This window comes from Bradyrhizobium ferriligni (genome assembly GCF_056837965.1).
Window position 1 is genome coordinate 1 of the sequence record NZ_JBXEJO010000085.1, and the last position, 42,417, is coordinate 42,417.

General features: G+C 65.6%; 40 protein-coding genes and 1 pseudogene. 20 read left to right on the forward strand and 21 right to left on the reverse strand.

The features are described from left to right. Positions 1 to 123 precede the first annotated feature (123 nt). Positions 124 to 1,713, forward strand: coding sequence for a phosphoglycerate dehydrogenase (serA, locus tag AC1VNY_RS36045; protein ID WP_482408729.1), 1,590 nt, complete (start codon positions 124 to 126; stop codon positions 1,711 to 1,713). A 261-nt stretch (positions 1,714 to 1,974) separates the two neighbouring features. Beyond that, positions 1,975 to 3,147 carry a thiolase family protein gene (locus AC1VNY_RS36050; protein ID WP_482408730.1) on the forward strand — a complete coding sequence of 391 codons (1,173 nt, stop codon included), beginning with the start codon at positions 1,975 to 1,977 and terminating at the stop codon, positions 3,145 to 3,147. 73 nt (positions 3,148 to 3,220) lie between these two features. Here the strand turns inward: AC1VNY_RS36050 and AC1VNY_RS36055 are convergent, their stop codons facing one another. Next, complete coding sequence (locus tag AC1VNY_RS36055) at positions 3,221 to 3,679, reverse strand: MarR family winged helix-turn-helix transcriptional regulator (protein ID WP_482408731.1); 459 nt, start codon at positions 3,677 to 3,679, stop codon at positions 3,221 to 3,223. An 82-nt stretch (positions 3,680 to 3,761) separates the two neighbouring features. Between AC1VNY_RS36055 and AC1VNY_RS36060 the strand changes: the two genes are divergently transcribed. The 3 genes from AC1VNY_RS36060 (at position 3,762) to AC1VNY_RS36070 (ending at position 8,054) form a co-directional block, all read left to right on the forward strand. Then, positions 3,762 to 5,195, forward strand: coding sequence for an MFS transporter (locus AC1VNY_RS36060; RefSeq protein ID WP_482408732.1), 1,434 nt, complete (start codon positions 3,762 to 3,764; stop codon positions 5,193 to 5,195). A gap of 180 nt (positions 5,196 to 5,375) precedes the next feature. Beyond that, positions 5,376 to 7,049 carry a mucoidy inhibitor MuiA family protein gene (locus tag AC1VNY_RS36065; protein ID WP_482408733.1) on the forward strand — a complete coding sequence of 558 codons (1,674 nt, stop codon included), beginning with the start codon at positions 5,376 to 5,378 and terminating at the stop codon, positions 7,047 to 7,049. Between the two features lie 168 nt (positions 7,050 to 7,217). Beyond that, complete coding sequence (locus AC1VNY_RS36070) at positions 7,218 to 8,054, forward strand: enoyl-CoA hydratase-related protein (RefSeq protein WP_482408734.1); 837 nt, start codon at positions 7,218 to 7,220, stop codon at positions 8,052 to 8,054. 377 nt (positions 8,055 to 8,431) lie between these two features. On the opposite strand, the gene AC1VNY_RS36075 is transcribed toward AC1VNY_RS36070, so the two are convergent. The 5 genes from AC1VNY_RS36075 to hemP all read right to left on the reverse strand — a co-directional run bounded on the left by AC1VNY_RS36075 (position 8,432) and on the right by hemP (position 13,072). Further along, positions 8,432 to 9,784 (reverse strand): esterase-like activity of phytase family protein, encoded by a 1,353-nt coding sequence (locus tag AC1VNY_RS36075; RefSeq protein ID WP_482408735.1) that lies wholly within the window; start codon positions 9,782 to 9,784, stop codon positions 8,432 to 8,434. A 237-nt stretch (positions 9,785 to 10,021) separates the two neighbouring features. Next, positions 10,022 to 10,813, reverse strand: coding sequence for a heme ABC transporter ATP-binding protein (locus AC1VNY_RS36080; RefSeq protein WP_482408736.1), 792 nt, complete (start codon positions 10,811 to 10,813; stop codon positions 10,022 to 10,024). Further along, positions 10,810 to 11,910, reverse strand: coding sequence for a FecCD family ABC transporter permease (locus AC1VNY_RS36085; RefSeq protein ID WP_482408737.1), 1,101 nt, complete (start codon positions 11,908 to 11,910; stop codon positions 10,810 to 10,812). Before AC1VNY_RS36085 ends, AC1VNY_RS36080 begins: the two co-directional genes overlap by 4 nt. After that, on the reverse strand, positions 11,907 to 12,857 hold the full coding sequence (locus AC1VNY_RS36090; RefSeq protein ID WP_482408738.1) for a heme/hemin ABC transporter substrate-binding protein: 951 nt from the start codon (positions 12,855 to 12,857) through the stop codon (positions 11,907 to 11,909). The genes AC1VNY_RS36085 and AC1VNY_RS36090 overlap by 4 nt, the downstream gene beginning before the upstream one ends. 8 nt (positions 12,858 to 12,865) lie before the next feature. After that, positions 12,866 to 13,072 carry a hemin uptake protein HemP gene (gene hemP, locus AC1VNY_RS36095; RefSeq protein WP_482408739.1) on the reverse strand — a complete coding sequence of 69 codons (207 nt, stop codon included), beginning with the start codon at positions 13,070 to 13,072 and terminating at the stop codon, positions 12,866 to 12,868. A 253-nt stretch (positions 13,073 to 13,325) separates the two neighbouring features. Between hemP and AC1VNY_RS36100 the strand changes: the two genes are divergently transcribed. The 6 genes from AC1VNY_RS36100 to AC1VNY_RS36125 all read left to right on the forward strand — a co-directional run bounded on the left by AC1VNY_RS36100 (position 13,326) and on the right by AC1VNY_RS36125 (position 18,740). Next, positions 13,326 to 15,671 (forward strand): TonB-dependent hemoglobin/transferrin/lactoferrin family receptor, encoded by a 2,346-nt coding sequence (locus AC1VNY_RS36100; RefSeq protein ID WP_482408740.1) that lies wholly within the window; start codon positions 13,326 to 13,328, stop codon positions 15,669 to 15,671. Positions 15,672 to 15,806: 135 nt separating this feature from the next. Beyond that, positions 15,807 to 16,139 (forward strand): heme-degrading protein HmuQ, encoded by a 333-nt coding sequence (hmuQ, locus tag AC1VNY_RS36105; RefSeq protein ID WP_021080657.1) that lies wholly within the window; start codon positions 15,807 to 15,809, stop codon positions 16,137 to 16,139. Between the two features lie 47 nt (positions 16,140 to 16,186). Then, positions 16,187 to 16,660 carry a heme utilization cystosolic carrier protein HutX gene (hutX, locus tag AC1VNY_RS36110; RefSeq protein ID WP_482408750.1) on the forward strand — a complete coding sequence of 158 codons (474 nt, stop codon included), beginning with the start codon at positions 16,187 to 16,189 and terminating at the stop codon, positions 16,658 to 16,660. Positions 16,661 to 16,718: 58 nt separating this feature from the next. Continuing rightward, positions 16,719 to 17,471, forward strand: a complete 753-nt coding sequence (gene exbB, locus AC1VNY_RS36115) for a tonB-system energizer ExbB (protein WP_482408751.1) — start codon at positions 16,719 to 16,721, stop codon at positions 17,469 to 17,471. Positions 17,472 to 17,474: 3 nt separating this feature from the next. Further along, positions 17,475 to 17,915 carry a TonB system transport protein ExbD gene (exbD, locus tag AC1VNY_RS36120; RefSeq protein ID WP_482408741.1) on the forward strand — a complete coding sequence of 147 codons (441 nt, stop codon included), beginning with the start codon at positions 17,475 to 17,477 and terminating at the stop codon, positions 17,913 to 17,915. A 3-nt stretch (positions 17,916 to 17,918) separates the two neighbouring features. Then, positions 17,919 to 18,740, forward strand: a complete 822-nt coding sequence (locus AC1VNY_RS36125) for an energy transducer TonB family protein (RefSeq protein ID WP_482408742.1) — start codon at positions 17,919 to 17,921, stop codon at positions 18,738 to 18,740. Between the two features lie 197 nt (positions 18,741 to 18,937). On the opposite strand, the gene AC1VNY_RS36130 is transcribed toward AC1VNY_RS36125, so the two are convergent. The 4 genes from AC1VNY_RS36130 to AC1VNY_RS36145 form a co-directional block, all read right to left on the reverse strand. Further along, entirely contained in the window at positions 18,938 to 19,780 is an 843-nt protein-coding gene (locus tag AC1VNY_RS36130) for a carbohydrate ABC transporter permease (RefSeq protein ID WP_016840579.1), read from the reverse strand. Positions 19,781 to 19,826: 46 nt separating this feature from the next. Beyond that, positions 19,827 to 20,783, reverse strand: a complete 957-nt coding sequence (locus AC1VNY_RS36135) for a carbohydrate ABC transporter permease (protein ID WP_028333494.1) — start codon at positions 20,781 to 20,783, stop codon at positions 19,827 to 19,829. Between the two features lie 164 nt (positions 20,784 to 20,947). After that, on the reverse strand, positions 20,948 to 22,294 hold the full coding sequence (locus AC1VNY_RS36140) for an ABC transporter substrate-binding protein (RefSeq protein WP_016840581.1): 1,347 nt from the start codon (positions 22,292 to 22,294) through the stop codon (positions 20,948 to 20,950). A gap of 146 nt (positions 22,295 to 22,440) precedes the next feature. Next, positions 22,441 to 23,484, reverse strand: a complete 1,044-nt coding sequence (locus AC1VNY_RS36145; RefSeq protein WP_028340530.1) for a C-terminal binding protein — start codon at positions 23,482 to 23,484, stop codon at positions 22,441 to 22,443. Between the two features lie 291 nt (positions 23,485 to 23,775). Here AC1VNY_RS36145 and AC1VNY_RS36150 point away from each other — a divergent pair, with 291 nt between their 5' ends. After that, a complete protein-coding gene (locus AC1VNY_RS36150; RefSeq protein WP_225161401.1) occupies positions 23,776 to 25,461 on the forward strand; it encodes a methyl-accepting chemotaxis protein in 1,686 nt (561 codons plus the stop codon). Between the two features lie 222 nt (positions 25,462 to 25,683). Here the strand turns inward: AC1VNY_RS36150 and AC1VNY_RS36155 are convergent, their stop codons facing one another. Both AC1VNY_RS36155 and AC1VNY_RS36160 read right to left on the reverse strand, forming a co-directional pair. After that, a complete protein-coding gene (locus tag AC1VNY_RS36155; RefSeq protein WP_482408743.1) occupies positions 25,684 to 26,661 on the reverse strand; it encodes a Bug family tripartite tricarboxylate transporter substrate binding protein in 978 nt (325 codons plus the stop codon). A gap of 258 nt (positions 26,662 to 26,919) precedes the next feature. After that, entirely contained in the window at positions 26,920 to 27,303 is a 384-nt protein-coding gene (locus AC1VNY_RS36160) for a nuclear transport factor 2 family protein (RefSeq protein ID WP_482408744.1), read from the reverse strand. A 135-nt stretch (positions 27,304 to 27,438) separates the two neighbouring features. On the opposite strand from AC1VNY_RS36160, the gene AC1VNY_RS36165 reads away from it, so the two are divergent. Beyond that, positions 27,439 to 28,395 (forward strand): LysR family transcriptional regulator, encoded by a 957-nt coding sequence (locus tag AC1VNY_RS36165; RefSeq protein WP_482408745.1) that lies wholly within the window; start codon positions 27,439 to 27,441, stop codon positions 28,393 to 28,395. A 13-nt stretch (positions 28,396 to 28,408) separates the two neighbouring features. Here the strand turns inward: AC1VNY_RS36165 and AC1VNY_RS36170 are convergent, their stop codons facing one another. Together AC1VNY_RS36170 and AC1VNY_RS36175 are read right to left on the reverse strand one after the other, a co-directional pair. After that, the gene (locus AC1VNY_RS36170; RefSeq protein ID WP_035631505.1) at positions 28,409 to 29,365 is read right to left on the reverse strand and encodes a DMT family transporter; all 957 of its coding nucleotides are present in this window, start codon (positions 29,363 to 29,365) and stop codon (positions 28,409 to 28,411) included. Between the two features lie 249 nt (positions 29,366 to 29,614). Further along, positions 29,615 to 30,460 carry a hypothetical protein gene (locus AC1VNY_RS36175; protein ID WP_028343505.1) on the reverse strand — a complete coding sequence of 282 codons (846 nt, stop codon included), beginning with the start codon at positions 30,458 to 30,460 and terminating at the stop codon, positions 29,615 to 29,617. A gap of 115 nt (positions 30,461 to 30,575) precedes the next feature. On the opposite strand from AC1VNY_RS36175, the gene AC1VNY_RS36180 reads away from it, so the two are divergent. Further along, on the forward strand, positions 30,576 to 30,977 hold the full coding sequence (locus AC1VNY_RS36180; protein WP_028333485.1) for a DUF1330 domain-containing protein: 402 nt from the start codon (positions 30,576 to 30,578) through the stop codon (positions 30,975 to 30,977). A gap of 344 nt (positions 30,978 to 31,321) precedes the next feature. Here AC1VNY_RS36180 and AC1VNY_RS36185 read toward each other — a convergent pair whose 3' ends face one another. Beyond that, a complete protein-coding gene (locus AC1VNY_RS36185; protein ID WP_482408746.1) occupies positions 31,322 to 31,936 on the reverse strand; it encodes a TetR/AcrR family transcriptional regulator in 615 nt (204 codons plus the stop codon). Positions 31,937 to 32,011: 75 nt separating this feature from the next. Here AC1VNY_RS36185 and AC1VNY_RS36190 point away from each other — a divergent pair, with 75 nt between their 5' ends. Further along, complete coding sequence (locus AC1VNY_RS36190) at positions 32,012 to 32,416, forward strand: hypothetical protein (RefSeq protein WP_482408747.1); 405 nt, start codon at positions 32,012 to 32,014, stop codon at positions 32,414 to 32,416. 251 nt (positions 32,417 to 32,667) lie between these two features. Here AC1VNY_RS36190 and AC1VNY_RS36195 read toward each other — a convergent pair whose 3' ends face one another. From AC1VNY_RS36195 to AC1VNY_RS36215, 5 genes are all read right to left on the reverse strand, one after another. Continuing rightward, on the reverse strand, positions 32,668 to 33,822 hold the full coding sequence (locus AC1VNY_RS36195; protein ID WP_482408752.1) for an alpha-hydroxy acid oxidase: 1,155 nt from the start codon (positions 33,820 to 33,822) through the stop codon (positions 32,668 to 32,670). Between the two features lie 107 nt (positions 33,823 to 33,929). Continuing rightward, positions 33,930 to 34,739 (reverse strand): MlaD family protein, encoded by an 810-nt coding sequence (locus AC1VNY_RS36200; protein WP_482408748.1) that lies wholly within the window; start codon positions 34,737 to 34,739, stop codon positions 33,930 to 33,932. 80 nt (positions 34,740 to 34,819) lie between these two features. After that, positions 34,820 to 35,749 carry a DMT family transporter gene (locus AC1VNY_RS36205; protein ID WP_028343500.1) on the reverse strand — a complete coding sequence of 310 codons (930 nt, stop codon included), beginning with the start codon at positions 35,747 to 35,749 and terminating at the stop codon, positions 34,820 to 34,822. A 218-nt stretch (positions 35,750 to 35,967) separates the two neighbouring features. Then, on the reverse strand, positions 35,968 to 36,354 hold the full coding sequence (locus AC1VNY_RS36210; protein WP_283068129.1) for a hypothetical protein: 387 nt from the start codon (positions 36,352 to 36,354) through the stop codon (positions 35,968 to 35,970). Positions 36,355 to 36,755: 401 nt separating this feature from the next. After that, a complete protein-coding gene (locus tag AC1VNY_RS36215; RefSeq protein WP_304497132.1) occupies positions 36,756 to 37,529 on the reverse strand; it encodes a helix-turn-helix transcriptional regulator in 774 nt (257 codons plus the stop codon). Between the two features lie 78 nt (positions 37,530 to 37,607). On the opposite strand from AC1VNY_RS36215, the gene AC1VNY_RS36220 reads away from it, so the two are divergent. From AC1VNY_RS36220 to AC1VNY_RS36230, 3 genes are read left to right on the forward strand one after another with little or no spacing between them, the layout of a single operon-like run. Next, on the forward strand, positions 37,608 to 38,264 hold the full coding sequence (locus tag AC1VNY_RS36220) for an acyl-homoserine-lactone synthase (protein WP_080583207.1): 657 nt from the start codon (positions 37,608 to 37,610) through the stop codon (positions 38,262 to 38,264). Next, complete coding sequence (locus tag AC1VNY_RS36225; RefSeq protein WP_482408749.1) at positions 38,224 to 39,588, forward strand: cytochrome P450; 1,365 nt, start codon at positions 38,224 to 38,226, stop codon at positions 39,586 to 39,588. Before AC1VNY_RS36220 ends, AC1VNY_RS36225 begins: the two co-directional genes overlap by 41 nt. Positions 39,589 to 39,626: 38 nt before the next feature. Beyond that, positions 39,627 to 39,845: a hypothetical protein gene (locus AC1VNY_RS36230; protein ID WP_016842680.1), complete on the forward strand. Its 219-nt coding sequence runs from the start codon at positions 39,627 to 39,629 to the stop codon at positions 39,843 to 39,845. Positions 39,846 to 39,914: 69 nt separating this feature from the next. Here AC1VNY_RS36230 and ybaK read toward each other — a convergent pair whose 3' ends face one another. Next, entirely contained in the window at positions 39,915 to 40,397 is a 483-nt protein-coding gene (ybaK, locus tag AC1VNY_RS36235) for a Cys-tRNA(Pro) deacylase (protein ID WP_028343495.1), read from the reverse strand. Between the two features lie 348 nt (positions 40,398 to 40,745). Here ybaK and AC1VNY_RS36240 point away from each other — a divergent pair, with 348 nt between their 5' ends. Together AC1VNY_RS36240 and AC1VNY_RS36245 are read left to right on the forward strand one after the other, a co-directional pair. Further along, positions 40,746 to 42,038, forward strand: coding sequence for an adenylosuccinate synthase (locus tag AC1VNY_RS36240; protein ID WP_253590922.1), 1,293 nt, complete (start codon positions 40,746 to 40,748; stop codon positions 42,036 to 42,038). A 35-nt stretch (positions 42,039 to 42,073) separates the two neighbouring features. After that, a pseudogene (locus AC1VNY_RS36245) lies at positions 42,074 to 42,417 on the forward strand (hypothetical protein); the annotation flags it as partial.

The following is a 42,417-nucleotide window of genomic DNA, read 5'->3' on the forward strand; positions in this document are numbered from 1 at the left end:
AGATGGGTATAAGAGACAGCCCCAACCCTCCCCCCGCAAGAGCGGGGAGAGGGAGAAGTGATCAGAGACTTCACCACATCGGTCCAGGAGACCCGCCCGCCGCAGGGCAAAGGAACAATCGAGATGACAAAACCCAAAGTTCTGATTTCCGACGCGCTGTCTCCCGCCGCCGTACAGATTTTCAAGGATCGCGGCGTCGAAGTCGACTTCCAGCCCAACCTCGGCAAGGACAAGGAAAAGCTCGCCGAGATCATCGGCAATTACGACGGCCTCGCGATCCGATCGGCCACCAAGGCGACCGCCAAGCTCATCGAGAAGGCGACGAGGCTGAAGGTGATCGGCCGTGCCGGCATCGGCGTCGACAATGTCGAGATTCCGGCCGCGACCGCCAAGGGCATCATCGTGATGAATACGCCGTTCGGCAATTCGATCACGACCGCCGAGCATGCCATCACCCTGATGCTGGCGCTGGCGCGCGAGATCCCGCAGGCCGACGCCTCGACCCAGGCCGGCAAGTGGGAGAAGAACCGCTTCATGGGCGTCGAGATCACCGCCAAGACCCTCGGCGTAATCGGCTGCGGCAATATCGGCACGATCGTCGCCGATCGCGCGCTCGGCCTGCGCATGAAGGTGATCGCGTTCGATCCGTTCCTGTCGCCGGAGCGCGCCAAGGACATCGGCGTCGAGAAGGTCGAGCTCGACGATCTCTTGAAGCGCGCCGACTTCATCACGCTGCATACGCCGCTGACCGAGAAGACCCGCAACGTGATCGATGCGGCCGCGATCGCCAAGATGAAGAAGGGCGTGCGCATCATCAACTGCGCCCGCGGCGGCCTGGTCGACGAGCAGGCGCTGGTCGACGCCCTGAACTCCAAGCAGGTCGCGGGCGCCGCCTTCGACGTGTTCGTCGAGGAGCCGGCGACCTCGAACGTGCTGTTCGGCCATCCCAACGTGATCTGCACCCCGCATCTCGGCGCCTCCACCACCGAAGCGCAGGAAAACGTCGCGCTGCAGGTCGCCGAGCAGATGTCGGACTATCTGTTGTCGGGCGCGATTTCCAACGCGGTCAACTTCCCCTCGATCACCGCGGAAGAGGCGCCGAAGCTGAAGCCGTTCATCGAGCTTGCCGAAAAACTCGGCTCGTTCGCCGGCCAGCTCACCGAGAGCGGCATCCTCAAGACTGAGATCACCTATGAGGGCCACGTCGCCGAGATGAAGATCAAGGCGATCACCTCGGCGGTGCTGTCGGGCCTGCTGCGGCCCATGCTGGGCGAGGTCAACGTGGTCTCGGCGCCGGTCGTCGCCAAGGAGCGCGGCATGGTGGTGGACGAGGTCGTCCGCGCCGCGCAGAGCGACTATGAAAGCCTGATCACGGTCACCGTCACCACCGAACGCCAGGAGCGTTCGGTGTCCGGCACCGTCTACGCCGACGGCAAGCCGCGCCTCGTCGACATCAAGGGCATCCGGGTCGACGCCGAGTTCGGCAAGTCGATGATCTACGTGACCAACGAGGACAAGCCGGGCTTCATCGGCGCGTTCGCGAGCCTCTTGGGTGACGCGAAAATCAATATCGCGACCTTCCATCTCGGCCGCGTCAAGCAGGGCGGCGACGCCATTGCGCTGGTCGAGGTCGACGGCGCGGTGCCGGCGGAGCTGCTCGCCAAGGTACAGACGCTGCCGCAGGTGAAGCAGGCCAAGGCACTGACGTTCTGAGCCGCTGACGTTTTAAAGGCGCTGGCATTTCAAACGCTGTTTGAGCGGTCCGCGTCATCGCCCGGAGCACCCGGGCATGACGGAGGGAAGATACCGCTCAAGCAGTCCATATTCCGATCTGCGGAACATGACGCCGTCTCCGGTCGCGGAGGCGGCGTTTGTCGTTCCGGGACGTCCGGTATTGCTGTTGCGCCCGCCGAAAAATGTGTACGAACGGGCCACGACGCGCCACAATGACCGTCATCTCAGAGGGAGAAAACAATGCGTGAAGCCGTAATCGTTTCCTACGCGCGCACCGGCCTGGCGAAGTCCGGCCGTGGCGGATTCAACATCACCCCGCCGATGTCGCTGGCCGGGCACGCCATCAAGCACGCGGTCGACCGCGCCGGCGTCGACAAGGAATATGTCGAGGATTGCTATCTCGGCAATTGCGCGCATGGCGCGCCGAACATCGGCCGTCAGGCGGCGCTGCTCGCCGGCCTGCCGAAGTCGACCGCCGGTGTGTCCGTGAACCGCTTCTGCTCCTCGGGCCTGCAGACCATCGCGATGGCCGCCAACTCGATCCGCTCCGACGGCTCGGACTGCATCGTGGCCGGCGGCGTCGAGAGCATCTCGATTCCCGGCGGCGGCTCGCCGAAGGAATCGATCGATCCGGATCTGCTCAAGACCGCGCCCGACATCTTCATGGCGATGATCGATACCGCCGACATCGTCGCCGAGCGCTACAAGCTCAGCCGCGAATATCAGGACGAGTATTCGCTGGAGTCGCAGCGCCGCATGGCGGCCGCGCAGCAGGCCAACAAGTTCAAGGACGAAATCGTCCCGATGAAGACCAAGATGAAGGTGGTCGACAAGGCGACCAAGGCCGAGTCGATCGTCGACTACGTGGTCGATCGCGACGAGTGCAACCGCCCCGAGACCACGCTGGAAGGTCTTGCCAAGCTCGAGCCGGTCAAGGGTCCGGGCAAGTTCGTCACCGCCGGCAATGCCAGCCAGCTCTCCGACGGCGCCGCCGCGGTGGTGCTGATGGAAGCCAAAGACGCCGAGAAGCGTGGGCTCAACCCGATGGGCCGCTTCGTGGCCTGGGCCTCGGCGGGTTGCGAGCCCGACGAGATGGGGATCGGTCCGGTCTTTGCCGTGCCGAAGCTCTTGAAGCGCCATGGCCTGAAGATCGACGACATCGATCTCTGGGAGCTCAACGAGGCGTTCGCCAGCCAGTGCCTCTATTCGCGCGACCAGCTCGGTATCGATCCCGAGAAGTACAACGTCAATGGCGGATCGATCGCGATCGGTCATCCGTTCGGCATGACCGGCGCCCGGCTTACCGGCCACCTGCTGCAGGAAGGCCGTCGCCGCAAGGCCAAGTGGGGCGTCGTGACCATGTGCATCGGCGGTGGTCAGGGCGGCGCCGGCCTGTTCGAGATCTACAGCTAAGCGCGATCGACACTGATCGGGTGCGAACGAGCGGCCTGGCGGCAACGCCGGGCCGCTTTTCTTTTGTAGCCGGCTAACTCGACGATGAGCCGAGCGCGCGCTCGTCAAACTCGAGCGAGGCAATCAGTTCGAGCGTCTGCCTGAGATCGGCTGCCTGCCTTGCGCCAAAGGCGGTCTCGAAACGCTCCTGCGCCTTGAGCCATGCGGCCTGCGACTCCTCAAGCCTGGCTTCGCCGCGCTTGGTGAGCCGCACCAGCCGGCTGCGCCGGTCGTTCTTGTCGACGGTGATAGTCAACAGACCGTCGCGCTCGAGCGGCTTGAGGTTGTGGTTGAGCGCGGTGCGGTCGAGCACCAGGGCTGCGGCAAGCTCGCCCATCGTCGGCGCGCCCGACCGCCTGACATAGACCAGAATCGCCCGTTGCGTGCCGCGCATGCCTGACGTCGCAAGGACCTGATCGTAGAGCTGCGACACCCGCCGCGTCGCCTTGCGCAACGCCGTGAGATTACACCGGCTGGGTTCCGTTTTCGCCATCGCTGCCTCCAATGGACTTGACAGATACATGCATATGCACCTAATGGCAATAGATGCATATGCACGTATTTGGGAGGGTGTGATGTCGGAGGTAGAGGCGGAGACCATCGATCTGGTCGTCGAACCTGAGGCGCGGCCGCGGTCCGGCGTCGTCACCGCAACTCCGCGCCAGGTGCTTGCGATCGTGTCGGTCGGAATTTGCCTCGCCAATCTCGATTTGTTCATCGTCAATGTCGGGCTGCCGAACATCGCGCAGGAATTTCGCGGCGCCTCGCTTGAAGATCTGTCCTGGATCCTCAATGCCTACGCCATTGCCTACGCGGCGTTGCTGGTGTTCTTCGGCCGGCTCGCCGAACGCCACAGCCGCAATCTCAGCTTCCTGCTCGGCGTCGCGCTGTTCACGGCCGCGTCGGCAGCATGTGCTCTTTCGTCCAGTGTCGAGTTCCTGGTCGTCTCCCGCGTGGCGCAGGCGGCCGGAGCGGCATTGATGACGCCGACCTCGATCGGCCTGCTGCTGGCATCATTTCCGCCCGAGCAGCGCGCCGGGGCGGTACGCACCTGGACGGCGATCGGCGGCCTTGCCGCCGCACTGGGCCCGCTCGCGGGAGGCGTGCTGGTCACCTTCGACTGGCGCTGGATCTTCATCGTCAATGTCCCGATCGGCGTCGTCGCACTGGTCGTCGGCTGGCTGAAATTGCCCGAAGTGCCCGGTCACGACGTGCCGCGTCCGAGTTCATGGGCGGCGCTGCTGGTGACCTCCGGTATCGGTGCGCTGACATTTGCGATCGTGAAGGCGAACGATTGGGGATGGAGTTCGCGCGGCGTCGCGTTCGGCTTTGCCGTCGCGATCGCCTCGCTCGCCGCCTTCGCGTGGCATTGCCTCAGATCGAGGAATCCCTTCGTCGATCCCGCGCTGTTCGCGGTCAGGCCGTTCACCGGCGCCTCGCTGGTGATGGCGCCTTACTCGGCGGCCTTCGGCGCGATGCTGCTGTCCTGCGCCTTGTGGGAGCAGACGGTATGGGGCTGGTCGGCGTTGAAGACCGGCCTTGCGATCGCCCCCGGTCCGCTGATGGTGCCGATCACCTCGCTGTTGTTTGCCGGCCGGCTGATTGCGCGGTTTGGCGCCGCAGCCGTCGTCTCCGCCGGTATCGTGCTGTTCGCGGCCGGCCTCGCGATCTGGGCGACGCTGCTCGGGGCCGAACCCAATGCGCCTGCCATCGTCGTGGGCGTGATGCTGATCGGTATCGGCGTCGGGCTGACCTTTCCGACCCTGATGGGCGTCGGCGCCGGCGCGCTGCCGCCATCGTCGTTTGCCACCGGCTCCGGCGTCATCAACATGATCCGGCAGGCGGCGCTGGCGATCGGCGTCGCGATCTTTGTCGCGATCCTTGCAACGCCGGCCTCGATGACCGAGCGGATCGCGGCGTTCCAGCGCGGCTGGTGGATCATGATCGCGATCACCCTGGCCGGCTTCGTGCCGAATTATCTGTTCATCCGGCGCAAGGCGGATCGCTAACGCCCGAAAGACATCGCCGCGCCATGCGGCAGCCGCGGCGGCGCCATCGTCGCGCCGCAGGGAAACCTCAATCGAACCAGTCCCTTCCTCGCTGCGTCTCACCACGAGAAACGGCGCGCAGTCGAGCCCGGCGCGCCGTTCGTCTCGCGCGCAATGCGGCGGTTTTTCCGGAGGGATGTGATGTGTAGAATTGCGAATTATCTTGTGACCACCAGCCTGGTGCTGGCGGGTGCGCTGGTTGCCGGGCCGCTGCATGCGGCCAATCTCGATGCAGCTTCGCAGATCGACGCTGTGACCGTCTATCCCGATGGCGCGAGCGTCACCCGCGTCATCACGCTGGATCTGCCTGCCGGCGACAACACGCTCATCGCCAGGGATTTTCCAATGGGGCTCGACCCGTCCTCGCTGCGGGTCGAGGGCGAGGGCGGAGCGAAGCTCACGATCGGGGCGATCGATACAAAGCTGCCGCAGCCCTTGCTGCCGCCAAATCTTTCCGAGATCGACAAGCGCATCGAGGCGCTGAACGATCAGCGCGCCGATTTGCAGGGACTGATCAGCGCGGCCGAGGCGCGGCGCAAATTCGCCGAGCGCTTTGCCGAAGCGTCGCCCGCGGGCCTCGGCGAGAAGGGTGAGGCGCGTCCGCTCAGCGAGTGGCGCGCGGCGTTCTCGGCGGTGGCCGACGAGGTCGCAACCGCCGACAGCGCGATCCGGGACGCCGAGCGCAAGATCCGCGTGATCGACCGCGATCTTGCGCAGCTTGCAGCCGATCGCACCAGCAAGCCGCCGAGCAAGGTCGAGGTGCGGATCGACGTCGCCTCGCAGGCGGTGACCAAGGCGACCTTGCGGATCACCTATGCGGTTCCCAACGCGCGCTGGACGCCGCTCTATGACGCCCGGCTCGACACCGGCGCCAGGGACCGCAAGCCCGCGATCGAACTGGTTCGCCGCGCCGAGATCACCCAGTCGACCGGCGAGGACTGGTCGAACGTGGCGCTTGTCGTCTCCACCGTGCGGGTCGCGCGCGGCGGCAATGCGCCCGACCTCCGCTCGCTGATCGTGCAATATCCGCAGCCGCCGCGGCCGCTGGCGAAGCTCTCGGGAGAGGCCAGCATGCGGTCGCGCGAGGCGCTGGCACCCGCGCCGGCCGCCGACGCGGTTCAGCAATTCCGCTTTGGTGGGGGACGCATGGACGAACTGGAAGCCACCGCCGAGGTCGGCGCCTTCCAGGCCACGTTCAAGATTCCCGGCCGTGTCAGCGTTGCCGCCAATGAGGGCGCAAAGAGCCTGCGCATCTCGACGGCGACGATCACGCCCGATCTCGTAGTTCGCGCCGTTCCGGTGATCGATCCGACCGCGTTCCTGGAAGCGAGCTTCGTGCAGGCCGACGACGCGCCGCTGCTGCCGGGGCAAATCTCGATCTATCGCGACGGCATCTTTGTCGGCCGCAGCCGGATGGCCACCGCCGCCAAGGACGAGACCGTGCGGCTCGGTTTCGGCGCCGACGACAAGGTCAAGATCGAACGCACGGTGGTGAAGCGCAATGAAGGCTCCGCCGGTCTGATCGTGACCACGTCGAAGACCGACGAGCGCGCCTTCAAGACCACGGTGCGCAACGGCCACGACTTCCCGATCAAGGTCGCGATCCAGGATCAGCTCCCGGTCAGCGAGAACGACGACATCGTGGTCGAAATGCTGCCGTCGTCGACGCCTGCGACGACGACCAATCTGCGCGACAAACGCGGCGTGCTGGAATGGGCGTTCGAGGCCAAGGCCGGCGAAGTCCGTGACGTCAATTTCGCTTGGCGCATGCGCTGGCCCAAGGACAAGGGCGTCGTGATGGTGCCGGCGGGCTAGAGCCTGTGCCGGGCTCTAGCGTTGTTGCTTGACGCGTTTTCTTCACGCGAACCGGAACCCACTTCGCTTGAAAACGCTATGAGGACCTGCGTCATCTGCCGATGACAACCCTCCCGATCTCGGGCATCACTTTGCCAAAGGCAACAAAGCCTGAGATCGGGAGGATCCATGAGTTACCAGCACATCGTCGTCGATGATCCGCGTCCGCGCGTCCGCCGCATCACGCTGAACCGCCCCGAGAAGCGCAACGCGCTGAACAATCGCTTGCGCGGCGAGATCTTCGAGGTGCTGGAGCAGGGCGACCGCGATCCCGGGGTTTCGATCTCGATTCTGCGCGGCGCGGGACCCTGTTTCTCGGCGGGCTACGATCTCTCCGCCGACAACCGCGTCGACCAGCCCTATCATTCGGCATCCGGCCCCGGCCAGTGGTCGCGCCATGTCGTCGAGGGCTGGTTCTCGATCTGGGACCTCGCAAAGCCTGTGATCGCGCAGGTGCACGGCTACTGCCTCGCCGGCGGCACTGAGCTCGCGACCGCCTGCGACGTGGTTTACGTCGCCGACGACGCCCAGATCGGCTATCCGCCGGTGCGGCTGATGAGCCCGCCCGACATGCAGTATCACCCGTGGCTGGTCGGCATGCGCCGCGCCATGGAATTGATGCTGACGGGCGACGCGATGTCCGGCCGCGAGGCCGCCGAATGGGGCTATGCGACCCGGTCGTTTCCGCTCGCCGAACTGGAGGCGAAGACACTGGATTTCGCCGAGCGCGCGGCCAAGGTGCCGATCGAGCTGCAACAGCTCAACAAGCGTAGCGTCCACCGCGCGATGGAAATCATGGGTGCCCGCGCCGCGATGCGCGCCGGCACCGAGATCCAGGCGCTGGCCTTCACGACCGAGGCCAGCAAGGCCTACATGGCGGGCTTCCGCCGCGACGGCGGCAGCGTGAAGGCCCAGCTCGACCAGCGCGACACGACGTTCGGGGATTACCGGACGAAGAAGGAGTGAGGATCACGTAAGCCGCGCTGAGCTGTATCACCGGCACCCTGAGAAGGCCGCAAAGCGGCCGTCTCGAAGGGCGGCGGCCCGGCTGTCTCCGCGCGGCCGATGCGGGGGCCGTACATCCTTCGAGGCTCGCCCAGCGGCGCAATTGCGCCGCAAGGCTCGCACCTCCAGCGACAAAGGCGAAGCCTTTGCGCGGGGATGACGGAATGGCCGTCGTGCTGGGATGAGCATCACACTATCGCATATTCGCTGTCGTGCCCCGCCTCGAGCGGGGCATCCGGTACGCCGCGGCTTGTCCGTTGAGCTCGGACGTCTCTCGAATACTGGGTCACCCGGTCGAGCCGGGCGACAACATTGTTGTGGGTGGCGAGAGCAGCCCCTCACTTCGCCTTCAGGAAGTCGCCGACCTCGAGCAGCACGAACTCGTCGTCATCGGCCTTGTTCGGGTCGCGGCTCGAGGAGAACGGCAGATTGTTGTCGTTGCCGACGATGATGTGGGTCTCGTCGACCCGGTCGACATTCTCGATGGTGAAGAACGGGAAGGTGTAGACGCCGTCGTTGAGCGGCTTGCGCGCCTTCTTGTTGGGATCGCGGATCTTCATCAGGTCGATATAGGCGATCTTGCGCACCGGCTTGCCGACATTGGCATCGGACAGCTCGATCTTGTAGACGCGCTTGAACTTGGCGAGATCAGGGAAACAGGTCTCGCCGCGCTGGCCTTGCGGGCAGGCCTTGTCGGCGGTGCCTTCGCCATTGTCGCGCTCAATGACGAGGCCCTGGGCCGGATCGATCATGTTGAAGTCGCCGACCGCATTGCCGTTCTGCTCGAACACATACTGCCAGTAGCGTCCGGTGAACTTCTCCGCCGCGACGTCGAATTCCAGGATGCGCGAAGCTTCCTTGCCGTCGACCTTCTCCCAATCCTTCTTGTCGGCATCCCACAGCGGGCCCTCGAGCAGGCCGTAGAGGAATTTGCCGTCCTTGGAGGAAGCAAAGCCTTCATAGCCCTTGGAGCGGCGCAGGTTGACGTTGGTGTAGGAGGCGCCGGGCGCGCCGGGTGACTGCACCGCCCAGTGATCCGGCGAACGCACCGGCTTGCCGTCGGCGACGGTCTCGAACACGGCGAGGATCTTGCCGGTCTTGTCGGCCTTGAGGACGTACGGTCCGAACTCGTCGCCGATCCAGAAAATGTCGTTGATGATCTGGAAGCCCTCGGTGTCGAAGTCGGCACCGGTCAAATAGCGCTTGGCGGTGTCCTCATGCACGATGCGGAACGGCACCTTCCTGTCGGGATCGTGCAGGAACACGGTCTCCTGACGCTCGATCTTGCCGCTCGCCCAGTCGATCTTGTGCCGGTTCAGGTACAGCATCGAGTCCGCCGAGTTGTAGCGCGAGCCCATGCCGTTGTCGGTGATCACCCAGAACGAGCCATCGGGCATCACCTTGATGCCGGAATGGCCTTGCAGCGGCTGGCCCTTGAACGGCAGCGACACGCCGGTCGGCCGCTCATAGGACTTGCCCATCACGGTGCCGATGGCGTCGACGCGCCTGCCGGTGGTGTATTTGCCCGAGGTCTTCAGATCATCAGGGGCGTCGGCGGGGGCGTCGATGAAGCTCTCCGCCGGCATCACGGCATGTCCTGCCAGCGTCGCCGGGAATTCGCCTTCACTCTGCGCGAACGCCGATGTGGCGAGCAGGATGGAGGCGACGGAGCAGAGCAGGGACAGGCGCATGGTTGATCTCCCAAAGGATAAACGATGCGGTGTTCTCCGAGCCGCCTGTTACAGCCGGCTGACAGTTTTGTGAATCGCGGATGTTGCGGCGGGATAAGGCTTGCGGCGTTACGTCGCCTCTCACTCGCAATCCTCATCCTGAGGAGGCCGCGCAGCGGCCGTCTCGAAGGATGGCTGCAAGCGACAGCCGGGCCTCGTGGTTCGAGACGCGCGTACCGCGCTCCTCACCATGAGGGTCTAAACGGGCCGCATGGTTTGCGGCAGCAGGAACGGAACGCCGTCTCCGGTGTAGGCGATCGCGGCGTCGATCTCGAAGATCTCGCGCAGCGTCTCGGCCTTCATCGCCGCCGTGCGGTCGCCGTCGACGGCAAGCCGGCCGCGGTGCAGCAGCAGGATGCGGTCGGCGAACCGCATCGCGAGGTTGAGGTCGTGCAGGATCGCGATCACGGCGGTGCCGCGCGCGGCGCGCCGCCGCGCCGTTTCGACCAGGTCGATCTGGTGCCGCAAATCGAGGCTCGAGGTCGGCTCGTCCAGCAGCAACAGTCCGGGTCCGTGCAGCGCTTCGCCGCAGGCGAGCTGCACCAGCACGCGGGCGAAATGCGCCCGCTGCTGCTCGCCGCCCGATAGCGTCGGCAATTGCCTGAAACGGAAACGCGCGAGCCCGACCTCGTCGAGTGCCGCCTCGACCAGCGCCCGCGCCACGGCACGCGGGCTTTCGCCGGCGCCCATGCTGACGATTTCCTCGACGGTGAACGGGAAAGTGACGTTAACGTGCTGCGACAGCATCGCGCGGTGCTGCGCCAGCGCGCGTGGTCCGTAAGTTTGCAGGTCGCGCTGCCTCAGCCTGATCGCCCCGCGCGACGGACGCAGGTCGCCCGACAGCATCCGCAGCAGGGTCGATTTGCCGGCGCCGTTGGGACCGACGATCGCGACCATCTCGCCGGCATCGATCTGCAGCGACACCGCATCGACCAGCGTCGTGCCGCCGACCGCCATGGTTACCGACTGCGCTTCGAGCAGGGCCGTCACAGCGACACCAGTCCGCGCTGCCGCAGCAGCATGGCGAGGAAGAACGGCGCGCCGATCGCCGCCGTCAGGATGCCGATCGGCATTTCCGCGGGCGCCACGATGGTGCGCGCCACCGTGTCGGCGCCGACCAGGAGGATGGCACCGAGCAGTGCGGACGCCGGCAGCAGCAGCCGATGCGCGGGTCCGATCACCAGCCGCAACAGATGCGGCACCACGATGCCGACGAAACCGACCACGCCGCAGACCGAGACCGCGACCCCGGTCATCGCCGAAACCAGCACGATCGAGATACGCTTCAGCCGTTCGACGTCGACGCCGCTGTGGAACGCCTCGGCCTCGCCGAGCACCAGCACGTCGAGCCCGCGCGCGATCGAGAGGCAGGCGACCAGCGCGACCGCCAGCACCGGCCCCAGCGCTGTGAGCTTGCTCCAGGTCGCGCCGCTGAGCGAGCCGAGCAGCCAGAAGGTGATGTCGCGCAGCTGGCGGTCGTCGGCGACGAACACCAGAAGGCCGATGCCGGCATTGGCGATCGCGGCGATCGCAAGCCCGGCCAGCAGGAAGATCGCAATCGATGTCCGGCCGCCGCGGCTGGCGATGCCGTAAAGCACGATGGTCGTGATCAGCGAGCCGGCAAAGGCCGCGATCGGCAGCAACTGGTGTTGCAGGAAGCGCAGGCTTTCGCCGAGATGGCTGTCGGTGAACACGATCGCGGCCGCCGCGGCAAACGCGCCGCCGGAGGAGACGCCGACCAGCGCGGGGTCGGCGAGGGGATTGCGGAATAGGCCCTGCATGATGGCGCCGGAGACGGCAAGCAGTCCGCCGACCATCGCCGCCGCTGCGATCCGCGGGATGCGGATCGACCACACCACGAGCTGGTCGCGTGCGAGCAGCGGGTTGGCGACACGATCAACCCAAAGCCCAAGCGCTGCCGGAAGCCGCGCCATTGGAATGCCGGCGGCCCCGACCGTCAGGGCGACCAGCGCAGTAGCTGCGAGCACCGCAAGCAGGCAGAGCAGGGTGAGTGTCGCGGCCGGCCGCAGCGACACGCCGGCGCGCCGTTGTTTCGCACGTCCGCGGCGTTCGGCCAGCACGCTCATTGCCGACAATTCGTGGTCAGCGCTGCCGGCCTGAAGCTGTCGGCCTCCGGCGCCAGCGCCGGATAGAGCTTGACCGAGAGGTCGCGTGCCGCGGCCGCGGTGCGCGGTCCGAAGCCGAGCAGATATAGCCCTTCCATCGAGATGAAGGCCTTGTTGGCCGCGACCGGCGTCAGCGCGAAGGCGGGATGCGCGAACACGGCATCAGCGGTCAGCGAGTCCTTGCCGCGATCGATCGACAGCACGACATCCGGTTTCGCCGCCACGATGGCCTCGTCATTGACCGGCTTGTAGCCGTCGTAACCGTCGATGGCGTTGAGGCCGCCGGCAAGCCGGATGATCTCGTCCGCGGCGGTCTTGTGGCCCGCCGCCATCGCCCGGCCATTCAACAGCGACATCACGAACATCACGCGCACCGGCTTCGTCACCCTGGCGCGCAGCGCGCGCAGTTGCGCGAGATCGCTCTCCACCGCCGTGGCCAGGCAGGCAGCGCGCGGATCGGCGCCCATGGCGTGGCCCACCAACCTGATCTTCTCGACGAGCCCGGCCTCCGAGAATGTCTCCGGCACCAGCACCAGCGGCACCTTGGCCGCCTCGAGCACGTCCATGGTCTCCTTCGGCCCGGAGCCCTGTACTGCGAGCACCAGCGACGGGTGCAGGCCGAGCACGCCCTCCGGCGACAGCTGGCGCATGTAGCCGACGTCGGGCTTCTCGCGCAGCGCAGCCGGCGGGTAGAGGCTGGTCGCATCGACGCCGGCGATGCGGTCCTCGAAGCCGAGGGCATAGAGGATCTCGGTGATCGCGCCGCCGATAGAGACGATCCGCGACGGATTGTCGATCACGACGTCGCGGTCGCGTGCGTCATGCACGGTGATGCCCTCGGCCGTCGCTGCTTCGATCGGCAGCAAACAGGAGAAGGCGAGCAAAGCGAGCGTGCGACAAATTGTCATCGGGGCCGTCACTTGGTCAGGATCAGCTTGTTCTGCGAGGTCAGCCGCAACCGGTAATGTTCTTCGCCGTGCATGATGATGATCTCGCGCTCCGCCGCGAACAGGTCGCGACTGTCGAGACGATTTCCGCGCATGATCAGCGTTTTGGTCGCACCGGATGCAGGCTCGGTCTGCTTTCCGGCTGCGCCGATATTGTCTCCGGAAGCTGCGGACATGTGATGGTGCTGCGCCTGCGAAAATTTTCAAATGGTGTTTGCTTGTATAAGCGGGCGAGAGCGCATTCCAACGGCGGCACTTTACAATCGATATAAACAGCGCCGCCGCATTCTTGACCGTTTTGTTGCCGGCTCGTAACCAATCATCACGCGATGCAGGCGGGTGGCTTGCATCACGATGTAGCCAGCAAGCCGCTCGTCAGGGAGCGCACGCCAGCCAAACCAGAAAAGCGATGATCAGGCTGGGGCTAGAATGGCTGACGGGGCTAGGGTTTCGCGCGCCCTGATTTTGGGCGCGTCGGTGTTTTCATTTGCGGCAGCACTGCCGGAACGCGGTTTCGCGCAGACCGCCGATCCGTCGGCTGCGCGTCCTTCGACCGAACGGCCGAAGCAGGCCAAGCGGAAGCCGAAGCCGGCGGCCGAAGCTCAGGCGGCGCCGGCGGCGATGAATGCGCGCGCGCAGATCGGCGCGGTGCCGGTGCAGTCGCTCGACACCATCACGGCCGTGGCGTCCAAGACCGAGGAGCGCGCGATCGATGCGCTGGCGCCGGTCAGCTCCGTCACGCTGGAGAAGATCCAGGGCCTGCAGCCGAACCGGCTCTCCGATATTTTCTACAACGTGCCCGGCGTCTCGGTCCAGGAGCGCGGCGACGATCCGGCGACCGTCATCAACATCCGCGGCTTGCAGGATTTCGGCCGTGTCGCTGTTGTCGTCGACGTCGCGCGGCAGAACTATCAGCGCACCGGCCACAACGCCAACGGCTCGTTCTTCCTCGATCCCGAATTGATCGGCGGCGTCGACGTGGTGCGCGGCCCGACCGCGAACATCTACGGCTCCGGCGCGATCGGCGGTGTGGTTTCGTTCCGCACCAAGGATATCGACGACGTGGTGCGTCCCGGCGAGCGTTGGGGTGTCGACATGTCGGGCTCCTACGGCACCAACACGGACCGCGGCATGGGCTCGGTGTTCGGCGGCGTGCGCGTCGATCCGAATGTCGATGTGTTCGGCGGCGCGGTCTATCGCACCCAGGGCAATTACAAGGACGGCGCGGGCACCGAGATCGGCAACACCGGCAACGATATCGCGGCCGGCTTGATGAAGGTGACGTTCCGCCCCGCAGAAGGCCACGAGTTCAAGATCGGCGGCATCTTCCAGGACTATCAGTACAATATCGGTCAACCGAACCGCGGCCCGACCACGACGGCGGCGCCGCTCGCCGCCATCGCCGGCTCTTCGGTCTATGCCTCCGACGCCAAGAACTACACGGGCACCTTGAGCTGGCGATATTCCAAGCCCGATGACATGCTGTTCGACTGGAATATCTCGGTCTACGGCAACCGCACCGACAACGACCAGGTCAAGACCTACAACAACCGCATCACCACCGGCGGCGGGGTCTGCACGCTCGCCAATCCCGGCAACAACATCTCCGGCTGCGTCGGCGACAAGCGTGGTTATTTGCTGGACACCGTAGGTATCGACGTCAACAACACCTCGCGCTTCAATTTCGGCGACTGGCGCAACGCCGTGACCTACGGTTTCGACGCCTTCCGCGACGATGTCGAGACCTTCGACTCGCGCGGCAATTCCAACATCACGACGCCGGGCGGCCAGCGCACGGTGTCCGGCGGCTTCGTGCAGCTGAAGCAGAACTATTCGACCTGGCTCGAGCTGATCAGCGCTGTCCGCTACGACCATTACGAGCTCAATTCGATCAACACCACGACCAGCGGCGACCGGCTGTCGCCGAAGATCACGCTCGGCGTCACGCCGGTTGCCGGCTTCACGCCCTATGTCAGCTATGCCGAAGGCTATCGCGCGCCGTCGATCACCGAGACCCTGATCGCGGGCGGCCACGCCACCGGCGGCGGGCCGGCGCTGTTCAACTGCCCCGACGGCACCAGCGGCCTGTTCTGCTTCCAGCCCAATGCGGCGCTGCGGCCGGAGGTCGGCAAGAACAAGGAAGCCGGCATCAACCTGAAATATGACGGCATCTTCACGGCGAGCGACTCGTTCCGCGGCAAGGTCAACGTGTTCCGCAACGACGTCGACGGCTATATCGATCTCGTCGCGTCGACGCCGACCCTGACGCCGTTCGGACGCTTCAGCCAATTCTACCAGTACCAGAACATCGCCCACGCCCGCATCGAGGGCTTCGAGCTCGAAACGATGTATGACGCGGGCGACTGGTTCGTCGGCGTCGCTGGCCATCTGATGCGCGGCCGGAACACCCAGACCAATGTCGGGCTCGCCACCATCACGCCGCGCAAGGTGACGACCACGGGCGGCGTCCGCCTGCTCGACCGCTCGCTGATCATTGCCGCGCAATGGTCCTCGTTCGGCGCCAACAACGACCTGCCGGCGGGCTATCTGCCCTCGACCGGCTACGAGCTCGTCAACCTCTATCTGACCTGGAACGCCACCAAGGACATCACCTTCACGGCGTCGGTCGACAACCTCTTGAACCAGTACTACCGGCCTTATGCGATCCCGGGCTCTTCGACCGACGGCACGACGCAGAACGACGTGTTGTTCTCGAGCCCCGGTCCGGGCACCGTCTACAAGGCCGGGCTCAGGATTCACCTAGGTGGAGCGTAACGCGAGACGCCGATCATTCCATCCAGGTTGCTCCGGCCGCGCTGGTGCCCCCAGCGCGGCTTTGGCGCGTTCATGTTATTAACGAGATCAACCGGCAGGATCCTGGCATCCGCCGTCAAACAGGAGTGAGTTTTCATGTTCATCGCAATGAACCGGTTCCAGGTGATCAAGGGCAAGGAGCAGGCGTTCGAGACGGTCTGGAAGACGCGCGAATCCTATCTCGGCGATCTGCCGGGCTTCATCGAGTTTCATCTGGTGAAGGGCCCCGAGGCCGAGGACCACACGCTCTATGCGACCCACACCGTGTGGGCCAGCAAGGCGGCGTTCGAGGACTGGACGAAATCCGATGCGTTCCGCCGCGCCCATTCGCGCGCCGGCAACGAGACCGGCGGCAGCCTCTATCTCGGCCATCCCAAATTCGAGGGCTTTGAGGTGCTGATCACCGAGCGCGCGAAGAGCCCGGCGTGACGCAGGCGGCCGTGCAGAACGCGGAGCTTGCGGGATTGAAGGCCTATATGGCCGACAATCCCGGCGCTGTGATCGAAGATGTCGCGCGCGAGCGCAAGGTGACGCCGCGCGCGGTGCTCGAGGCGCTGCCCGAGGCCATGGTGCGGATCGGCCCCGGCGAATTTGCCGCCGCGATGCAGGACATCGCGGAGTGGGGCGAGGTGACGCTGATCGTGCATACCGATGACGCGATCGTCGAGTTCACCGGCGCCATTCCGAACGGCGAGGTCGGTCGCGGCTATTTCAACCTGATGCAGCCGAAGGGCCTGCACGGCCACCTCAGGCATGAGCGCTGCGCGGCGATCGCCTTCGTCGAGCGGCCTTTCATGGGCAAGGTGTCGGCGTTCATCGCCTTCATCAATCGCGACGGCGGCATCATGTTCAAGGTGTTCGTCGGCCGCGACGAGACGCGCGCGCTGCGCGGCGATCAGCTGGTGCGCTTTCATGCGCTGGCGGACCGCCTCGCGCCGAAGGCGGGTTGACACCAACGAAGGACGGGAGGCGATCATGTCGCAGCGTTGGCTTGGGCGAAGCATCTGGATGGCGGCGTCGGCCGGGCTCGGCATGCTGCCGGGCGCGAGCCTTGCCGCAGCCGACGCCGCACTGCTGCCGCGCAACCTCTCGCCCTGGGGCATGTTCGAAAGCGCCGACATCGTCGTGAAGGCGGTGATGGTCGGTCTCGCCTTCGCCTCGCTCGTCACCTGGACGGTCTGGCTCGCCAAGACCGTCGAGATCCGCCGCAAGACCGCGCTCGCCCGGCAGCGGATCGGTCTGCTCGAGCGCGACACCCAGCTCGCCGAGGTCGAGCAAGCGAGCCGCGACGGCAACGATGCGGTGGCGCAGATCGTGCAATCGGCCTCGCGCGAGGCTGCGCTGTCCGGCGGGATGTTCGACGACGGCTTCAAGGAGCGCATCGCGCTGCGGCTGGAGCGGGTCGAAGCGGCGATGTCGCGGCAGATCGCGCGCGGCACCGGTGTGCTGGCGACGATCGGCGCCACCGCGCCGTTCGTCGGCCTGTTCGGCACGGTGTGGGGCATCATGAATGCCTTCATCGGCATCTCCGAGGCTCACACCACCAATCTCGCGGTGGTCGCACCCGGCATCGCCGAGGCGCTGCTTGCGACCGCGCTCGGCCTGGTCGCTGCGATTCCGGCGGTCGTGATCTACAATCACCTGACCCGTTCGATCGCGTCCTACCGCGCATTGCTCGGCGACGCCTCCGTCATGGTGCTGCTGCTGGTCAGCCGCGAGGGCGATCGCAGCCTGTTCCGGCTGGCACGCGCTGCGGAGTAGCAGATGGGCGTCAAGCTCGGCTCCGGCGGCGCGTTCAGGCGTCGCGGCGATGACGATCTGGTCGAGGCGCACGAGATCAACGTCACGCCGTTCATCGACGTGATGCTGGTGCTGCTCATCATTTTCATGGTGGCGGCGCCGCTCGCGACCGTCGATCTCGGCGTCGATCTGCCGGCCTCGACCGCCGAGCCGCAGCCGCGGCCGGACAAGCCGGTGTTCGTCACCGTGAAGCCCGATCTGTCCGTCGCGGTCGGCGAGGACGTGATCGCGCGCGAGACGCTGACGTCGACGCTCGATGGCGCCACGCAAGGCAGGAAGGACGAGCGCATCTTCCTGCGCGCCGACAAGGCGGTCAGCTATGGCGATCTGATGGAGGTGATGAACCTGCTGCGCAACGCCGGCTATCTCAAGATCGCGCTGGTCGGCCTCGACGGGCGTAGCTGATCCATGAACGCGTACGCGCTTCATGATGCGGGCGGCGAGATCCGGCTGAGGCGCTGGGGCCTGTCGGCGGTTGCGATGCTGGCGGCGCACGCGGCGCTGCTCGCGCTCGGGATGACATGGGTCTCGCCGCCGCCGCGGGGCGTCGCGGTGCCGGCGGTGCTGGTCGACCTGACGCCGATCACCTCGGCGCCGGAGATTTCGGAGACCGAGCTGCCGCCGGGGCCGCCGATGCAGGAGGCCGACGCGTCGCCGCCAGAGCTTGCCGCCGCGCAGCCCGTGAAGCAGGAGGTCGCGCCAACGCCGATGCAGGAGAAGCCCGACGTCGTCGCGCCGCCGGAACAGAAGCAGCAGATCACGCCGCCGACACCCGAGCCAGCGAAAGCCGTTCCGGAGAGGAAGCTCGAACCGGTCAAGCCGAAGGTGGTTCGTCGGGAAGCCAAGAGGCCCTCCGAGGCAACGCCGGCACCGCGCACCAGCGCGCCGAGCCGTGCCGAACGGCAGGCGCCGGCTGCGTCCGCGATCAGCGCCGGCGCCGCCGCGTCAGCGATCGCGGCCTACAACGCCCGCGTCCGCGCGCATCTGTTGCGCTTCCACTCCTATCCGACCGGCGGCAACGGCCAGCGCGGCGTGGTCCGCCTGGTGTTCACGCTCGGCCGCGGCGGGCAGGTGCTGTCGAGCCATCTCGGCGGCTCGTCCGGCAATCCGACCTTCAACGCGCGGGCGCTGGCGATGGTGCGCCAGGCCCAGCCGTTTCCGGCGTTTCCGTCCGAGATCACGCAGGGCTCGATGGGTTTCTCCGTGCCGGTCGCGTTCGTGCCGCGGTAGTGCGCGACCTCATAGATGGAGGCCGCACATCTATTCCCGTCATCCTGAGGTGCGAGCCTTGCGGCGCACCCGCGCCGCTGGGCGAGCCTCGAAGGATGCACGGCCCGGCTGGTGGCCGTCGATCCTTCGAGACGCGCTTCGCGCTCCTCAGGATGACGGGGATAGATCGAGTTTGCTTCAATACGTCGGAAGCCCAGCTACTCCTTCACCGCCCCGGTCAGTGACGACACGTAATAGTCGACGAACAGCGAGTAGAACAGCGCGACCGGCAGCGAGCCGAGCAGCGAACCTGCCATCAGCGCGCCCCACTGGTAGACGTCGCCGGTGACGAGCTCGGTCAGGATCGCGACCGGCACCGTCTTGTTGGCGCCGCTCTGGATGAAGGCGAGCGCGTAGATGAACTCGTTCCAGGACAGCGTGAAGGAGAAGATGCCGGCCGAGATCAGGCCGGGCACCGCGAGCGGCAGCGTGATCCGCCACAGGATCTGCAACCGCGTCGCGCCGTCGACCAGCGCGCATTCCTCGAGCTCGTAGGGAATCGACTTGAAATAGCCGATCAACAGCCAGGTGCAGAACGGCACCAGGAAGGTCGGATAGACCAGGATCAGCGCCAGCGGCGAGTCGAACAGGCCGAACTGCACGATCACGGTGGCGAGTGGAATGAACAGGATCGACGGCGGCACCAGATAGGCGAGATAGATGCCGAGGCCGACATAGGGGCTGCCGCGGAAGCGCAGCCGCTCGATCGCGTAGGCGGCGAGCGTCGAGGCGAACAGCGACAGGAAGGTCGAGCCGATCGCCACCAGCATGGTGGTCTTCAGCCAGCGCGGATAGGCCGTGTCGAACAACAAATGCTTGATATGCGCGAGCGTCGGCGAGGTGATCCAGAACGGATTGTGCTCCTTGTAGTTCAGCAGCTCGGCGTTCGGTTTGAACGAGGTCACCGCCATCCAGTAGAACGGAAACAGCAGGATCAGGATGAAGCAGGCGAGCGGCAGATAGATCATCACCACGCGCCGGGCGCGGGAGTCCCACGCCATCGTATCGGGCGTGGCGCTGGAGACGTTGGAGGATTGGGCTGCAACGTCAGTCATTGGCTTCTCCCTGCTGCCATTTGCGGCGCGCGAGGCCGAAGTAGCTGAACAATGTTGCGAACACCAGGAACGGGATCATCGAGACGGCGATCGCGGCACCCTCGCCGAGTTCGCCGCCGGCGATGCCGCGCTGGAACGCCAGTGTCGCGAGCAGATGGGTCGAGTTGACCGGGCCGCCGCGGGTTATGGCGTAGACCAGCTGGAAGTCGGTGAAGGTGAAGATGATCGAGAACGTCATCACGATCGCCAGGATCGGCATCATCATCGGGAAGGTGATGTAGCGGAAGCGCTGCCAGGAGGTGGCGCCGTCGAGCATCGCGGCCTCATAGAGCGAGGGCGAGATGGTCTGCAGCCCCGCCAGCAGCGAGATCGCGACGAACGGGATGCCGCGCCAGATATTGGCGGCGATCAGCGAGAACCGCGCCGGCCAGGGCGAGCCGAGGAAGTCGACATTGCTGTCGCGCCAGTGCAGCACGTCGACCAGGAGATAGGAGATGATCGAGAACTGCGGATCGTAGATCCACCAGAACGCCAGTGCGGAGAGCACCGTCGGCACGATCCATGGCAATAGCACGATGGCGCGGATCAGGCTCTTGAGCGGGAAATGGTTGTTGAGCAGCAGCGCCAGCCAGAAGCCGAGCGCGAACTTTCCGAAGGTTGCGATCGCGGTGTAGAAGATCGAATAGAACACCGCGTTCCACCACAAGGGATCCTTGAGCAGGTACTGGAAGTTCTCAAGTCCGATGTAGATGCCGCGCTGGCCGATCGTGGTGTCGGTGAAAGCGAGCCAGATGCCGAGGCCCAGCGGATAGGTGAGGAACACCAGCAGCAGGCCGATCGCGGGCGCAAGGCACATCACGATCAGGAACGGCTTGTAGTCGAACAGGCGCGCGAGCCAGCCCGGCTGGTGCAGCGCGTGTCCCCGTGAAGGTAGTGTCGTTACGGACATCAATATGATCCCGGTGCGGGCTGCATGAGACCGTCATTGCGAACGACGCGAAGCAATCCAGGCTTCCATGGAAGGAAAGAACGGATTGCTTCGTCGCTACAGTGCAAAATTGCCTTGCAATTTTGTCACGGGCATCCTCGCAATGACGGCAGCTCTGTTCGGCGTTACCGGCCTTGCCGCCGGAAGTACCGCTTGGCGCGCTGTTCGGCTTCGGCGGCTGCGGCTTCGGGCGTTGCGGCGTCGGTCGCGACCGAGGCGCACATCTGCACCAGCACATAGTCGGCGTTGACGGCGCCGGTCGCGGTCGAGATCGGCCCCTTGTAGCCGTTGTAGTACGGGCTCCGCATCGTGTCCTTGAAGATCGCGACCTTGGGGTCGCTCGACCACACCGCGGCGTCGGCATAGGCCGCCAGCGGCTGCGACCAGTAGCCCGAGTTGGCGTTGAGCCACGGCTCGTACTGTTCGTGCTCGAGCATGAACTGCAGGAACGCCTTCGCCGCGTTGGGATACTTGCTGTGCTTGAACACCATTGCGTTCAAGGTCAGGCCGGACATCGGAGAGGTGGGAGCCAGCCCCTTGATCAGGAACTGATGCGCGGTGTCGTCGGCGATCGCCTTGGTCGCGGGGTCGTTCTTCAGCGAGAAATACAGCGAGACGCCGTTTGCGGTCAGGCCGATCTCCTGCGACGAGTAGGCGCGGTTGTTGGAAACGTCGTTCCAGGACGGGGTGCCGGCGATGAAGGTCGGATAGAGCTCCTTCAGATATTTCAGCGCCGCGATCGTCTCCTTGCTGTTGATGATGATGTTGCCTTCCTCATCGAGCAGCGCGGCGTTGTGCGACCACAACAGCCAGTTGGCGAAGCCGTTGCCGTCGCCGACCGCGTTGCCGAGTGCAAAGCCCGCGGGCTTGCCGGCCGCCTTCAGCTTCTTGCAGAGTTCGAGGAAGCCGGCGTGGTCCTCCGGCACCTTGTCGAAGCCGGCGGCGTTGACCAGCGACTTGCGGTAGACCAGCGGGCCGCCCGAGGCGCCGAACGGCAGGCCGACCCAGCTCTTCGACTTCGAGCGCATACCGTATCGGCGCGCCAGCGTGAGCCATCCGCCATAGCGCTTGTCGAGATAGTCGGCGACATCGGTCAGCTCGATCAGCTTGTCGATATAGATATGCGGCGCGTCGCCGAAGCCGATGATGATGTCGGGGCCGGCGCCGGAGTTCGAGGTCACGGCGGTCTGCTGGTTGATGTCCTCCCAGCCGACGAAGTCGACCTTGATGTCGACACCGGTCTTGTCGGTGAATTTCTTGGCATTGGCGCGGAACACGTCCTCGTCGGCCTGGACGAAGCGCACCGGCCGCAGCATGCGCAAGGTGGCGTCCTTTTCAATCGGCAGCGACGGCGCCGCCACGTCGGCCGCCTTCACCTTCGACGCCTCCTGCGCCGAGGCGCCGGTGACCGCCAGCGCCGCCGCGGAAGCCCCCAGCACCAGCGCATCGCGACGCGTGATCTCGTACTTCATGTCGTTCGCACTCCCGTTCTTATTGTTTCGTTGTTGTATTTCCTTCCCGGCGTTTGGCCGCCGGTGAAGGGTCTTGTGGTCTCGGCCCGCCCGCCGCGCAAAGGGCCCGCAAGAGGCGGGCCCCGCACGAAAAGCGCATTCCCGCCCTAGCTGTTGGGACCGCGATCCATGCTGACGGGCTGCCAGCGGCGCAACGCGGTGTTTTGCAGCACCGACGGGTTGACGCAGCTTACCGGCCACATGCCTTGCAGCACTAGTGACAATTCGTAGCCCACCCGGCGCTTGCGCGCCTCGTCAAAACGTGCCGACGCCGAGGCGACATGGGCGGTCAAGGTAACATTGTCCATCCCGAGCATCGGATTGTTGTGCGACGGGGGCTCCTTTTCCAGCACGTCGAGCGCGGCGTGGGCGATCCAGCCCTCCTGCAGCGCCTTGATCAGCGATTCCTCGTCGACCGTGGCGCCGCGGCCGGTGTTGATGAAGATCGCCGACTTTTTCATCTGACGAAAATGCTTCTCGGTCAGCATGTGGTGCACTTCGGGTCGCGCCGGCGCGTGCATCGAGACGAAATCCGATTGCGACAGCACCTCCGATAGCGTCGAGGGGATCACGCCGTGGTCGTACATCAGGGTTTCCTGGATGAAGGGATCGTAGGCCACCATCCTGAGGCCGAATGGCGCGGCGCGCTTGGCCACCGCACGGGCGACCCGGCCGAATGAGATGAAGCCGAGCGTCTGGCCCATCAGCCGCGGAATCTTCAAGAGCGCCGGGCGGCCCTCGGCCCAGCGGCCGGTGCGCACCATCTTGTCCTGCTCGATCAGGCGGCGGAAGCCTGCGAGCAGCAGCATCATGGCGTGGTCGGCGACCTCCTCGATGAAGGTGTCGGGGATGTTGGTGACGGGGATGCCGCGGGCGGTCGCGGCCTTGACGTCGACCGAGTCGACGCCGACGCTGCCGAGCGTGATCACCTTGCAGTTCTCGAGCGCGTCGATCACCGCCTTGGTGATTGGCATGCCCTTGGCGTAGATCGCGTCCGCGGTGCGTGCCGCGGCGATGAATTCGGCCTCATTGGCCGGCGCCTCGACGATCTCGGCGCCGATCGGATCGAGCGCCTCGCGCTCATAATCGTAGCCGCCGCCGGCGACCGTGAAGCTCGCGCCCTTCGGCGTGACCACCCTGAATTTCGACATTGTCTGCTCCCGATGTGAGTCTGCTGTTCTTGCTTCTTGCTGGTTTGCTGCTGGATCTTGCTTCTTGGTCTTCTTGCTTCTTGCTTCTTGGGGCGTGGCTGGGGTCCGCCGCCTTCCCATGCTTGTACGCGAGCCGCGCTGTTCTCTCCACAATTGCCGGTTGGTCCGCAGCCTGATTCTCCGGGCTTCTACGGGGAACCTCCGTAACCATCAGGTAAAGGGTCTCACATTACGGTGCGCGGAATCAATCCGCCAATCGCGTCGCGTTCCCCGCCGTTTCTGGAGACCCCCGTGAAGCTGTCAAATTTGAAGATCACCCCCAAGCTCGGCATTCTGGTGGGGGTGACCCTCCTTGGCCTGTGCACGGCCGGCATCCTCGCCGGTCACTTGATGCAGCGGGAGATGCTGAATGCGCGCATCGACCAGGCCAAGGCCATCGTCGAGATGGCGAAGAACATGGCGGCGGGCCTGAAGAAGGATGTCGATGCCGGCAAGCTGACCAGGGAAGCGGCACTGGCCGAGTTCGGCAAGCGCGCCAACACCCTGACCTACGACAATGGCGCCGGCTATCTGTTCGGCACCGACTACAGCGGCATCACGGTGCTGGCGCCCGATCCGAAGCAGGTCGGAACCAATCGCATGGACGTCGTGACCAATGGTCGCAAGCTCTCGCAGGAACTGATGGACGGCGTGAAGGCCAAGGGCGAGATCCTGCTGTTCTATGATTATGTGAAGCCCGGCCAGGAGACGCCGATCCGCAAGCTCGGCTACGCCGTCGCGGTCCCCGGCTTCGACATGTATCTCGGCACCGGCGCCTATCTCGACGATATCGATGCCAAGATGCGGCCGATTGCCTGGCTGCTCGGCCTCGCGATCCTCGGCATCGGCATCGTTTCCGGCTCGGTCGCCTGGCTGATCGGCCGCAGCATCTCCCGTCCGCTCAACCTGCTTGGCGCCCGCATGCGCGACATCGCTGACGGCAAGCTCGACGGTGACATCCCCGGCGTCGGCCGCGGTGACGAGGTCGGCGGAATGGCGGCCACGGTTCAGGTCTTCAAGGACAACGCGGTTCGCATCCGCGGCCTGGAACAGGCCGAGGCCGAGACCAAGGCACGCGCGGAGGCCGAGCGTCGTGGTGCGATGGAGAATATCGCCAACGATTTCGAGCGCAGCGTGAACGGCATCGTCCGCACGGTGGCCTCCGCCGCCGCCGGCATGCAGACCACGGCGCAGTCGATGACCGCAACCGCCAGCGATGCCAGCGCGCGTGCCGCGACCGTCGGCGCGGCGTCCGACAGCGCCTCCAACAATGTCGGCACCGTCGCCGCGGCGGCCGAGGAGCTCTCCAGCTCTGTTGCCGAGATCTCCCGCCAGGTGGCGCGCTCCAGCGAGGTCGCAAGCCAGGCAGTGGCCGATGCCGAGCGCACCAACGCGACCGTGCAGGCGCTCTCCACCGGCGCCGAGAAGATCGGCGAGGTGGTCAAGCTGATCCACTCGATCGCAGCCCAGACCAACCTGCTCGCGCTCAACGCCACCATCGAGGCGGCGCGCGCCGGCGAATCCGGCCGCGGTTTCGCGGTGGTCGCCTCCGAAGTGAAGGCGCTGGCCAACCAGACCGCGAAGGCGACCGAGGAGATCTCGGCGCAGGTTGCGGCGATGCAGGCGTCCACCGGCGAGGCCGTGACCTCGATCGGCGGCATCACCGCGACCATCGCGCAGATGAGCGAGATCACCGCCTCGATCTCGACCGCGATCGACCAGCAGGGCGATGCGACGCGCGAGATCGCGCGCAATATCCAGCAGGTCGCGGCCGGCTCGAGCGAGATCTCCGCCCATATCGGCGGCGTCACGTCAGCGGCCGCCGCCACCGGCACCGCGGCCGGCGACGTGCTGTCGAATGCCCGCGAGCTCGACACCCAGTCCGGCATGCTGCGCAACGCGGTCGACGAGTTCCTGCAGAAGGTGCGCGCGGCGTAAGCGAGCCGCGTAGGGTGGGTTAGCGACGCTACGCCACCCAACGATTCCGCATCCCCGTCATCCTGAGGAGCGCGCTCTTGCGCGCGTCTCGAAGGATGCACGGCCACCAGTGGGGCCGTCGATCCTTCGAGACGGCCGCGTTGCGGCCTCCTCAGGATGACGGACTTGGCAGACTCCGCCGCACGAACATGAGGATATCCAGCCGGCGTCGTTCACATTCGCCTATTGCTTCTCGATCCCGGCGTCGGCGATCAGCTTCTCCCACAGCACGAGCTGCTCCTTGAGGAATGCCTCGAACTCCTCGGGCGTGCCGGAGAATGCCTCCATGCCGCGCTCGGCGAGCTGGCTCTTGATATCCGGCCGCTCGACGATCTTGCGGATCTCCGCATTCAGCCTGACCACGACGTCCTTCGGCATGTTGGCTGGACCGAGATAGCCCTGCCATGAGGTGATATCGAAGCCCTTCACGGTGTCGTCCATCGTGGGCAGGTCCGGCAGCAGCGCCGACTTCCGCTTGGTGGTGACGGCGAGCGGCTTCAGCACCTTGGCGTTGACGTGCGGCAGCCCGGTCGGCACGTCGATGAACATCATCGAGATGCGGCCGGCGATGACGTCGGTCAGTGCCGGCGGTGAGCTCTTGTAGGGCACATGCAGAAGGTCGATGCCGGCGAGGCGCGCGAAGGTCGCGCCGGAGACGCTCGCCGACGACGAGCCGCTCGCGTAGCTGTACTTGCCCGGCTCCTTCCTGGCGAGCGCGATCAGCTCGGCGACCGAGTTCGCCGGGATGTCCGGATGGATCACCAGCATGAAGGGCAGATCGCCGGTGCGCGCGATCGGCGTGAAATCCTTGATCGGATCGTAGTTCATGGTCTTGAGCAGATACGGATTGGCCGAGTGCGTCGTGTTGGTGGTGACGAACAGCGTGTAGCCGTCGGGGGCGGAGCGGGCGACATAGTTCGCCGCGATCGACCCGTTGGCGCCGGCCCGGTTGTCGATCACCATGCCGACGCCGAGCGCAACCCCGAGCTCCTTGGAGATCAGCCGCGTCGTGGTGTCGGTGCCGCTGCCGGCGGCAAACGGCAGCACCAGCGTGATGTTGCGGGTGGGATAGGTCTGGGCAAGTGCCGCCCCGGATATCGCCGCGAACGCGGCGGCGGCCGCAGCCGCCAGGCAGCAATATCGTCTCAGTCCCATGATCATGTCGTCGTCCCCCCGCGCGGGCCCTGAACCGGCCGATTGCGGCCGAAGCTAGCCCGGCCGCCATGGCTGCGGAAGCCGTGCCGGGAGCAGCCTTTCGCCGCATGGTCACTCCCGGGCCGTCGCAGGGGCGCGCTGCCAAAAATATCGAAAACAACCCCATGCAAAGGAGCCGGTGACGGCCGCACTCGACCAGCCAACTTGACACGTCGGGCAAATCAGTGTCACATTTCTAATATTCCGAAAATTGACCGTGCAGTGTTACGATCCCGCCGGGAAGACCTGCGCGACGTGAAACGCCTTGGTGGTGATGAGCCACCGGCCGTCGATCCGATGAAACACCAGATGGTCGATGAAGCCGGTTTGGCCGGCCCTGACGCGCACCTTGGCGATGGCCAGATCGGACGCGGTCTGGTCGATGCTGATGATGGCCTCCTCGCGCGGCGATTTCATCGACGCCGGCGAGGGACGGCCGCGGATGAAGTCGCGGAATTCCGCGGCAGACCGCACCGTGTGCTTGCCGTCCCGGATGCCGTGCACGATGCAGGTATCGGAGAAGACGTCGCGGAACCGGCTATCGTCGACGTCGTACATCAGGTTGAAATATCCATCGATCGCGGACGCGATGGCCTGGATGTCGCTCATTGCAAAATCTCCTTGGCGGATGATGTGGCGGTGACCTCACCGGATCGAACCGGTGACCTGCTCCGACAGTGGCCGATATGGTGGCGGAGTGCTACGACGTGGCGGTCATCTCTTGGATGACTGAAAGGCATCGGCATGGACGAAGTTGACGGTCGGCTGGTTGGCGGCCTGGTGGTCCTCGCGGCGCTGGCGGATGCGCGCAGTTTTGGCCGCGCCGCCGAACGGCTCGGCATGACGCAGTCCGGGGTCAGCAAGGCGATCGCGAAGCTCGAGGCGCGCCTCGATGCCAGGCTGGTTCACCGCACGAGCCGCGCCGTCGATCTCACCGAGGAAGGACGCGCGCTGGTCGAGCGGGTTGCCGCGCATCTGGCCGGGATCGGCGAGGCGGCGGCGGAGACCTCGAAATCGCGCGATGCGGTTCGCGGCAGGCTGCGGGTCAATGTCGACCCGCTATTCTCCCGCATGGTGCTGTCGCCGAAGCTGAGCGAGTTCCTGCTGCAGAATCCGGGCATGGAGCTGCGTATCGAGACCCGCGACCGGATCGCGGATCTGGTCAGCGACGGTTTTGATCTGGCGGTGCGTTTCGGCGAGCCGGCACCGTCGGCGCTGATTGCGCGCCGCGTCCTCGATACGCGCGTGCTCACCGTGGCCTCGCCGATCTATCTCGAACGACACGGCCGGCCGCTTGATCCGCGGGAGCTGGCAAGCCGCGACCATCAGTGCATCCAGGCCATCGACGCGGCGACCGGGCGTCCCTTCGATTGGGAGTTTCGGCGTGGCGGCGAGGTCGTGCCGGTCGCAGTCAACGGGCGGCTGACCGTGACCGATTCGGGAACCAAGCTCGGCGCCTGCCTGGCCGGCTTCGGCATCGCGCAGGTGATCGATCTCGGCCTCGACGATCACCTGAGGAGCGGCGCGTTGATCGAGCTGTTTCCGGACTGGCCCGACGAGCGTTTTCCGCTCTACGTCTATTACGCCTCGCGTAACCACGTGCCGGCCAAGGTGAGGCGGTTTATCGACTTCATCACGGAAACGCTGGCGGCAAAGTCGCATTCGCCACGCAAATCCGCCGGCTTGCGCAAGGTAGGCTAGCGATCTCTCGGCGTCAGCCAGGCTTCGCGGAGCCTTTGGCGGATCCTTGCCGCGAGGCGATGATGACGCCGGCGAGCACCAGCGCGTAGCCGATCAAATGGAACGGCGCGAGCGTCTCGCCGAGCAGCAGGATCGCCATCGCCGAGCCGAACACCGGCACCAGATGGAAGAACGGCGCGGCGCGGTTCGGGCCGATCAGCGCGACGCCGCGGTTGAAGAACAGATAGGCGAGCGTGGACGGGAAGATCAGCGTGTAGCCCAGCGTCGCAAAGGTCAGGACGTCGAGCTTCAGCGTCACGCCGCTTAAGAATTCCCAGGCCGCCACCGGCAGCAGCATCAGCGCGCCACAGCAGGTGGTGAACGAGATCAGCGAGAGCTGATGGATTTTCGGCCGCCGCGGGATCAGCGCCGAATAGAGCCCGAACGACACCAGCGAGGCGCCGAACATGATGTCGCCCCGGTTGAAGCTGATGCTGGCGAGCGCGGAGAAGTCGCCGCGCAGGATGATGGTCAGCACACCGGCCAGCGAGATCGCGATGCCGGCCAGCTGCGCCGGCGTCAGCCGCACGCCGAACAGGATCAGCGACCACAGCGCCACGAACAGCGGCCCCGCCGACTGGATCAACAGCGCATTCAACGCCTCGGTGTACTGCATCGCCCAGTACGAGATCGCGTTGTTGAAGGCGAAGCCGACCGCGGACAACAGCAGCATCAGCGGCAGGGCGCTGCGCAGCTTCGGCCAGTCCTGTTTCAGGTGCGGCCAGGCGAACGGCAGCAGGATCAGGAAGACGCCGAACCAGCGGATCGTGGTCAGCGTGACCGGCGGCACATGGCTGCCGACATGCCGGGCCAGCACGATGTTGGCGGCCCAGAACAGCGACGTCAGGCTGAGCAGCAGATAGGGCTGATTATTGAGCCAGCTGAGCGGCGAGCGGCGTGGCGTTGTGGCAGGTGCGGGCAAAGCGGTCATTATTGGGCGGATGTTGTGCCCGAATCCGCCGCCGCGACAAGACGAAAGAGCGGATTGGAGCCATGCGCACCGTGCCATCACCGCAGAACACGACGTCGAATGCAGAACTATCCCCGTCACCCTGAGGAGCGCGAAGCGCGTCTCGAAGGGTCGACGGCCCGGCTGGTGGCCGTCGACCCTTCGAGACGGCCGCGGTGCGGCCTCCTCAGGGTGACGGGGATAGGTATTGCGCGTGTCTCGGATCCCCGCCTATTTCTGCGGCCCCGACAGCGAGATGTCGCGCTCGGCGCGAAACACGTTGCTGTAGAGATTGGCGATCCATTGCCGTCCGCTCGAGGTGATGTTGAGGTGGCGGATCGCCTTCTGCACATGCGGTGCGACGCTGTCCCAGTAGAACCGCGGATAGAGGTCGACGAGATCGGCCGGCGAATTGTAGCCGAGCTGGCGGTTCAGTCCGGCCTCCTCGAATTCGAGGTAGAGCGCGTTGGCCTTGCGGATGTAGTGGGGATCGCCGAGCTGCCCGATCAAATCGGCGGCCCGCAGCAAGGTGGCCTCCTCGCCGAAATCCTCATCGTCGTCTGGGGCGCTGAGCGGAAAGCGCGTGCCCTCGATGGCGCGCGCGATCCGCTCCTTGTCGAGCAGGGTGACGCCCTTGAGCCGCTCCATCACGAAGATCTTGGAACGGTCGACGTGATAGGACATCAGCGCGGCATCCGACGAGCCGCGCGGCAGGATGATCTTGCGGCCATCGGCACCGACCAGATAGCCGCTCTGGTCGTCGGCCTCGAACAGCCCGCGCACATAGCCGATGTCATGGGTGAGGCAGGCGATGATGACATGGGCATAATCTTCGGCGCTCATGTGCGAGTGCAGCGCGCGGCCGCGCAGGATGTCGTGGCCGGCCAGCGTCACCAGCATGGTGTGCTCGACATTGTGATAGAGCGCGTCGCTGTTGCCGATGCATTCGAGCGCGATCCGCGCGATCGAGGGCACCATTTCGACCAGCTGGGTCTGCGAAGAGCCGAACCGGCGCTGCATGTACTCGCCGAGGAATTTGCCGAGCGCGTCGGCCGCTAGTTCTGGAAGGGTCATCACGGCCTTGACCTCCGAGACCTGGCCTGAGCTTACGGCCCGGCGGTATTTCAGGCTAGTCCCGCGATGTGACATAATCGTTGCGGCCAGACCGATGTGCCTTGGGCGGGAGCGGGTGATGGGTGTCGATCTCTTGAACGTCAAAGGCTTGAACGAGCTGGACCGCGAGGCGCCGGTCGTGATGGTCAATCTGATGCGGTTTCGCGCGCGGTCGCTCGATGGCGACGGCTCGGGCTGGGATGCCTATTTGCGCTACAGCGCGCTCACCGTACCGATGATCAAGGCGCGCGGCGGCACGCTGCTGTGGACCGGCAGTGCCGAGACGGTCGCGCTGGGCGAGCCGGCCGGCCAGCGCTGGGATTACCTCGCGCTGGTCTATTACCCGAGCGTCGCCGCCTTCATCGACATGATGACCTCGGCCGACTACGAAGACCGCTGCGACCCGCACCGCCGCAACGGCTGCGAGGAGCACGTCATCATCGCGACGCGCGAGGCCTACAGCAAGTTCAAGGTGGGGTGAGGGGATTTGGCGCGAACTCTTCCCGATTGAGGCCTCGCCGTCAACTCGACCTCCGTGACCCTGAGAGTATGTGAAGCCTTCTCCTCATCCACCGTTGTCGTCGCCCGGCTCGACCGGGCGACCCAGTACGCTGCGGCCTATCGGCTCAAGCACGACCGTCTCTGGAATACTGGATCACCCGCATGCGCGGGTGATGACACTGAGCAAGCTGAGTAAATCGATCCCGTCACCCCCGCGCAACGGCTTTGCCGTTGTCGCTGGAGGAGGGCGCGCAGCGGCCGTCTCGAAGGGGCGACGGCCCGACTGGGGCCGATTCATCCTTCGAGACGCCGCTTCGCGGCTCCTCAGGATGACGGGTTTGATAAGTCAGCAAGCGCCGCGTGGCAGGCCCTCTGCACGACACGGCAGACCTCATCCCCCGACCGCCCCGCGCTCAGCGAGGCGTAGGTCGGATAGCTCGTCAGCGCGAAGATCAGGTCGACGGCGTCGCTGCGGGCTTGCGGCGATGCATGCTTGCCCGCGATGCGGTCGACCAGTGCGGTGACGCCGCGGCGGCGGCGCTCGTTGCGTTCGCGCACGGCCTCGGCGAATTCGGGATCGGTCGCCATCGCGTCGTGCAGCCGGCCGACCGCGGAATCCCGGCTCCAGAATCCGCAGAAGATCTCGACCATCCGGTCGAGCGCGGCGCGCGGATCGGCCATCGTCATGGCGTCGGCGAGCTGATGCAGCCCGCCATGGCGCGCGATCTCGTCGAACACGGCCTCGAGCAGCCCGCGCCGCGAGCCGAACTGGTTGTAGACGGTCAGCCGGGTCACGCCGGCCGCCTTGGCCACGGTATCCAGCGAGAAGCGCGCGATGCTGTCCTCGCGCAATGTGCGCGAGGCAGCCTCGATCACGCGCTCGCGGGTCTCGGCGGCGGCGGCGCTGCGCGCCGGGCTCACATAGCTGCGCGGCGGCATCGGTTTGCCTTGCTTTCGTCAAATTGACTATACATTATGTATATCTAATTTCCAATGCCCGTTTGGAGCGACAACATGCAGACCGCCCTCATCATAGCGCTGTCCCTTCACGTCCTGTCATCGGTGTTTTGGGCCGGCTCGAGCTTCACACTGGCGCGCACCGGCGGCCTCGGCGGCGAAAAGTTGTTGTTTCCGCAAATCGGCGCCGCGACGGTCGCGATCGTGACCGGCGCCACGCTCTGGCGCCTGGTTCATGAAGGCTCGTTCGGGCTGTCGGAGCAGATTTTGGCCGGTGGCGCGATCGCAGCACTGGCCGCGATCGCCGTGCAGATCATCGTCGGCGGCGGCGCGGTCCGGCAGCTGCGCAGCAGCGCGGACGATACCTCAGCCGCACGCTCGCGCCTGGCGGTTGCCCAGCGCATCGCCGCCGGGCTGCTCGCCATCACCGCGCTGTGCATGGGCGCGGCGCGCTACGCGTAATGGTTTCTTACCTCTCCCGCTTGCGGGCAGGGCTATCGCATATGGAATGAACCGATTCTTCCGCGCCGTCATGGCCGGGCTTGTCCCGGCCATCCACGTCTTTTCTTCGCGTGGAAACGAAGACGTGGATGCCCGGGACAAGCCCGGGCATGACGAGTTTGTGGGAACTCCGATTACCTCAAACGGCCATATGCGATTGCCCTGCCCGCAAGCGGGAGAGGGGACGTAGTCCCGTTGCGGATGCAATCGTCTCAGAACTTCCGCACCAGGTCCGGGGTGATCTCCTTCAGGCTGCGGATGCCGAGCAGCGCGAGATCGCGGTCGATCTCGGCATGCAGGAGCGAGATCGCGCGCGCCACGCCGGCCTCGCCGGCGACCACGGCGGCATAGAGGAACGGCCGCCCGACCCAGACGAAATCCGCACCGAGCGCCAACGCCTTGATCACGTCGGTGCCGCGGCGGATGCCGCCATCGACCATCACGGTCATGTTGCCCTTTTGCGCCGCGATCTCCGGCAGCGTGCGCAAGCCGGAGACGGTGTAGTCGAGCTGGCGGCCGCCATGGTTGGAGACCATGACGCCGTCGCAGCCATGCTCGCGCGCCATCCGGGCGTCTTCCGGCGAGATCAGTCCCTTCACCACGAGCTTGCCGCGCCAGCGCTTGCGGATCAGCTCGACATGCTTCCAGGCCAGCTGGTCGCGGCTGCCGATGTTGCGCATCAAATTCTTGGACAGCACCGGCGGGCCCTGCTTGGCATCCATGTTCTCGAAATGCGGCATGCCGTGATTGAACACGGTGCGCGCCCAGGTGTTCAGCAGCCAGTCGGGATGGGTGATGGTGTCCCAGAACACCCGCGGCGTGATCTCAAGCGGCACCTGAAAGCCGTTGCGGATGTTGTTCTCGCGGTTGGGCGGCACCGGCACGTCGGCGGTGACGACGAAGGTGTCGTAGCCGGCGGCGGCGACACGATCGACCAGCGGCTCGATCCGCTCGGGAAGGCCGGCGAGATAGGCCTGGTACCAGGCCGAAGGATTGGCGGCGCGAACGTCCTCCAGCGTGATCAGCGAGGAGGCCGAGAGGATCATCGGGATGTTGGCGGCGGCCGCGGCGCGCGTCAGCACGATATCGCCGCGATAGGCGCACAGCGCAGAGGAGCCCATCGGCGGAATGCCGAACGGCGAGGCGTAGCTCTTGCCGAACAGCGTCGTGGACTGGTCGCGGCCGGAGACGTCCTGCAGCACCCGCGGCACGAAGCCGTATTCCTCGAACGCCCGGCGATTGTCTGACCGGGCCATATCGGTCTCGGCGCCGCCGGAAATGTAGCCGTAGAGGAATTTCGGCAGCAGCCGCCGCGCCTGCGGTTCGAAATCGTCGAGCGTGAGATAGCGCCGCAGATGCCGCGGCACGGCGGGTGCTGCGCGGTTGACGGTTACGGGAGGCGGAGAGGGCGCTGCGGTCCGGTCGTGCACGTTGAGCGTTTCCGTTGTTCTTGGTTCTTGGTCGGAAAGTCAGACTAGCGCCTGCCGGCGGGCCCGACAAATTTCTCGTTGAACTTGTTGACGGACTGGTTGACGTCGCTGAGCGTCTTGCGGGTCTCGGCGATCATGGCGCCGGATTTCTTGTCGAAGCTCTGGATCAGCTCGCGCAGTGAGATCACGGTCGGCAGCAGCTCGCCGCCATATTTGTCGCTGCCGAAGCTCTTGAGGAACTTGTCGGCCGCGGTCATCTTGGCGTCGACCGCGCTGATCCCGTCGTCGGCGGCGTCGATGAAGCCGGCGATCAGCTCGCCATTGCCGGACAGCGAGTTGGTGAAGTTCTCGAGCCCGAGCAGCGAGTCCTTGATGTCGGCCTCGTTCTCGCTGATGACGCGGTCGACATTGCGCAGCGCGACCCGCAGCTTCTCCTGGATTCCCATCGTGCCTTCGGCGTCGGCCGTCAGCTCGGGAATGCCGTCGGCGCCGAGCGTCGGCGCCGGCGCATCGTCGGTGCCGCCGGTGAAGGAGATCGAGGCGATTCCGGTGAGGCCCTGGAATTCGAGGCCGGCCTGGGTGTCCTTCTTGATCGGGGCGTTGCCTTCGATCCGCGTCATCGCCACCACGCGGTGCCGGTCGAGCCTGATCGAGACCACCTCGCCGATCCGCACGCCGGCGAAGTTGACGCTGCCGCCGCGGCGCAGGCCGGAGGCCGAGCCCTCGAATATGACGCGGAACGGCACCATCCGCTTGATGCCGGCATAGCGCTGATAGCCCAGCCAGCCGCCGAGCGAGCCGGCGATCAGGGCCAGCGTCAGGGTGCCGATCAAGAGATTGCTGGCGCGCGCCATGCGTAAAACCCGTCTGCGGAGCAGACCCTAGGAGATAGCGGATTTGCCGCCGATAGTCACCGCACCTCTAGCGGGCGGGATCACGCCGACTGCTTCCGCGACGCTGCGAAGACGCCGGCCAGCACCAGCGCGAAGCCGATGAAGTGGAAGGCCTGCGGATGCTCGCCGATGAACACGATCGACATGATGGTGCCGAACACCGGAACCATGTGGAAGAACGGTGCGGCGCGGTTGGCGCCGATCAGCTGCACACCGCGGTTGAAGCACAGATAGGCCAGTGTCGAGGGGAACACGGCGACATAGAACAGCGACAGCAGATTGTTGATCGTGAGCTGCATCACCGGACGCGCGCCGAGTTCCCAGATGTAGAGCGGGATCAGGACAAGCGCGCCGCAGCCGAAGGTGAAGGCGGCGACCGACAGGCCGTGGATTTTGGGCCGCTTCAGGGTCAGCACCGAATACAGCGCGAAGATCACCAGTGCGACGATGAAGATCAGATCGCCCTTGTTGAATTCGATCTTCGACAGCGTCGTGAGATCGCCGTGCAGCAGGATCACCAGCACGCCGGCGAGCGACAGCAGCACGCCGAACAATTGCGCCAGCGTCAGCCGCGCGCCGAGCAGGATCAGCGACCACAGCGCGACCACCAGCGGCGCCGCGGATTGCAGCAGCAGCGTGTTGAGCGCCTGGGTGTGCTCGAGCGCCCAGTATTGCAGCGTGTTGAAGGCGCTGATGCCGGTGATCGACATCAGCACCATGATGCCGAGATTGTTGCGGATCACGGGCCAGTCGCGGACGAGGTGCTTCCAGGCAAACGGCAGTATGATCAGGAATGCCGCCGACCAGCGCAGGAACGACAGCGTCACCGGCGGAATGTGGCCGGCGGCGAGGCGGCCGACGATCGCATTACCGGCCCAGCACGTCGCGGTGATGCAGAGCAGCAGATAGGGCTGGTTGGCGATCCAGGAGCCGGCCGCAGGCGTTGATGTGGTGGAATCGGAGGCAGACATAAAGAGGGCCCGGGTTCATGGCGCCGCGGCCTGCCCGGCTGGCACCGCCGGGCCGGTATGGATCTCCCCGGCTCGGATCACAGACACGGATTCCGCCATTCCATCAATGGGGATAGACGCATCGCGACCATGCGCGAGGACCCCTTCACCGAGGCAACATGGCGGCGCCTGGCAGGGGCAGCCCCGCGCCGGTCGCGCAGGGAATCGAACGCCTGGTCCTAGCCGGTCTCCGGCGGCGTGGTCTGGCGCTTGACGATCTGCTCGGCGAGCTCGATCAGGATCCGCTTGGTGTCGGGGTCCTGCACGTCGCGAAACACCCGCAGCATGCGCAGTTCGAGCAGGGACTGCAGCGATTCCGCCGTCTGCCCGGCTTGCGTCGGCGCTGCCGTCACCGGCCGGCGATTGAGGATGTCGGCGGCGATTCCGAGCATCTCGGCGACGGTCGCCAGGCGACCGGTGTCGATTTTCACCGTGCCGTCGACGCCGTTCTTTTGCAGGGAGGCGCCGGCGCACAGGATCGCGGCGAGATCCGCCTGCGACAGCCCGATTGCGCGCCAGCGCGCCTGCACCAATTGGTCGATCTGGTCGTCCTGTGATGTGCTCATGATGCGTTCAGACCATCTCCAGCTCGGTCCGTGGACAGCATTTCCGCTACGAAAGTTGGTAGCAAATGAACCAGCGGTTCGTCGCGATGGGACTTCTACGGATCATGCGGCTGGACAACGGGTCCTGCCGTACCGGGCAACGCGCAGGATGATCCGCGTCTCTACGCCAGCCGGGCAGTCGCGCCGGACGGGCACCGGAGTGCGCACCCTGGTCTGGGATGCGCGCGTCAGCGTCATCCGGCCCTGGCCTTATTATCAAGACCGTGCGCGAATGCAATCAGGGGGCGACCGGGGAGATGAACCCAACCCGTGTGTGACCGCGCCACAGATCGCGGTGTTTGGTCCTGGCAGGGCGATGCGGTCGGCATGGCGGCAGCTCCGCCATGGCTGCGCGACGCCGCTCACAAATCGATGATCCCGAGCGCGATGCTCTTGGCCACCCCGTGGGTTTTGTTGGATGCCTCGAGCTTGCGCAGCGCCTGCTTGATGAAGCCTTCCACCGTCTCCGGCGAAATGCCGAGGATCTGCGCGGTGTCGGCCACGGTCTTGCCGCGCGCTGCCCAGGCGATCACTTCCTTTTCCCGCCCGGTGAGCTTGATGGTCTCGGCGGCGTCCGCGGGCTTGAGGATGGTCGGCGCGTTGCGCTGGTCGCGGTTGACGATATCCATCGCCCGCTGCACCCAGTAGATCATCAACAGATGCAGTTCATGGCGATGGCAGACGAACAGCTTGTCGAAGTCGCGCCGCTCGTCTTCCCAGAAGAACACCGTCGAGCTCGAATGCACGGCGCCGAGCCGGTCGCGATAGTGGAACGGCACGACAAAGCCATCCTTGAATCCGAACTCCCGGGCGGCGTCCATCGTCTTGACCTCGGGCGGTCGCCTGCGTCCGCTTCGCTCCGGCAGCTTCAGGCTGCTCCAGCTGAACGGCGTGTTGGTGCGTCGTGACCGCGCCAGCGCCGGATCGGCATGAACGAACTCGTTCTGCACATACGCCCGCTTCCAGGCGTCGGGAAATGTGCCGATATGATAGGGCAGATCGAGGTCGGGCCGGCCGGCATCGACAAAGGCAAAGCCCGAGAAGCCGTAATTCTGGACAACGCGATGCAATGACGAGCTGAGCTCGTCGATGGTATCCGACGCCTCGATGGTCGAAATCGCGTCTACCAGGCCCATTACTAAAACCCCCGGTTTCCGGGGGTACCACAGTTAACCCCTTTCGTTCCAGATGTTCCGCATTTGGAGGAAGGGATAATGCCGCATTTATTGGACGGCTATCATGCACTCATCACCAGGGAAGAGCTTGATCCGGCGCATGTCGGGGCGATGTTGCGGCTGCGCAAACGCCTGTTCGTCGATCATTGCGGCTGGCTTCTGACCACGGTCGGGGATGCCGAACGCGATCAGTTCGACTGCTGGTATACCGAGCACTGCCTGTTGTTCTCCGGCGTCGAGCTCGTCGGCGGCTTCCGGGCGATCCGCACCGATTATCCCTACCTCACCGCGTCGGTCTTCCCGCAGCTTGCGGTGCGCCGCTTTCCGAGCCGTCGCGATGCCTGGGAGATCAGCCGCTTCGGCGTGCTGCCTGGTGTCGCGAGGTCGCAGACCGCACGCGTGACCTATGCGCTGATGTTCCGCTTCGCCGAGCTGCGCGGAGCGAAGGCGCTGGTGGCGCTGGCCGACCTTTCCTATGAGCGTTTTCTCACCCGCATGGACATCCGCACCCGCCGCTACGGCCCGCCGCAGGTGATCGGCAATGATCGCATGGGCCGCCCGCTGACGGCGCTCGCCGGAGAAATCCCGCTCGGTCTCGCCGCCAATCCCGGCCTGACCAAATTCCTCGACCTTGGACGGCAATTGGAGATCCACGATGCCTCACATGTTCTCGGACGTTCGAGCATTCCAGCGTGATCCGCTGCGTCTGCTGTTGACGCGCGGCAACGAGTCCGCGCCGGGGCTGGTGCCGCTGCGGCTCGGTCCCGCGCCCGTCTTCCTGGTGAACGATCCCGATCTGCTGCGCCCGATCCTGAAGGCGCCGGAGACCGACATCGGCAAGGGCAAGCTGATCAAGAAGCTTTCGCCGGTGCTCGGCCGCAGCTCGCTGATGCTGAGCGGCGAGGAGCACAAGCGGCGGCGGGCGGCGCTGCAGAAGCACATGGCCAAGGGCAGCGTCGAGAAATTCCTGCCGCATATGTGCGCCGAGATCCGCGCAGTCGGCGCCAGCCTGGCGCGGCTCGGATCGTTCGATCCGCACCATGTCACCGCGATGCTGGCGCTGCGCACGATCTGCGTCGCGATCTTCGGCTCCCAGGTGATGTCGTCCGGCGACGAGGAAGCCCTGGTTCAGGCCGTGGGCGCGATCGAGGACGATCTGGCGGAAGAGATGTTCCGCGCGTTGCCGTTCGGTCCGGTGGCCTGGTATCGGCGGCGCAAGAACCGGGTCTGCGCCAAGCTTGCGATGTCGACGGTGGTGCAACGCCTGCGCCGCAAGGCGGGTTCGAGCAGCGCGCTGCGCGATCTCGAGGCGCTCGGCCTGACCGATCGCGATCTCGAGGACGAGATCCTGACATTGCTGCTGGCAGGCCATCACACCACAGGTTCGACTGCCGCGTGGATGTTCTACCAGATGGCTGCCGACCCCGCCCTGATGGACGAGATTGCCGACGAGGCGGCGGAGTGCCTCGGCGACGACGGCGAGTTGCGGCTCGACGCGGTGAAGCGCGCCAATCTGAGCGCGACGCTGGTCAAGGAGGTCTGCCGGCTCTATCCCAGCGCCTGGTGGTTCTCGCGCGAGGTGATGCAGCCGGTGACGATCGGCGGGCGCGATCTCAAGGTCGGCACCTCGCTGTTGATCTGTCCCTGGCAGCTGCAGCGCGACCCCAGGCATTTCGAGGATCCGGACCGCTTCCTGATGACGCGGCGCTACAACACCGACGCCTACATCCCGTTCGGCGCCGGCCCGCGCGCCTGCGCCGGGATGGGGGTTGCGATGCTCGAGCTGCAACTGCTCGCGCTCGAGATCGCCGCGGCCTATCGCTTCACCGGCGTCAGCCCGAATCCGGCGCCGTGGCCGAAAGCCTCGGTGACGCTGATTCCCCCGCCGATGACCATCGACATCGAAATCCGCGAGACGCGCTCGCGCATCCCGCATCTCGGCGACGAAGCCGAGCATCTGCCGTACATCCCAGGCGTGGGTGCGGCGTCCATCAGCACACTACAATCGGTATCCCAATGACAACTCAGCTAACAACGGCCAGCGCCGGGCAAAGGGCCATGGATCAAGTGCAAGTGCGCAGTTTGCGCGACGTCATCGCTGTCCTGATCGAGCAGCGCAGCATCGTGAGGGCGGCCGGCGCAAGCTTCGCCGCGCATCTGCTCGACCTCGCGATCATGCAGCTGCGGCTCAACGTCAACGATATTACGGCGGAGGAATTATCCGGTCTGTCCGACTTCGTCGGCGCGGAGTTCATGAGGGACAAATCCTCGCATTGATCGCGGCGACCGGTCTTCGGATCGGTCTCGCGTAGGATCAGTCTTGCGTAGGATCAGTCTTGCGCAGGTTCAGTCCTGCGTCGCCACCAGCGGCTTCATCATGGCGCCGGCGGCAAGCGCGGCGTCGTTCGGATCGATCTCGATCTGCAGGCCGCGCTGGCCGCCATTGACGAAGACCGTGACGTGGGTGAGGGCGGTCTCGTCGATCGCGGTCGGGACCTTCTTCTTCTGGCCGAACGGGCTGATGCCGCCGACATGATAGCCGGTCAGCCGCTCGGCATCGGCCGGGCGCATCATCCTGGCCGACTTGCCGCCGAGGGCGGCGGCAAGCTTCTTCATGCTGACCTCGCAGTCGGACGGCACCACGGCGCAGACCGGCTTGCCGTCGACCTCCGCCATCAGCGTCTTGAGCATGCGATTCGGGTCGACGCCGAGCGCCTCGGCCGCTTGCAGCCCGATGCTCTCGGCGCTGGAATCGTAGACATAGGTGTGAAGCTTGAAGGCAATGCCGAGCTTGCGCAGCGCCATCGTCGCTTGTGTGGAATTGGGCATGGACCCTGCCGGTTAATCTAGGTGAATGATCGCCGTAATAAGAGCTGCGATCAATCCGCAGCACGTCTGGCGTCACGTTGCCGTAACATTAAATTCCCGCCAGCCCGGCGCGGCCGGGCGCAGCATGGAATTTAATGGGGATATCAAAGGGTTGTAGGTCGTCTAAAAGGCGTAAACGGGCCCCTTCTTGCTTGCGCAGCCGATCCGCTTCCTTTATCCGGTAGGCGCCTTGCGTGCGCGCGGCCGGGCGCCGCGATTTAGGCTGGGCATATCAATGCAGATCGCTGTGGGCGGACGCGTTTTCGCCGCGATCATGGTCTGAAAACACCTGAAGGGAACATCTTCGCAATGGCCAATGTTGTCGTCGTCGGCGCCCAATGGGGTGACGAAGGGAAGGGCAAGATCGTCGACTGGCTGTCGGAACAGGCCGACATCGTCGTGCGCTTCCAGGGCGGCCACAATGCCGGCCATACGCTCGTGATCAATGGCGAGACCTACAAGCTGGCGCTGCTGCCCTCCGGCGTGCTGCGCCCGAACAAGCTCGCGGTGATCGGCAATGGCGTGGTGTTCGATCCGCAGGCCTTCCTCGACGAAGTCGCCAAGCTGAAGGGGCAGGGCGTTGCGGTCGGACCGGACAATCTGCGGATCGCCGAGAACGTCACGCTGATCCTGCCGCTGCATCGCGAGCTCGACGCCTTGCGCGAATCCGGTAACGCCATCACCTCGATCGGCACCACCCGCCGCGGCATCGGCCCGGCCTATGAGGACAAGGTCGGCCGCCGCGCCATCCGCCTGATGGACCTCGCCGACCTCGACACCCTGCCGCACAAGATCGAACGCCTGCTGGCGCATCACAATGCGCTGCGCCGCGGCCTCAACCTCGCGGAGATCGACGGCAAGAGCATCCTGAGCGAGCTGTCGGCGATGGCGCCGAAGCTGTTGCCCTATGCCGAGACGGTGTGGCGGCTCCTGGACCTCAAGCGCCGCGAGGGCAAGCGCATCCTGTTCGAGGGCGCGCAGGGCGCGCTGCTCGACGTCGACCACGGCACCTATCCCTATGTGACGTCGTCCAACACGGTGGCGGCGCAGGCCGCGACCGGCACCGGCCTCGGCCCGGGCGCGGTCGGCTATGTGCTGGGCATCTGCAAGGCCTACACCACCCGCGTCGGCCAGGGACCGTTCCCGACCGAGCTGAACGACGAGATCGGCGAGGAAATCGGCCGTCGCGGCAAGGAATTCGGCGTCAATACCGGGCGCAAGCGCCGGGTCGGCTGGTTCGATGCCATGCTGGTGCGACAGACTGTCCGCACCTGCGGAATTGCCGGGCTGGCGCTGACCAAGCTCGATATTCTCGACGGGTTCGACAGCATCAAGGTCTGCATCGGCTACAAGCTCGACGGCAAGGAAATCGACCATCTGCCGGCGGGCGAGGGCGCACAGGCCCGGGTCGAGCCGATCTATGAGATCATCGAAGGCTGGAAGCAGCCGACGGCCAATGCGCGGTCCTGGGCGGACCTGCCGGCCCAGGCCATCAAGTACGTTCGCCGGGTCGAGGAACTGGTGGGGTGTCCGATCGCCCTGCTGTCCACCAGCCCGGAGCGTGAAGATACTATTCTGGTACAGAATCCGTTCGAGGCTTAACGGGATATTACCTATATCCCTCCAATTGTGTGGAAATGGCTGACTACTACCCGCTGATCGCCCGCGCCATCGCCGGATTGGACCCCAACGCCCCCGGCGAAGCCCGCCGTGCGCTGTATGCGCGGGCGCGAACGGCGTTGATCCAGCAACTTCGCGGCGTGCAGCCGCCGCTCTCCGAATCCGAGATCACCCGCGAACGGCTGTCGCTGGAGGAGGCGGTTCGCAAGGTCGAGGCCGAGGCTGCGCAGCGCGCCCGCGAGGCGTCGCGTCCCGGTGGCGCGGCCGCTGCCCGCGGCAGCCGCGCCAATGCCCGGCCGCCCGAGGCCAGTCCCGCCGACACTGCCGCGCGCCCGCGGCCCCCGGCCGACCCCCGTCCTGT

What these genes read in the sequence shown, in the direction of transcription:
- AC1VNY_RS36065 (WP_482408733.1), top strand. Translation starts at nt 5,376, where the DNA reads ATGTGTAGAATTGCGAATTATCTTGTGACCACCAGCCTGGTGCTGGCG.
- serA (WP_482408729.1), top strand. Translation starts at nt 124, where the DNA reads ATGACAAAACCCAAAGTTCTGATTTCCGACGCGCTGTCTCCCGCCGCC.
- AC1VNY_RS36090 (WP_482408738.1), bottom strand. Translation starts at nt 12,857, where the DNA reads ATGACAATTTGTCGCACGCTCGCTTTGCTCGCCTTCTCCTGTTTGCTG.
- hemP (WP_482408739.1), bottom strand. Translation starts at nt 13,072, where the DNA reads ATGTCCGCAGCTTCCGGAGACAATATCGGCGCAGCCGGAAAGCAGACC.
- ybaK (WP_028343495.1), bottom strand. Translation starts at nt 40,397, where the DNA reads ATGCCCAATTCCACACAAGCGACGATGGCGCTGCGCAAGCTCGGCATT.
- AC1VNY_RS36230 (WP_016842680.1), top strand. Translation starts at nt 39,627, where the DNA reads ATGGATCAAGTGCAAGTGCGCAGTTTGCGCGACGTCATCGCTGTCCTG.
- AC1VNY_RS36185 (WP_482408746.1), bottom strand. Translation starts at nt 31,936, where the DNA reads ATGCCGCCGCGCAGCTATGTGAGCCCGGCGCGCAGCGCCGCCGCCGCC.
- AC1VNY_RS36060 (WP_482408732.1), top strand. Translation starts at nt 3,762, where the DNA reads ATGTCGGAGGTAGAGGCGGAGACCATCGATCTGGTCGTCGAACCTGAG.
- AC1VNY_RS36225 (WP_482408749.1), top strand. Translation starts at nt 38,224, where the DNA reads ATGCCTCACATGTTCTCGGACGTTCGAGCATTCCAGCGTGATCCGCTG.
- AC1VNY_RS36075 (WP_482408735.1), bottom strand. Translation starts at nt 9,784, where the DNA reads ATGCGCCTGTCCCTGCTCTGCTCCGTCGCCTCCATCCTGCTCGCCACA.
- AC1VNY_RS36215 (WP_304497132.1), bottom strand. Translation starts at nt 37,529, where the DNA reads ATGGGCCTGGTAGACGCGATTTCGACCATCGAGGCGTCGGATACCATC.
- AC1VNY_RS36085 (WP_482408737.1), bottom strand. Translation starts at nt 11,910, where the DNA reads ATGAGCGTGCTGGCCGAACGCCGCGGACGTGCGAAACAACGGCGCGCC.
- AC1VNY_RS36240 (WP_253590922.1), top strand. Translation starts at nt 40,746, where the DNA reads ATGGCCAATGTTGTCGTCGTCGGCGCCCAATGGGGTGACGAAGGGAAG.
- AC1VNY_RS36135 (WP_028333494.1), bottom strand. Translation starts at nt 20,783, where the DNA reads ATGTCCGTAACGACACTACCTTCACGGGGACACGCGCTGCACCAGCCG.
- AC1VNY_RS36165 (WP_482408745.1), top strand. Translation starts at nt 27,439, where the DNA reads ATGGACGAAGTTGACGGTCGGCTGGTTGGCGGCCTGGTGGTCCTCGCG.
- exbD (WP_482408741.1), top strand. Translation starts at nt 17,475, where the DNA reads ATGGGCGTCAAGCTCGGCTCCGGCGGCGCGTTCAGGCGTCGCGGCGAT.
- AC1VNY_RS36205 (WP_028343500.1), bottom strand. Translation starts at nt 35,749, where the DNA reads ATGTCTGCCTCCGATTCCACCACATCAACGCCTGCGGCCGGCTCCTGG.
- AC1VNY_RS36200 (WP_482408748.1), bottom strand. Translation starts at nt 34,739, where the DNA reads ATGGCGCGCGCCAGCAATCTCTTGATCGGCACCCTGACGCTGGCCCTG.
- AC1VNY_RS36070 (WP_482408734.1), top strand. Translation starts at nt 7,218, where the DNA reads ATGAGTTACCAGCACATCGTCGTCGATGATCCGCGTCCGCGCGTCCGC.
- AC1VNY_RS36130 (WP_016840579.1), bottom strand. Translation starts at nt 19,780, where the DNA reads ATGGCGTGGGACTCCCGCGCCCGGCGCGTGGTGATGATCTATCTGCCG.
- AC1VNY_RS36170 (WP_035631505.1), bottom strand. Translation starts at nt 29,365, where the DNA reads ATGACCGCTTTGCCCGCACCTGCCACAACGCCACGCCGCTCGCCGCTC.
- AC1VNY_RS36190 (WP_482408747.1), top strand. Translation starts at nt 32,012, where the DNA reads ATGCAGACCGCCCTCATCATAGCGCTGTCCCTTCACGTCCTGTCATCG.
- exbB (WP_482408751.1), top strand. Translation starts at nt 16,719, where the DNA reads ATGGCGGCGTCGGCCGGGCTCGGCATGCTGCCGGGCGCGAGCCTTGCC.
- AC1VNY_RS36055 (WP_482408731.1), bottom strand. Translation starts at nt 3,679, where the DNA reads ATGGCGAAAACGGAACCCAGCCGGTGTAATCTCACGGCGTTGCGCAAG.
- AC1VNY_RS36050 (WP_482408730.1), top strand. Translation starts at nt 1,975, where the DNA reads ATGCGTGAAGCCGTAATCGTTTCCTACGCGCGCACCGGCCTGGCGAAG.
- AC1VNY_RS36140 (WP_016840581.1), bottom strand. Translation starts at nt 22,294, where the DNA reads ATGAAGTACGAGATCACGCGTCGCGATGCGCTGGTGCTGGGGGCTTCC.
- hmuQ (WP_021080657.1), top strand. Translation starts at nt 15,807, where the DNA reads ATGTTCATCGCAATGAACCGGTTCCAGGTGATCAAGGGCAAGGAGCAG.
- AC1VNY_RS36125 (WP_482408742.1), top strand. Translation starts at nt 17,919, where the DNA reads ATGAACGCGTACGCGCTTCATGATGCGGGCGGCGAGATCCGGCTGAGG.
- AC1VNY_RS36145 (WP_028340530.1), bottom strand. Translation starts at nt 23,484, where the DNA reads ATGTCGAAATTCAGGGTGGTCACGCCGAAGGGCGCGAGCTTCACGGTC.
- AC1VNY_RS36210 (WP_283068129.1), bottom strand. Translation starts at nt 36,354, where the DNA reads ATGAGCACATCACAGGACGACCAGATCGACCAATTGGTGCAGGCGCGC.
- AC1VNY_RS36100 (WP_482408740.1), top strand. Translation starts at nt 13,326, where the DNA reads ATGGCTGACGGGGCTAGGGTTTCGCGCGCCCTGATTTTGGGCGCGTCG.
- AC1VNY_RS36155 (WP_482408743.1), bottom strand. Translation starts at nt 26,661, where the DNA reads ATGATCATGGGACTGAGACGATATTGCTGCCTGGCGGCTGCGGCCGCC.
- hutX (WP_482408750.1), top strand. Translation starts at nt 16,187, where the DNA reads ATGGCCGACAATCCCGGCGCTGTGATCGAAGATGTCGCGCGCGAGCGC.
- AC1VNY_RS36220 (WP_080583207.1), top strand. Translation starts at nt 37,608, where the DNA reads ATGCCGCATTTATTGGACGGCTATCATGCACTCATCACCAGGGAAGAG.
- AC1VNY_RS36160 (WP_482408744.1), bottom strand. Translation starts at nt 27,303, where the DNA reads ATGAGCGACATCCAGGCCATCGCGTCCGCGATCGATGGATATTTCAAC.
- AC1VNY_RS36180 (WP_028333485.1), top strand. Translation starts at nt 30,576, where the DNA reads ATGGGTGTCGATCTCTTGAACGTCAAAGGCTTGAACGAGCTGGACCGC.